Genomic DNA, 56256 nt, shown 5'->3' on the forward strand with positions numbered 1-56256 from the left:
CGTCCCAGATCGAATGAAGCTCGGACAGCCTGCCCCGCGCCGCAGCGCTCAGGGCATATCGGTGCTCGCGGCGGTCCTCGCCCGGCACGACCTCGATCCACCCTGAGCGCGCCATCAGCTGCAGCGTCTGGGTTGCAGCGGGCTGGGTAAAGCCGAGGTCGGCGGCGCATTCGCCGACCGAAGCCGAAGTGCGCTCCATGAGAAGCTGGAAATAGGGAAAGAAACGCGGCCGGAAATCGTGGCCCGCTTCCCGGTATACTCGCTCGACGGCGTCATCAAGCGCGGCGGTCAGCAGGCGAAGGCGGGTTCCAAGTCCAGCGGGGCGAATCATATATAAGGGCTTATATAATTCGGAAGCGGAGCGCAATCTTGTGGAAGAGCAGTGTCTTGGCAGGGGCGAGGCTTTAGTCTTCGACCCCGAGCTGGGTCAGCACGAAGGCATATTCCTCGGCATCTTCGTGCAAGGCGCCCCAGCGGCCCGATTTTCCCGCATGGCCCGCGCCCATGTTGGTTCGCAGAAGCAGCAGCGCGTCGTTGGTGCGGGTCGCGCGGAGCTTCGCGACCCATTTGGCGGGCTCCCAATAGGTAACGCGCGGATCGTTGAGTCCGGCCGATACCAGCATTGGTGGATAGGCCTTGGAGGTCACATTGTCGTAGGGGCTGTAGGAGAGGATATAGTCGAACGCCGCCTGGTCGGTGAGCGGGTTGCCCCATTCGGGCCATTCGCCCGGTGTCAGCGGCAGCGTTTCATCGACCATGGTATTGATCACATCGACGAAGGGCACGCCCGCAAGAACCGCTCCCCAGAGCTCCGGCGCCTCATTATAGACGACACCCATCACCTGTCCGCCCGCCGAACGCCCCTCGATCGAAATTTTGCCGGCGCGCGTGTAGCCTTTCGCAATCAGCCCCCTTGCGACGTCGATGAAGTCGTTGAACGTATTCTTGCGCTGGCTCGTCTTGCCCGCCAGATACCAGGCGCGCCCCAGGTCGTCGCCGCCGCGCACATGCGCGATTCCATAAATCATCCCGCGATCGACAAGGCTCAGTCTTGTTGTCGAGAAACCCGGCGCGACCCGGTACCCGTATGAACCATAGGCATAAAGGTGGAGCGGAGCGTTGCCGTCGCGCTTCGTGTCCTTGCGATAAACGAGCGAGACGGGGATCATCGTTTCGCCGTCGCGGCTCGGGATATTAACCCGTTCGGTTACATAAACGGATGAGTCATAACCTGATGGGATCTCCTGCACCTTGAGGGTCTCAAGTGTCCCCGTCGCTACGTCATAATCATAGACGGTTTCCGGCGTGATCATCGATTCATATTCGATACGGAGCTTGTCTTGGTGATATTCGGGATTGTCGCCGAGCCCCGCCACATAGGTCGCCTCGGGGAAAGCGATCCGCCCGGGGGTCAAGGGCGCGTCATATGTACGGATATCGACCTGATCGAGCCCGTCCTCGCGCGACTCGAGGACGAAATAGTCGCGGAACACCGAAAAGCCGGTAATATAGCTGTGGTCGCTGCCCGGGATCAGCGTCGTCCACCTGCCGGGATCTTTCACGCTCGCAGTGGCGACGCGGAAATTGGGATGTTCATCGTTGGTGAGGATGTAGAGGGTGCCGTCGCGCTCATCAACACTGTATTCGCGGCCCTTTTGCCGCGCCGAGACCAGCTGCATCGGCGCCTCGGGATTGTCGGCGGGCAGGAGGTAGACCTCGCTTGTTTCGTTGTCGCCGGTCGCGATGACGATATAATTGTCGGCCGCGGTTTTGCCGATGCCGACGCCGAAACCGATATCCCTCTCCTTGTAGAGCAAGAGGTCCTCGGTGACCGGCGTCCCGAGCTTGTGCAGGCGGACATTGTCGGTGCGCCAATTCTCGTTCGCAAGGCCATAGAGGATCGCGTCGCTGCTCGCCGACCATATGAGCGACGACAGCGTTCCGGGAATGACGTCGGGTAGAAGTTCACCCGTGCCGAGATCGCGAATGCGGGCTTCGAACCGTTCGGATCCATTGTCGTCGAACGAATAGGCCATCAACGCGCCGTTCGGGCTGATCGACACTTCGGCAAGGCGGAAATAGTCCTTGCCCTCGGCCATCGCGACCTCGTCGAGGATCAGGACGGGCTCACCGCCCGCAACGGGCCGGCGATACCATTTCTTATATTCGGCGCCCTGCTCATATTCGACCCAATAGAGCCAATCGCCGTCTTTTTGCGGCACGCTCGCGTCGACCTCCTTGATGCGGCCCTTCATCTCCTGAAACAGCGTCTCGACGAGCTTCGCATGCGGTTTCATCGCGGCATCGAAATAGGCGTTTTCCTGCCGGACATAGTCGAGGACATCAGGGTCGTTGACCTCGGGATAGCCGGGATCGCGCAGCCAGTGCCACGGGTCCTCGATCGTCCGGCCGTGCAAAATCACCTGGTGTGGGCGCTGGTCGGCGACGGGGGCAGGGGGCAGGACAGGGGCATTTTCGGTCAATTCAGTGTCTTTCTCTTGAGCCAAAAGCGGAGGCGACGTGACAAGCGGGGTGGCAATTGCCGCCAGAAACATCCAAATGAGGCGCATGGAAAACTCCCGCGGCGCCGCCCCCGGTGGGCCGGATCGCCCGCGATGTAGGAACAAGGAACGCCGCATGTCTACCCCCCGGCCCAGTGCCAGCCCCGCCGAACGTCTCGCCCGTCTGCGCGCCGAGCTGAAGGGGCGCGGTCTTGACGGATTCATCGTGCCGATCAGCGATGAGCATCTGAGCGAGTATGTCGGCGACTATGCACAGCGCATGGCGTGGCTGACAGGTTTTGGTGGCTCGGCGGGGACCGCGGCCGTGCTGCCTGAAAAGGCCGCAGTGTTCGTCGACGGCCGCTACACCGTACAGGTCCGCGAGCAGGTCGATGGCAGCCTTTATGACTATGTCGGCGTGCCGCAGTCTAGCATTGCTGAGTGGCTTGGCGCGAACGTCAGCGCGGGTCAGAAGGTCGGCTATGATCCCTGGCTCCACAGCATTGATTGGGCGCACGCGCTGGCAAAGGCGCTCCGGGCGCGCGAGGCCGAGCTGGTCGCGGTGGACAGCAACCCCGTCGACGCGGTGTGGAGTGACCAGCCGCCGCCGAGCGCAGCGCCGATCATGGTCCACGACACCGCGCTTGCTGGGCAGGCGGCGGCCGAGAAGCGTTCTGTCATCGCTGACTGGCTGAAGACGCGGGGACTCGACACGACCGTGATGACCGCGCTCGATTCGATTGCCTGGACCTTTAACATTCGGGGCTCGGACGTCACGCATACGCCGGTAGGGCTCGCCTTCGCGCTGCTCAACGCCGACGCGACCGCCGACCTGTTCATCGCGCCCGAGAAGGTTACCGACGCGGTCCGCGCCCACCTCGGCAACAGCGTCCGGATACACGACCGCGACGCCTTCGAAGCCGCACTCGCAGGCCTTTCGGGCAAGAGGGTAGCGGTTGATCCTGACCGCGCGGTGGCCGCGATCTTTACCGCGCTCGAAGCGGCAGGTGCGACCATCGAACGCCACCGCGACCCTGCGGTGCTTCCCAAGGCGATCAAGAACGAAACCGAGCTCCATGGAACCCGCGCTGCCCATGTTCGCGATGGCGTTGCGGTTGCACGCTTCCTGAAATGGATGGAGGAGACCGCGCCGCAGGGGGGGCTCGACGAACTCGGCGCCGCGGCGAAGCTGCGCGAATTTCGGGACCAGAGCGGCGCGCTCGTCGATCTTTCGTTCGACACCATCTCGGCGGCGGGACCGAACGGCGCCTTGCCGCACTACAAGGTCGACGAAACCACCAATCGCCCAATCGAGACCGGCACCCTTTATCTGGTCGACTCCGGCGGCCAATATACCGACGGCACGACCGACATCACGCGCACCATCGCGATCGGCACACCGACTGCGGAGATGCGCCGCCGCTTCACCCAGGTGCTCAAGGGCCATATTGCGCTTGCAACGGCGCGCTTCCCCAAGGGAACGCGCGGTAGCCAGCTCGATATTCTCGCGCGGCAATATCTGTGGGCGGACGGTGTCGATTACGCGCATGGCACAGGCCACGGCGTCGGAGCCTATCTTGCAGTCCACGAAGGACCGCAGCGTATCGCCAAGCCATCGGGCGGGCAGGCCGGAACCGAGGAGCCGCTTCATGCGGGCATGATCCTGTCGAACGAGCCGGGCTATTACAAGGCTGGCGCCTTCGGCATCCGCATCGAGAATCTCGTCGTCGTAGTGCCCCAGACTATCGCGGGCGCCGAGGAAGAGATACTCGGGTTCGAGACCATCACCTTCGCCCCAATCGCGCGAAACCTGATCGAAACCGAACTGCTCACGCCGGCTGAGACGGACTGGCTCGACGCCTATCATGCCGCGGTATTCGAAAAGCTCGCTCCAGCGATGAGCGAGACGGACCGCGCATGGCTCGAAGCAGCGTGCGCGCCGCTCGAGCGCGCGACCGCCGCGCTCGCCGCCTGACGGGACCGGGAGAAATGAGCGATCGCAGCGAGGTCCCGCTTTGCGACTTTCGAGTGCAGGAGCGCGTGCGCGTGCGTTACAGCGAGATCGACGGCCAGAATATCGTCTTTAACAGCCATTATCTCACTTATGCCGACGTCGGGGTGACCGAATATTTTCGTGCCCTCGGTGAAGGGCAGCCGGGACCTTATTTTCACCAATATGGTACAGACATTCGCGAGACGCATTGCGAGATCGACTATCATGAACCGGCGCGCCTCGATGAGCTGATCACGATCGCAGCGCGAATCAGCCGCTTCGAGCGGACCAGTTTCACGCTGCATTGCGGGATTTTCCGTGATTCAACGCGGCTGACCGACATCGAGATCAGCTATGCGCATATCGATAGCGATAGCGGAGTGCCGACGGTTCTGCCCGGGAGCTTTATTGCGGAAGTACGCCGATTCGAAAAGCGAATCCCAGCGCAGGACTGATTCGCACCAACCGAATCGACCCTCTCAACCAAAAAGGTCGAAAAAAAGGGCCGCCCAGGGGCGGCCCGTGAAAGTTTTGGGAGAGGATGCCTAAAAGGCAAGTGTGATATTGCACTGCACAATGAATTTCGCAACTGCGAAAAACGTATCCGTGATTGCAATTTTTGCAATCTTGACTGCTTCGGATCATCGTCCGATGCGTTTCTCACGGCCCTCGCAAATGGGCGCGATATCGCCTAAATTGCCCGCATGGGAATGTTCAATAACTGGGATGTGAGCGGCGGGGTCTCCGACTTCTGGGGCTATATCCGCGAACCGCGTCCACACCGATGGACAAGCTGGGGGGTCGCGATTGCTTTCGCGATCGTGGTGTTCTGGGGATTCAGCAAATATCTGATCCCCTATGAGAAGCCACAGCCGCAGATCATTTACTTTGAAAATTGGACGGCGAATCGCAGCGAAGCCGAGGTTCACGCCGACTGGGTTGCGCGCGCGAAGGAGACGACGCGTGAGAATGCGAAGCGCCGCGCCGAATTTCAGAAGCTCGCCGACATGATGGGGGTCGAATATGATTCGACCGAGGCTGACAAGGTGACGCGCGAAACGCTGGGCGAGGAGGCCGACGCTCTCGCCAGGAACAGCAAGGCCGCGCCGCCCAAACGCTCAACGCTTGCCGAGCGCGCCGCGCGCAGACCGCAGCCCGCTCCCTCTGCGCAAAAATAGCCTCGATGCAGCGCTCGCCCGCCGACGTCGACTGGATGGCTGCTGCCGTCGCGCTTGCCGGACGGGGACACGGGCGGACCGCGCCCAATCCCAACGTCGGGTGCCTTCTCGTGCGCGATGGCCGCGTCGTTGGGCGCGGCTGGACGCAGCCGGGGGGTCGACCGCACGCCGAAGCGGCGGCGGTAGCCGCGGCGGGCAAGAATGCGCAGGGCACGACGGCTTATGTCACGTTGGAACCCTGCGCGCATGCCAGTCCGCGCGGACCATGTTGCACCAGTCTCCTGATCGAAGCCGGGGTCGCGCGCGTTGTCGCGGCACTGCAGGACCCCGACCCACGCACTGACGGGCGAGGTATCACGCGTCTGCGCGATGCGGGAATCGCTGTCGAAGTCGGTGTTCTGGCAGAGGCAGCCTGCGCGGCGATGGCGCCTTGGTGGACGCGCCGGGCTGCGGGGCGTCCGTTCGTGACGCTGAAGCTTGCCACCTCGCTCGACGGCCAGATCGCACTCGCTGATGGGTCGAGTCGTTGGATCACCAGCCATCGCGCTCGCGCGCATGTGCACCTCGAACGCGCGCGGCACGAAGCCATCCTCGTTGGCCGCGGAACGCTGGAAGCCGATGCCCCCAGTCTCGACGTGCGCCTGCCCGGCCTCGAAGACCGCAGCCCGCAGCGCTTTGTCCTGACGCGGGGACGCGCGCCCGAGGGTTGGACTGCGGCGGCGTCGCCCGAAGCGACCGGCGACGTCGACTCGCTTCTCGTCGAGGGCGGGGCGGGGGCGGCCGCGGCCTTTCTCGCCGCCGATCGCGTCGACCGGTTGCTTCTTTATCGTGCTCCGATCCTGATTGGCGGCGGTCGTGCGGCGCTCGGGGACATCGGCCTTGAAGATCTCGCCGACGCGCACGGCCGATGGCGACTCTCCGACAGCCGCCTGCTTGGCAGCGACCAGCTCGACGTCTACGAGCGGATCCGAAGGGAATAGACATTCATGTTCACCGGCATCATCACCGATATCGGCATCATCAGAACGCGCCAGGATCGCGGTGACGTCCGGCTCGTAATCGATACCAGTTATGACGTCACCGCGATCGACCTTGGCGCATCGATCGCCTGTTCGGGCGCCTGTCTCACGGTTGTCGACAAGGGCGTCGACGACCGCGGCAACGGCACCGCGGGCTGGTTTGCCGTCGATGCGAGCGCCGAGACGCTGGCGCGCACCGCGCCCCACATGTGGGATGCGGGGAGGCGCCTCAACCTTGAGCGCGCCCTGCGCGTTGGCGACGAGCTCGGCGGGCATATCGTCACCGGTCACGTCGATGCGGTCGGGCACATGGTGGCGGTCGAGCCCGTCGGTGACAGCGTGAAGATCACCGTCGCGGCGCCTCCCGCGCTTGCACCGCATATCGCCCCCAAGGGCTCGGTCACGCTCGACGGCGTATCGCTGACGGTCAATGAGGTCGCGGACCAGGCGGACGGAAAAGCCCATTTCACGCTCAACATCATTCCGCACACCCAGGCGATGACGACGCTGAGCGAAGCGGCCGTCGGCCGGCCGGTCAATTTGGAAATCGACGTGCTGGCGCGCTATCTGGCGCGGATGCAACAGGTGCGGGGATAGGGCCGCCAACCTTCTCGTCGCGCATTTTCCATCAATCAGCCTGAAGTCATCGCTCGGTCCAGCCCGCCGCCAGTTCGGGATCGGCCGCGATCATCGAGCGCCGCATCGCGAGGCGACCGATGCGCAGCAGCTCGGCTTTTCGCCGCGCCGGAGCGAGGTGGCAGCTCGCGGCTTCGCGCACCACGGCGGCGCCGTAGCGGTCGGCGACGATAAGGCCTGAGGTTTGAGGGCGATATTCCGGGGTTTCGAGGATTGCAGGGTCGAGCCCGGCGGCGAGCGCCCAATAGAAGCGGTCGCACCAGTCGCAATAATCGGGCCATTTTCCGTCGCCATGCAGATCGGCGCGACTGACCTTGATCTCGACAATGGTGATGTGACCCTTGGCGTCGATCGCGGTGAGGTCGGTGCGCCGTCCGTTGGGCAGCGGCACTTCCGGAAGTGCGACGAGCCCTGCCTGCGCGAACAGCCGGCAAACGCCGCGTGCGACATCGGCGGCAGTTAGAGCGGGTTCCAGGCGGGTTCCAGCCGACTGGGCCATGGCTTCACGCCATGCCGTCCGCCCTGAACTTATCCAAAGGCCGCTCTTTCGCCCTGACGTCGGGGAAAGGCCGCTGCTTGGACAAGCTCAGCGCGAAAAAATCTGACATGAATCTCAGAAAGGCACGTCGTCGTCGAGATCATCGTCGAAGGGCGGCCGTCCGCCACCCGAACTGCCGCCGCCCTGATTCCAGCCGCCACCCGAGCTTCCGCCCTGATCCCAGCCGCCGCTCGAGCCGCCGCCCTGGTTCCAGCTATCCCCGCTCGTGCGCGATCCGCCGCCGCCGGGCGCGCCGTCGAGCATCGTCAGCGAGCCTCCCATGCCGGCGACCACGACCTCGGTCGTGTAGCGGTCGTTGCCGTCGCGGTCCTGCCACTTACGCGTGCGCAGGCTTCCTTCGATATAAACCTTCGACCCCTTTTTGAGGTAACGTTCGACCACGCCGACCAGCCCGTCGCCATTGATGACGACATTATGCCATTCGGTGCGCTCCTTGCGCTCGCCGGTCATGCGATCCTTCCAGCTCTCGGAGGTCGCGATGCGGATATTCGCGATCTTGCCACCGTTCTGGAACGACTTGATTTCAGGATCGGCACCCAGATTGCCGATGAGAATAACCTTGTTGACGCTGCCAGCCATCGCCGCTCCGCTCCGCTCGAGTGTTGGAGGATCAGCCGAGTCCGAAGGCGACGGCCGTCCAGTAAGTAATACCTGCAGCGGCATAGGCGAGCAGGAACAAATAGCCAACCATGAACATCGGCCATTTCCACCCGTTCGTTTCGCGGCGGGTAATCGCGATGGTCGAAATGCACTGCGGCGCAAAGACGAACCAGGCGAGAAAGGCGAGGGCGGTTGCGATGCTCCAGCGTCCCTGGAGGCGCTCGCTCAGCGATTGGGCCATCGCATCCTCGTCGTCGCCGGCGTCGATCGCGTTCGCAGTTGCCAGGGCCGAGACCGCGACCTCGCGCGCCGCCATCGCCGGGATCAGCGCGAGCGCGATGTCGTGGTTGAAGCCGATCGGCTGCACCACGGTTTCCAGCCCGCTCGCGATGCGGCCCGCGATGCTGTAATCGACCTGCCGCAGCTCGCTGTCCGCAGGCGCCTTGGGAAAGCTCAGCAGGATCCAGAGGACGACCGTGGTCATGGCGATGATCGTTCCCGCGCGGCGCAGGAAGATCCACGCGCGCTGCCATAGGCTGATCGCGATGTCGCGCAGCCGCGGCCATTGATAGCGCGGCATCTCCATCATGAAGCCCGCAGCATTGCCCTTTGTGACCGAGCGCCGCAGCACGAAGGCGACAAGGAGAGCGCCGACGATACCCGCAACATAAAGAGCAAAGAGGACGAGTCCCTGCAGGCCGACTGGCGACCCGCCCACAGAGCGCGCGGGAATGAAGGCGCCGATGATCAGCGTGTAGACCGGCAAGCGCGCCGAGCAGGTCATTAGCGGCGCGATGAGAATGGTCGTCAACCGGTCCTTGGCATCGGGGATCGCGCGCGTCGCCATGATCCCGGGCACCGCGCAGGCGAAGCTCGAGAGGAGCGGGATGAAGCCGCGTCCCGACAGCCCGACCTTCGCCATCAGCCCATCCATCAGGAAAGCAGCGCGTGTCATATAGCCCGACGCTTCGAGCAGCAGGATGAAGAGAAAGAGGATCAGGATTTGCGGCAGGAAGACGACCACCGCGCCGACGCCCGCCAACAGACCCTCGACGATCAGACCGCGCAGGAAACCGTCGGGTAGCATGCGCCCAGCGGCCTCCTGCATCACGGCAATTGCGTTCTCGATCCAGCCGATCGGCGCCTCGGACCAGGCATAGACGGCTTGGAACATCACGAACATCAGCGCGAGCAGGATCAGGAAGCCCGCGACCGGATGGAGGACGACCGCGTCGACGCGCTGGGTCCAGCGTCGCCCCGGGGTCTCGGAAAGCGTCGCCGCGCGCGCGATCGCGCGCGCGCGCTGGTGGAGCGCTGCGTCGGTGGGCGGCGGTGCGGGAACCGCGTCGGCTTGGGTCTGGTGCGACAGGATCGCGCCGTCGATCGCGGCGAGCAGGTCGGCGAGACCGCGCTTGCGTACGGCGACGGTTGCGACCACCGGCACGCCCAATTCCTGCGCCAGCCGCGCAGGATCGAGCGTCAGGCCGTCGCGCTCGGCAAGGTCGAGCATGTTGAGCGCGACCACGGTCGGCAGTCCCAGCGCAATCAGTTCGAGCGCGAAGCAGAGATGATTGTCGAGATTGGCGGCATCGACGACGACAACAAGCGCATCGGGGCGTCGCTCCCCTGCCTGTCGCCCGAGCACGACGTCGCGCGTCACTGCCTCGTCGGGGCTGGCCGGGGTTAGGCTGTAACTGCCGGGAAGATCGATCAGCGCCAACGGCCGGCCGTCTGCGAAGCTCGCATGTCCTGCTTTACGCTCGACGGTAACGCCCGGATAGTTGGCAATCTTCTGCCGCGCGCCGGTCAGCGCGTTGAACAGGCTCGACTTGCCGGCGTTCGGGTTGCCGGCAAGTGCAATGGTAGGAACGGCGCCGGTCATGCTGTTGCCGTGGGCTCCACCTCTATTGCCGCCGCCTGGCGACCACGGATGATCACTTGCATGCGCCCAATGCCGAGAGCGAGCGGTTCCCGCGAGAAGAGACTGCCGCGATGGAGCGGTTTTACTTCGACCCCCTCCATCAGTCCGAACTCGCGGAGCCGCCGGCCCTCGTCGTGCGACAGAACATCCCAATCGATACGGGCAATACGCACGGCGGCGCCGAGCGGGGCAGAATCGAGCTTTGCAGTCATTTGCGAGCGATTATCAATAACAGCTGCGCAGCGCCAGTCCTATCTTCCGGGGTAGCGAAGCCGTCCGACGAAGCGCGCGAGGCTCGGGCGCTGGACGCGCCGCGCAGCGCGGCGATGCTTCCAGCCCTCGAAACGCATCACCGCGTCGATCCGCCGCGAGAGAAACGTGCGCGTCGCGGTGAAATTTTCGCTTTCGTCATCAAGAAATACCGCCATTGTCGAGGCGTAGACGGCGCCGAGGATCGCGCGTTTGCTGTAATGATTATAGTCGGTCGCGGTATCACCCGCGAGCCGCCACATCGCGTCGGCGGCGCGCCATCCAAGCTTTGCGGCAAAGGGAACATTGGTGGGCAGCGCCAGCAACGCCAGCGCGCGGCGGAGCGACTCGCGACGGCCCGCGAGGGTGTTGAGCCGTGCCTCGACGAGCGTCACGATCCGCTCCCGGATCTTTAGCGTGGCGAGGCGTTCAGTGGGCCAGCGCGTGGCCATGTCGGTATCAATCCAAGAGAACCAGGCATCGATCATGTCCCGGCCGCCGCCCGGAAAGGCGAGGCGTGCCACGTCGGGGTCAACGCCGATGCGCTCTGCGGCATCGGTGAGGGCGGCGTCGCCGAAGCCGTCAAAGGCGGCGTTTTCAGCGATCAGCGGAGCGAGCGCTGCGCGGATCTCGTCAAGGGTCGGATCGGCGGGTAGAATGGAGGCCATGACCATCAGATAGGCCGTGCGGCGCGGTTGGGCAACCGGATCAACACCAGCGCCGCACCGACCATCGATCCACCGACGAGGTCGATTGCGGTGAGCTGCTCGCCGAAGATCATCCAGCCCGCGAAGGCTGCAATGGCGGGCTGGACGAGCAGGGTAAGCCCCACGACGAGCGGCGAGAAGCGCGGCAGCGCCCAGATCATCAGTCCCTGACCTATGATCTGGCTTGACAATGCGAGCGCGATCAGCGGAGTCCAGTTCTGGGGCACAATCACTTCACCGAGCGCGAAGGCCGCGCTGAGCAGGATCGGTAGCGTCGCGGTCGAGGCGAGACCCAGCGTCGTCCAGGCCGCGAGTTCGCCGCGCACCCGCTGCATGAGGATGACGTAGAAGGTGTAGAAAACCCCAGCGAGCAGACTCAAGAAGTCGCCAACAAAATAGGCGGGCGCAAGCTCGTAGCTTTGTCCCATGAGGAGCGCTGATCCTGCGAAGGCAAGCAGCACCGAGAAAGCCTGCCAGCCGCGCGGCAGCGTGCGGGCCAGGAAAATCCCCCACAGAACCAGCAACAGGCTGGCGCAATTGCCGAACAGGGTGGCATTGGCGATCTTGGTGCCCAGGATGCCGAGGTGCCACGCGGCGAGGTCGAGCGCGAAGAAAACCCCTGCCGTCGTCGCAACGCCCATCGCGGCGCGCGACGGCATCCGCCCGCCCGTCTCGCGCCACGCCAGCCATGCAAGGACAGGCAATGCTATCGCCATGCGCCAGAAGCCCGAAGCAACCGGCCCCGTGTCGGCCAGCCGCACGAGCGGCGCCCCCAGAGCCAGGACCATATTGCCCGCGAGCAGGGCCGCGAAGGCCCAGCGGCCTTGCCGACCCGCCCCTGTCCATCCATCGGAGGCATCGCTCTTCGCTGCCATATAGATTTTCTTTTGCTACCCACTGTTGTCTTGGGCGCCGCGCGTCCATAGCTCGTGTGGCCCATAGCCGCGGCCCACGGGGGCGTCGCGGAGAAAGTGAAAGCCGGAGGATTTATGACCGCAACGCTTTTCGACCCGATCACCCTGGGCGCCATCGAGGCGCGGAATCGCATCATCATGGCGCCGCTGACGCGGGGGCGTGCCGGCCCCGGTTTCGTTCCCAATGAGCTGGCGCGCGAATATTACCGGCAGCGTGCCTCCGCGGGGCTGATCATTTCCGAGGCCACCGGCATTTCGCAAGAAGGGCTGGGTTGGCCCTCGGCACCGGGCCTGTGGACCGATGCGCAGGTTGAGGGGTGGAAGCCGGTGACCGATGCCGTGCACGAAGCCGGCGGGCGCATCGTCGCGCAGCTGTGGCACATGGGGCGGCTGGTCCATTCCGTATTCAACGAAGGAAAGCTCCCCGTATCGGCCTCGGCGACGCGAGGTCCCGGCAAGGCGCACACCCCGGCTGGCCGGCTCGAGTATGAAGTCGCGCGCCCGCTCGAGCTCGCTGAAATTCCGCGCGTTATCGACGATTATGCCAAGGCGGCCGAGAATGCGAAGCGCGCCGGTTTTGACGGGGTGCAGCTCCACGGTGCCAACGGTTATCTGATCGACCAGTTCTTGCGCGACGGGTCGAATCTACGCGACGATGATTATGGCGGCCCGGTCGAAAATCGCATTCGACTGCTTCGCGAAGTCACCGAGATACTGATTGCGGTTTGGGGCAAGGACCGTGTCGGCGTGCGGCTTTCGCCCAATGGCGAAACGCAGGGCGTCGACGACGGTGCGCCTGAGAAGCTTTTCCCCGCCGCCGCTGCAGCGCTCGATGCGCTCGGCATCGCCTTCCTGGAGTTGCGCGAACCGGGTCCCGACGGCACGTTCGGTAGAACCGACGTGCCCAAGCAATCGCCTGCGATCCGAGCCGTGTTCAAGGGACCGCTTATCCTCAACAGCGACTATGACGTGGCGCACGCTGAGGCTGATCTTGCGAGCGGCGTTGCCGACGCGATCAGTTTCGGTCGCCCCTTCATCGGCAACCCGGACCTCGTCGAACGCATCCGCAGCGGTACCGAATGGGCAGCTGGCAACCCGCAGACCTGGTATTCGCCGGGTCCAGAAGGCTACACTGACTATCCGGCGCTGGTCGCGGCCTGATCTTTCCAGCCGCCCTTGCGCATGCAAGGGCGGCCAAAGAAGGCTAGTCGCGCGTCGCGATCGCCTTGTCGACGATCCGCGCGCCTGCTGGTCCCACGATATGCCCGCCGAAGCGAGCGAGCAGAAAGGCTGCGACCAAGAGCAGTGGCAGCGCGAAGAATGCAGCGATAATCGCCGCAACCCCCAATCCAAAGAAAAGCGCTAGGAAGCTGCCGGTAAGCTCGGCCTGACCTTTGGGGCCGAGCGTTATCGTGCGCGGCCCCTTCGCGTCCCACCATTTGCTGGTTGTAACCGTCTTGCGGCCTGTCTGCGCCCGTGGCGGCCGAACGTCCCGCAGGGGCGCGGCGGAGCGTGCGGCGTGGTTCCCGTCGGCCCACGGCTGCCTGCGCTCGTTCGCCGCGAGGGCCCCCTCTACCCGGCTGGCGGCGGGCGAAACGGACGGCGGCGTCACACGTTCAATCCCGTCAGGGGCAAGATCCGAGGCGGCAGCTTCAGGCGGGCGGCTTGGAGGGCGCATTGGCTCGTGCCCCATGCGGCGATCGTGCGCTGCCATGCGTTCGGCGGCACTGGGCGGCGTGGTGCCTGTCTCCCTGTCGATCACCACAAGCCGCCCGCCGCGCTCGACGACAGAATAGCGGCTTGGTGGTGGACGGTCAGGCAACGCCAAACTTTTCCTTGAGCGCCAGCATCGCGAGCGCGGCCTTCGCTGCCTCGCCGCCCTTGTCCTTGCGCGTCTTGTCCGCGCGCGCGAGCGCTTGGTCTTCGTTCTCTACCGTCAATATGCCGTTTCCGATCGCCAGTCCGTCGAGCGTCAGCGCCATGATCCCGCGCGCGCTTTCGTTCGAGACCACCTCGAAGTGATAGGTCTCGCCGCGGATCACGACGCCGAGCGCGACATAGGCATCATAGCGCCCGGTATCGGACGCGAGCGCGATGGCGGCCGGAACCTCGAGCGCGCCCGGCACGGTTACGGTTTCGTGGCTGTGTCCCTCGGCCTCAAGCGCGCTGCGCACCCCGTCGAGCAACATGTCGTTCAAATGGCTGTAGAAACGGGCCTCGACGATGAGAACATGCGCCATTATTCGGCCTCCCCCGGGATCGATCGTTCGCCGACGATCGATAGACCATAGCCCTCAAGACCCACAATGTTGGTGTGCGACGGCGTCAGAAGCTCCATGGCATGGACCCCAAGATCCGCGAGGATCTGAGCGCCGATACCATAGGTCCGAAGGTCCATGCCCCCCGACGGTGGCGGGCTCGCTTCTGCCGCAGCCGAGCCGGGCAGGGGACGCATCAGCATTACGATGACACCGGCCCCGGCCTCGCCGATCGCTTCCATCGAGCGTTGCAGGCGGCGCTTCCTGGGTCCCGGCCGACCCATGATATCATCAAAGATCGAGACGGGATGCATGCGCACCAAGGTCACGCCTTCGGGATCGACGAGCCCCTTTTGCAACACCAGATTGACGCTACCATCGATCTTGTTGCGATAGGATTTGAGCCGCCACTCACCGCCATAATCCGATTCGAACGGTTCGTCGGAAACGCATTCGACCAGCCGGTCGGTGCGGTTGCGATAGGCGATAAGGTCTGCGATCGTCCCGATCTTCAGGCCGTGGCGGCGCGCGAAGGGAATGAGATCGTCAAGACGCGCCATCGTCCCGTCATCGTTCATGATTTCGCATATCACGCCGGACGGATTGAGCCCGGCGAGACGCGCAATGTCCACCGAGGCTTCGGTGTGACCGGCACGGACGAGCACGCCGCCGTCGCGCGCGATCAGCGGGAACACGTGCCCCGGCGTAACGATGTCGTCGCGGCCTTTCGACGCGTCGATCGCGACCGACACAGTGCGCGCGCGGTCAGCGGCGGATATTCCGGTGGTAACGCCCTCACGTGCCTCGATCGAGGTGGTGAAGGCGGTCTCGTGCCGCGTGCCATTGTTGCGGCTCATCAGTTCAAGTCCCAACGCCTCGACCCGGCTGCGCGTCAAGGTAAGGCAGATTAGCCCTCGGCCGTGCGTCGCCATGAAATTGATCGCATCGGGCGTCGCCATCTGCGCCGGAATGACAAGATCACCTTCATTTTCGCGGTCCTCGTCGTCGACGAGGATGAACATGCGACCGTTGCGCGCCTCGGCGATGATTTCCTCAGGCGTTGCCATCGGCGACAGGTCGCTCCCGTGCGCGAGCCAGTTTTCAAGCTTGCGCAGCGTGTCGGCGGTGGGGTTCCAGCTATCCGAATCGAGGTCGCGAAGGCTGTTCGCATGAAGGCCCGCCGCGCGCGCAAGACCTGAGCGGGACATGCTCCCTTCCACGACGATGGTGCGGATGCGGTCGATGAGTTGCGTAGACATGCGGCCGCCATTTCACATCATAATGTGATTGTCAATTCGCAACTCACATTGGCTGGCTCAGTTGGGGCCGAATGCAGCGCCCGAATCGCGCGGGGTCCCGTCGGCCTTGACATCGAGCAGCTCGAGCATCTGTCCGGTGCGGTCGTCGCGCTTTGCATAGTCGCGAGCAGACATGCCCGCGATATGATCGGCTTTGTCGGGATTGGCGCCGCGCCGCACGAGCAGTCGCACCATGGACGCGTTGCGCGACTGCACCGCCAGGATCAGCGCCGTTTCGCCTCGCCGGTTGGTCTGGTCGATCGGCGCCTTGCGGTCGAGCAGTTCGCTCGCGGCTTCGGGAAAGCCGATCAGCGCCGCGTGCATCAGCGGGGTCGTGCCTTGGCGGTCGGCGATCGAAGGGTCGGCGCCCTTGCCGAGCAGAAATTTGAGCCAGGTAAGATCGCGGCGCTTGACGACGATGGCGAGCGCGGTCTCCCCATTGTCGGGGCTGCGCGTATTGATGATCCGCGCGTCATTGTCCGTCAGGAGCTTGGTCGCCTTGTCGCCATCGCGGCTCTGGACGGCCTGCAGGAAGCTGTAGGTGTCGCTGAACTGCGCCGCCGCGGGCGATACCGCGAGTCCGGCAAGCAGGAAGAGCGAAGCGAAACGCAGCTTTGCGTGACGAGACATGAGCGACCTCGGTCAATAGGCGCCGCTGTGCGACGCAAAGGTTGATTTTCAGCGCCTACCCCCGCAAGGCTGGCCCGATGATGAATATCGTGAATATGGGCCAAAAGCTGTTTCGTGCAAGCCTGCTCCTCGCTTTCGGCGCGGCCCTGGCGGGCTGTGACGGTCCCGCGTCGGCACCCGCTGCGAGTCCGCCGCTTGAAGGCGCGCGGATCGGCGGACCCTTCACGCTGACCGACCAGAACGGCCGGAGCGTCCGAGACAGCGATTTCGCCGGCCAGTATCGCCTCATCTATTTCGGCTACAGCTTTTGCCCCGATATTTGCCCCGTTGACCTGCAAAAGCTGATGCGTGGTCTTGCCCGGTTCGAGAAGGACGCGCCCGAGCGCGGCGCAAGAGTGCAGCCGCTGTTCATCACCATCGATCCGGCACGCGACACGCCCGAGGCGCTGGGAGCCTTTGTCAGCCGTTACCATCCGCGCCTGCTCGGGCTCACTGGAACACCAGAGCAGATCGCGCAGGTCGCCAAAGCCTACGTCGTCGTCTACAACAAGGTCGAGGGATCGGCGCCCGATCGCTATCTGATGGCGCACACCCAGATTGCCTTTCTGATGGACCCCGAGGGCAAGCCGCTCGCGATGTTGCCGGTCGACGATCCCACGACCGATGGCGATGAGGGTGCCCCAGACAAGGTCGCCGCCGAGCTAGCGAAATGGGTGAAATAAGACCGCTCGCACGCCCCTTCTGGGAAGCGCCACTGGCGAGCCTCGACGCCGGCGAGTGGGAGGCGCTGTGTGACGGATGCGGCAAATGCTGCCTGCACAAGCTGGAGGATGAGGAGACGGGCCGTGTCTATCCGACCAATGTCGCATGTCGCCTGCTCGACCTCAAAACCGCGCGCTGCGGCGATTACAAGCACCGGCGCCGCCATGTCCCCGACTGCCTCACGCTGACCAAGGGCAAGGTCGCCGACATAGAATGGCTTCCGCAAAGCTGCGCCTACCGCCTGCGCGCCGAGGGTCGGCCGCTGCCCGAGTGGCATTATCTGGTCTGCGGCGACCGCGATGCCGTGCACCGCGCGGGCGAATCGATCGTCGGCTGGACGGTGAGCGAAGACGTTGCAGGCCCGCTCGAAAACCATCTGGTGCACCGTGTCGTCTGATGCGCGCTGCGCGGCCGATGGCCCGCATATCCGAATCGGCGATGCAGCCTGGCCGGTGCGCCTTGTCCCTCATGCACGAGCGCGTCGCTATCGGCTTGTTTTCGATGCCGCGCGCGCCGAGCTGCGGTTGACGCTCCCTCATCGCGCGAGCCGCGCCAAGGCGCTGCAATGGGCAGACGAGCAGCATGAGTGGATCGCCGCCCAGGTTGGCAAGGCCGCGGCGCCGGTCGTCGTCGGTCCCGGCACCTGCATTCCCTTCATCGGAATCGAACGCCGCATCGAGTGGGACCCAACGCGCCCCCGGGCGCTATGCCTCACCGAAGATGCCCTCATTCTTGGCGGGCCGGCCGAGACAGTGGGGCGCCGCGTCGAGCGCTGGATGAAGGCAGAGGCGCTGGTGTTGATGGAGCGCGAGAGCCGCGAGATCGCCGCGACCGCCGGGCTGCGGGTCGGGCGCGTCGGCATCGGGGACCCCCGAAGCCGCTGGGGCAGCTGCACTTATGCGGGCGATCTGCGTTACAGCTGGCGGCTGATTATGGCGCCGGGGCACGTCCGGCGCGCCACCGTCGCGCACGAGGTCGCGCATCTGCGCCACATGGACCATAGCGCGGCGTTTCACGCCTTGGTCGATACGCTTCACGACGGTGACGTTGCAGCGGCGCGCGGCTGGCTGCGGCGCGAAGGCCGCAGTCTGCATCGTTTCCGCTTTACGGCCTGACCTCGCCTCCCGCGTCGCCCTGCGGCGCGCGTGCTGGCGGAATGCGGACAGCCGGCGGGGCTGATCGGGGAGGGGGCGGTTGGACGGTCTTCGGTCCGCCGGTGCCCTCGGGAGGACGCCGACGCCCCGTTTGCTCCTCGATCCATTGCTGGTTGAGTACGGGGCCATCGTCGACAGGCGGCGGCGCGACGCCGTCTTCGGGGGGCAGGCCCATGCCGGGCAGCTCGATCGGCATGCCGTTCTCGTCAACGAGCCCGTCTTCTTCGGGCGCGCCGAACATCGCGCCGTCATCCTCTTCAAGCTGCCATTCGGGCAGCTTCACCTCGGTATCGAAAGCCTCGACAGGGCGCCGCGCCACAGCGATGCGCATATAGTCGGCAAAGGCCTTGGCGGGCGCCCGGCCCCCCTGCAACCCGCCGACCGGCTTCGCATCGTCGCGGCCCATCCACACGCCGGTCGTCAGTCCGCTCGAAAAGCCGAGAAACCAGCCGTCCTTGTTGCTCGATGTCGTTCCGGTCTTGCCCGCGACAGGCCGGCCGATCTGCGCTGCGCGTCCGGTACCGGTGTTCACCGCGGTCTGCAGTAGGTCCGTAATGCCCGCCGCGACCCAGCTGTCGACCAACTGCTGCCCGCCCTCGGGCTTGCGCTGATAGAGGAGGCGCCCGTCGGCGGTTGTCACCTTGGTGATGCCGTAGGGCTGAACCGACACGCCTCTGCGCGCGACCGCGGCAAAGGCGGCGGTCATGTCGATCACGCGAACCTCCGCGCTGCCCAGCACCATCGAGGGATGGGTGTTGATCGGCGTTGTGATGCCGAAGCGACGCGCCATATTGGCGACCGCTGAAAAACCGATCTCGCTTCCCAGTTTCGCTGCAACCGTGTTGACCGAATAGGCAAATGCGGTGCGCAGGCTCATCGGTCCGGCGAAGCGGCCTGACGAATTGCGGGGCGACCAGCCGCCAATCGTCACCGGCTCGTCGACCACTTCGTCGTCAACCTTATAGCCCGCCTCCAGCGCTGCCATATAAACGAACAGCTTCCACGCCGACCCCGGCTGCCGAACCGCCTGCGTCGCCCGATTATAGTTCGATGCGACATAGTCCGTGCCGCCCACCATCGCCCGCACCGCACCGTCGCGATCGAGCGAGACGAGCGCGCCTTGTACCCCGCTCGGGGCGTTGGCCTGGATTGCCGCGGTCGCCGCGCGCTGCATATCGAGGTCGATCGTCGTATAGACGTCGATCGGCTCATTGCCCTCGTCGATCAGCATGTCGAGCTGTGGCAGCGCCCAGTCGGTGAAATAGCGCGCGCTGTTCTGGCCCGTTTCCTGCGCCAGTTCCACGTCGGCAGGCTTGGCAGCATCGGCCTGCGACTGGGTGATCACTCCTGCATCGACCATGACCTTCAAGACAACCCCGGCGCGGCCCAGCGCCGCCTGTGCGTCGGCGGTCGGCGAATAGCGCGACGGCGCCTTTACCAGCCCCGCGATTACCGCAGCTTCCGACAGGCTCATGTCGGTCGCGCTATGGCCAAAAAAACGCCGGGACGCGGCGTCGATGCCATAGCTGCCGCCGCCGAAATAAACCTTGTTGAGATAAAGCTCGAGGATCTCGTCCTTCGAGAATTTCCATTCGAGCGCCATTGCCAACACCATCTCGCGCAGCTTGCGCGACCAGGTGTAGCTATTTGACAGAAAGACGTTGCGTGCGAGCTGCTGCGTGATCGTCGAGGCGCCCTGCATGCGCCGCCCACTGCCATAATTCTCGACCGCGAACACTCCGGCGCGCGCGAGGCCGACCGGGTCGACGCCGGGATGGTAGCGGAAGCGCCGGTCTTCGACCGCAACCATTGCGTCCTGCATGACACGCGGCGTCTCGCGCAGGGTCAACCAGCGTCCATAATTGGGGCCGAGCGAGAAAAAGATCGTGCCGTCGGCAGCGTGGATGCGCACGGTCTGGCCGGCGGGCGACTTCTTGAGTTCCTCAAAGCTGGGGATGCGCTGCGCTGCAATTCCAACCGCGACCGCGATGGCCACCAGAGCGACGATTGCAAGGCCGATGCCCCAGCGGGCAATGCGGCGCACCCAGACCCGCAGGCGGGAGGTTTCGCTACGGCCTGCTGGGCGGCCCTTTTTGCTTCGCGATGGTGATTTACCCGACGATGCCTGCTGTCTTTCGCGGCGCAAAGCCTCTGTTCCTTCCCTCGCCGCGCCCCTGCCGGTGCGGCCCGTTGACGTCGGCCCCCCGGCGGCTTTCCGCTATTGCCGGCTTTCTGCCTCTTCCTGCCCGCGCTCGGCGAAGTCAAGCGCTGCGCTGTTGATGCAATAGCGCAGTCCTGCCGGCCCGGGTCCGTCGGGAAAGACATGCCCGAGATGTCCCTTACACCGCGCGCAGCGTACTTCGGTGCGCACCATCCCGTGGCTGGTGTCGGTCAACTCGGTCACCGCGGCCTCGTTGGCCGGCGCCGTGTAGCTCGGCCAGCCCGAGCCGCTGTCATATTTGGTGCGACTGTCGAATAATGGTGCCCCGCAGCCCGCGCAGCGATAAATGCCATCGCCCTTGTGATCGACATATTTGCCGGTGAAGGCGCGTTCGGTGCCGCCTTCACGCAGCACATGGTGCGCCATTGGATCGAGGTCGCGGTCGGCTCTGGGATCGGTCATGGCATGAACTCCTCTGGGCGCGCCCGATGCCGGGACGCCGTTCTGCCCCTCATATCGTTCCGCGGCAGTCCCGTCGCAAGGGCCGTCTGTCCCTGCTTTCGACGCGGTGGGGCCGCCATGCGGTGATCAGCAAGGGCCGACGCCGTGCTCATAAGCATGATGGCTAGCCCCGCAGCACGGCGCCCAGTTTCGCGGCCGCGGCGACCACCTTGTCGGCAATCGCCTTGAGCTCGGGGTCGGTGAAACTCTTGTCTTGTGGCTGCAGCTCGACCTCTACCGCGAGGCTCAACTGACCCGAGGGGACGCCTTGGCCGGCAAAGCGGTCGAACAGGCGTGCATTGACGATGTTCGTCTTGTCGGCACCGCGGATCGCGCGGACGAGGTCCGCCGCGGCAAGCGTGTCGGGGGCGAGGAACGCAAAGTCGCGGCGCACCGATTGCAGCGCTGGCGGCGTGAAGGCCGATCGAGCCGGACCGCTCGCGCGCTTCGCGGGGGTCGCATCGAGAAAGATCTGTGCCGCCATCACCGGGCCCGCGACGTCGAAATGCCGGGTCAGCGCCGGGTGGAGCGCGCCGAACTCGGCGAGCACTGCCTTGGGGCCGAGACGCAGCGTTGCTGATTGGCCGGGATGCCAGATCGCGCCTTCGGCGATGGCCTCCATGACCTGCAACCGATCGGCGGGCGCCCCCGCCGCCTCGAGCAGCGTGAGCGCCGCGGCCTTTGCGTCAAAGGCGTCAAAGGGCGCGGCCTTTCCCGTCTGCCAATTGCGCGCGCGCTTCTCGCCGGTCATCAGCACCGCGAGCGTCGGACGCTCGGCGTCGGCGAGGTAGCGGCGGCCGATCTCGAACAGACGGATGCTTGCGGCGCCGCGGTTCTGGTTGCGCGCTGCTGCCGAAAGCAGGCCCGGGAGCAGCGAGGGACGCATGACCTTCATGTCCTCGCTGATCGGATTGGCGAGCGTCCATGCCCCGCCACCGAAGGGGGCTGCCTCGCGCTCCGAAACGAAGCTCCAGGTCACCGCTTCGTGAAAACCTGCAGCTGCAGCAGCGCGGCGAAGGCGGCGTTCGATCAATTGTTCGGTGGTAGCGGTCGGCTTTGCGACGCCCTCGATGCGCGGCAGCGGGGTCGATGGAATCGCCTCGAACCCGTGAATGCGCGCGACCTCCTCGACGATGTCAGCGGGGCCATCCATGTCGCGGCGCCAGCTCGGCACGGTGACCTGCCACAACGTCCCCAGCTCCATGATGGTGAAGCCCAACGCTTCGAGGATCGCGCGCTGACGGTCCTCCGGAATAGCGACACCGCCCAGCGTTTGCGCAAGCGCCGGGTCATAGTCGATGTGCCGTGAGGCGACAGGCGGCGTTCCCGCGCGCGTCACGGTCGAGGGGGTACCGCCACACAGGTTGAGAATATAGCCCGAGACAATCGCGGTTGCATCGTCAAGGAAAGCTGGGTCGACGCCGCGCTCGAATCGGCTGCGCGCATCGCTCGTCAGGCCAAGTGCCTGACCGGTCAGCGCGATACGCTCAGGGGTGAACCAGGCGATTTCGACGAGCACGTCGGTCGTCGTTTCGCTGCACCCCGAATGTTCGCCGCCCATGATGCCGGCGATGTCGTGGACGCCATTGTCGTCGGCGATCACTGTCATCGCATCGGTCAGACGATAGTCCTTGCCGTTGAGCGCCGTGACCGTCTCGCCCGCGCGCGCGCGCCGGGCGACGAGTGCGCCCGACAGCTTGGCGCGGTCATAGATGTGGCTCGGACGGCCGAGGTCGAACATCACGTAATTGCTGATGTCGACGAGCGCGGAGATCGAACGCTGCCCGATTGCCTCCAGCCGGCGCCGCATCCATTCGGGGGCGGTGCCGTTCGTGACGCCGCGGATCGTGCGGCCGTAAAAGGCCGGGCAGCCGTCGGGGTCGTCGGTCCGGATTTCGGTCGCGGGCGCCTCTTCGCCCTCGATCGTCGGGACGTCGAGCGGCTTCAGCGTGCCGAGCCCGGCGGCGGCAAGGTCGCGCGCAATTCCGCGCACGCCCATGCAATCCTGCCTGTTCGGCGTGATCGAAATGTCGATTACCGGGTCGTCGACGCCCGAATAGTCTGCGAAGGGCGTACCGACTGGCGCGTCGGCAGGCAGCTCGATGATCCCATCATGGTCGTCGCCCAGCTCAAGCTCGCGCGTCGAGCACATCATCCCGTTCGATTCAACGCCGCGCACGGCGGCGACCTTCAGCACCAACTTGGTGGCGGGGACGATTGCTCCCGGCAGGCCGAGTACGCCGACAAGACCCGCGCGCGCATTGGGGGCACCGCAGACGACCGTGATCGGTGCGCCACCGTCGCCGGTATCGACGCTGAGCACCTGCAGCTTGTCTGCCTGCGGATGCTTTTCGGCGGTCAGCACTTTGGCGACGCGAAATCCTGCGAACTTCTCGGCAGGATACTCGACGCCCTCGACTTCGTGGCCGATGCGATTCAGGGTCGAAACGACGTCGCCCACGGCGAAATCGCCATCGAGATGCTGGCGTAGCCAATCAAGGGTAATCTTCATGCCGAAATCCCCCCGGAAAGCGTCGGGACCGACAGAGCGCCAAATCCATAATGCGACAGCCAGCGGAGGTCGCCGTCGAAGAAAGCGCGCAGATCGTCCATGCCATATTTGAGCATTGCGAGCCGGTCGATGCCGGCGCCGAAAGCGAAGCCCTGCCATTCGTCGGGATCAAGCCCGCAATTGGCGATGACGCGGCGGTTGACCATGCCGCTGCCGAGCAGCTCCATCCACGCATGCCCTTCGTCGTCGCCCGACCCGCCGACGATGCGCCGACCCTTTTCGACAGCATAGCCGACATCGACTTCCGCCGACGGCTCAGTGAAAGGGAAATAGGACGGACGTAGTCGCAGCACGATGTCGTCACGCTCGAAATAGGCTTTGAGGAAGGTTTCGAGCGTCCACTTGAGGTGGCCCATGTGGATGCCGCGGTCGATGACGAGGCCTTCCACCTGGTGGAACATCGGCGTGTGCGTCGCGTCGCTGTCGCTCCGATAGACGCGGCCCGGCGCTATGATTCTGATGGGAGGCGCTTTATCCATCATCGTCCGGATCTGCACCGGCGATGTGTGCGTCCGCAGCAACATCGCGCGACCCTCGGCATCGTTCATTTGCGAGGGAAAATAGAAGGTGTCGTGCATCGCGCGGGCGGGGTGCGTCTCGGGAATATTGAGCGCAGTGAAATTGCGCCAGTCATCCTCGATCTCGGGGCCTGTTGCGACCGCGAAGCCCATGTCGGCGAAGATTTCCGCGAGCTCGTCCATTACCTGGCTTACCGGATGGACGCTCCCCCGCGGTTCATCGGCGGCGGGGAGGGTCATGTCGAGCCGCTCGTCCGCAAGCTTCGCCTCGAGCGCGGCGCCTTCGAGCGCGGCTTTGCGATCGGCAATCGCGGCGGTGACCGCTTCGCGCAGTGCGTGGATCTGCGGCCCCTTTTCCTGCCGCTCCTCGGGGCTCATCCCGCCCAGCGTCTTCAGCAGCGCCGAGACGCTGCCCGTCTTCCCGAGCGCGGCGACGCGCAGCGATTCGAGCGCGTCGAGGTCGGGGGCACCACCGATGTCGGCCACGAGACGGGCCTGCATGGCCGAATAATCACTCATCGTCGTTCGTCCTGCGGCGGCGGAGCGCAGGCGGCGCCGCCACGTATCTTGCCTGGTTTGTTGAGCTGCTGGCGGCGGAAGACCCGCTGTCGGCCCGCCGCCGCTTGCACCGAAGCAGCCGGGCGGGTCAACCCCAAGCATGGCGCGGCGCCCTAGCCCTGCGGACGGTGCAATCCCTGCACTGCCTCCCCTGCGGCAGCGGCGCGGGCGAGCGCGGCGGCGCCGAGGATGGGCTTCGAGCGCGCAGCATAGGTACGGGGGCTCATCCCCATGAAGCGCTGGAAGTCGCGGGTGAATTGCGCCTGATCGTGATAATGATGATCGAGCGTGGCGGTCCACGCCATCGATGGATCGAGCATGAAGCGCGCGAGGCTGCGCAGAAAACGCTGGCGGCGCAACAGCAGTTTCGGGGGAAAGCCGAATGCGCGGCGGCTCAGTCGTTCAACCGAGCGTTCGGAAAGATTGAGCGCGGCGGCAAGATCGGCGACGCTGCGCAGATCGTCATCGACCAGCGCGCAGTGCGCAGCGAGGATCGCGGGCTCGTCGGGAGGCGCCTCGGCAAGCAGCCCGACGAGATGCGCATCGATCATGCGCGCGTCCCTTTCGGGACTATTGGCTGCGGCGAGCAGGGGCCCGAGCGGCGCAAAGGCGGCAAAGGAGGGATGCGCGGCACCGTCGCAGAAACGATCGGCGAGCGCCTCGGCGGATAATGGAACAAATTTGGCCCATCCCATCGGCAGCAACCCAACGCCCCAGGCGCGCATTGTCCCCGCGGCGAAATAGGTCGCCATGCTCGTGGGTCCCGCCGCGATGAAGGCGGGGGCGACTGCGGGAGTTGCACCCGCGATCGCTGCCAGCGGCGGCTCACCCGCGATGAAGCGCAGATTGGCCCATTCGGGGTGGAGATAATCCTCCACCCGCTCTCCGGGAGGCGCGTCTATCTCGGTCAGATAGATGGTGCTGGCATAGGGGCGGAGTGCTGCGGACACAGGAAAGAAGCGCGTGGCGACGCGCGTCTCCGCTCCACCCGGTCCGGCCGCGGCGATAGCCTTCCCCACCGTCATCGGGGGATGGTGTCAGGTTCCTCGGAAAAAACAACAAGCTAGGCAGATGTTTGTCGGATTCTTACAATTTTTTCCGGCCATGGGGCGCTACAGATCGGCGCCTGTGGGCACGCCTTGTGCCAAATTGTGGGGAACTTCCGCCGGCCGTCAGCTTTCTGCGACCCACGGCTTATCGGTTCGGAGGGAGGGGGGCGATGAATCCTCGCGGATCATCGCCGAGACGGCGCGGGAGGTTCGCCTCCGGCGCCGTCTCATTTTGAGCCTATGCGCACATGAAAAGGGCGGCCCCGCCGGGACCGCCCTTTCGATTTGGCAATGCGGGCTGAAGCTCAGGCTGCCTCGGGCAGCGCTGCCTTCGCCTGCGCGACAATCGCGGTGAATACCCCGCCTTCATTCATCGCCAGGTCGGCCATGACCTTGCGGTCGAGTTCGATGCCGGCCAGCTTCACGCCGTGCATGAACTGCGAATAGGTCAGACCCTCGGCGCGGACCGCCGCGTTGATGCGCTGGATCCACAGTGCGCGGAAGCTCCGCTTCTTCACCTTGCGGTCGCGATAAGCGTACTGGCCCGCCTTTTCGACGGCCTGCTTTGCAACGCGGATCGTGTTCTTGCGACGACCGTAATAGCCCTTCGCCTGCTTCAGGATCCGGTTGTGCTTGGCGCGCGTCGTCGTGCCGCGTTTGATGCGTGACATGGTCTAGCGCTCCTTACTTCAGGCCGTAGGGCGCCCAGAGGCGCACATGGGCCGCGTCCGAATCGCTGAGCACGCTGGTGCCGCGGTTGGTGCGGATATATTTCGAATTGTGGCTGATCAGGCGGTGGCGCTTGCCGGCGACGCCGTGCTTCACCTTGCCCGAGGCGGTGAACTTGAAGCGCTTCTTCACACCGCTCTTGGTCTTCAATTTGGGCATTTTGGTCTCCTTTGGAAGTCCGTTTGGTACCGGCCTGGCAGCCCTTGTAGCCAGCCGATACAATCGGAAGGCGCGCGCTTAGGGGGATTCGCGCGGAAAAGCAAGCATTGCGATCTTTGCAGGCCCATCGGCGCGCGTCGTTCAGAAGCTCGCCCCGTCGACCTTCTGAATATGCAGCGCCTCAAGGTCGGCGCCGGGAACGCAGCGCAGGTTTACTGCTGCCATCTTCGACCCATCGGGGCCGGTGCCGACGGAAAAACCCTGGCAGCCGCACTCCGTGCAGAACTGGTGGTCGATATTATGCTTGTGAAACCGGTACGTCTTGAGCTTGTCGGACCCGCTTGTCAGGCGGAATTGGTCGATCGGCACGAAGCTCAGCAAAAAGCCCTTGCGCCTGCAGTGCGAACAGTTGCAGCTCATTGCTGTCCCGGGAATTTCGCCCTCGACAGTATAGGTTACCGCGCCGCAGTGGCAGCTTCCGTCATAGGCCATGGTCGATCCTCCCGGTCAGTGGTTGCAGGCGAGCCCCTCGATAACGTCCTCGAGCCGCGCGGGATCCCCCAGCGCGATGACATGGCCGTCGCTTTCAGCGTGGAGCGGCTCGCCATTCCAATCGCACATCGTCCCGCCTGCGCCCTCGACCACCGGCACCAGCGCCGCGAAATCATGAAGCTTTAGCCCCGCTTCGACAACCAGGTCGACATGGCCGCTTGCGAGCAGGCCATAATTGTAGCAGTCGCCGCCGAACACCATGCGCTTGTGTGCGGTCCGCGCGGCGAGCGCCATGAAATGCTCGCCGTCATGATCGGCAAAATATTGCGGCCCTGTCGTTGCGAGGGTCGCATCGGCGAGACTGCGGCAGGTGCGCGTCGCTGCGACCTTGCCGTTGAACAGTGTCGGCCGACCTGCCGCGCCCACCCAGCGCTCACCTGCTATCGGCTGGTCAATGATGCCGAGTAGCGGCCAGCCGTCCTGCAAAAGCGCGATCAGCGTACCAAAGATTGGCCGTCCCGCCATGAAGCTGACCGTGCCGTCGATCGGGTCGAGCACCCACTGGCGCGCGGCGCCGGCGCGCTCGGTGCCAAATTCTTCTCCGATGATACCGTCGCGCGGCGCCTCGGCCTCCAGCAAGCGGCGCATCGCTGTCTCGGCGCCGCGGTCGGCGTCGGTCACGGGCGAAGCGTCGGCCTTTGCCTCGTGCGCACAGTCGGCACGAAAGAAGGGGCGGATGGCCGCGCCCGCTGCATCGGCGAGGCGGTTGGCAAGCGCGAGATCGGATTCGAGCGACATGTGCGCAGCGCTAGCCGAGCCGCGCCGAGCCCGCCAGCCTCAACCGCGTCCAGGCCCAGCAGAAGAGGATTTTGACCTGTTTTACAATTCTCATATAATCTGTAAATTCGTGACCGAATGGCCGAATTCTTTCCCCTCGAACCTGTCATCGCGACCTTTGCGCGCTACGGGCTGCGCCGCGCATCAATGACCGATCTCGCGCAGGCGCTCGGCGTGTCGCGCCAGTCGCTCTACAACCACTTCGGGTCGAAGGACGCCCTCGCGCGCTGGGCGGGGCAGGCGCTCATAGACCGCTCGCTTGACGAGGCGCTGCGGGCGCTCGAGCAGCCGGCGCGGACGCTCCCCGATCGACTCGCCGATGCACTCGACGCCTGGGTCGGGCAGCACCGCGATGCGCTCCACGCCTCGCCCCACGGGGTAGAAATAGTCGCTGTCATGCAGCCTCACCCGCCAGAAGCCGTACGGATCGCCGAACGGCGGCTCGTCGCGGCGATGACCGAGGCGATTCGGCTCAGCGGTCCGGGGTCCGCCGTGCCGCGTGCGGGCAGCATGGCGCAGGCACTGTGCTCGACGGCCCGCGGGCTGGTTCATGCTGTCCCCGACCACAAGAGCTTCCGCCGCCAACTCGACCATATAGCCGGCGCGCTCGTGGCGCGTTGATCAGGCTTCGAAGCGATAGTCCCACTGGCCAGCGTTGCCGGCCACCCCTCGCCAGAGGTGATCAGATTGCCTTCGGGGCCGCGGACCCGGAATTCCCGCTGGCCATAATGCTGCTCGCGAGGCGAGCCCCAACGCTCGGCAGGAAGTTCGCGAAGCCGGGGTTCCGGTTCGGCACAGAGCGCATGGCCCCCCACATCGACATAGGCATGGCCGCCTACGCTCTCATGAACGGTGAAACCCTGCGTATCGCGAAAAAACGGCCAGCAGAGGCTTCATCGCGGCGACACCAAGAAAAGGTGTCACCTGAATGAAGGCCGGGTCGCAGGACATCAGTCGAACAGCGAGGAGACGCTTGTTTCGTCGGCGATGCGTTTGATGGCTTCGCCAAGCAGCGGCGCGACGGTCAGTGCGCGAACCTTTTTGCTGTCGTTCACTGCGTCGGTGGGCTGGATCGAGTCGGTGATGACCAGCTCGGTCAGCTCGCTTGCATCGACGCGCGCGACCGCGCCGCCCGACAGGACGCCGTGCGTGCAATAGGCGACGACGCCCTCTGCGCCCGCGGCTCTGAGTGCGGCCGCGGCGTTGCAGAGTGTTCCCGCCGAATCGACGATGTCGTCGATCAATATGCAGAAGCGCCCCGCGACGTCGCCGATGATGTTCATCACTTCCGACTCGCCCGCGCGCTCGCGCCGCTTGTCGACGATTGCGAGCGGGGCGTTGTCGAGGCGCTTGGCGAGCGCGCGCGCGCGCACCACGCCGCCCACGTCCGGCGACACGACCATCAGATTCTTGCCACCGAAGCGCGCCTGAATGTCGGCGCTCATCACCGGCGCGGCATAGAGATTGTCGGTCGGAATGTCGAAAAAGCCCTGGATCTGCCCGGCGTGGAGGTCGATGGCGAGGACGCGGTCGGCGCCCGAGGTGGTGATGAGGTTCGCGACCAGCTTCGCCGAAATCGGGGTGCGCGGGCCGGGTTTCCGGTCCTGGCGGGCATAGCCAAAATAGGGAATGACTGCCGTGATTCGCTTGGCCGAGGCGCGTCGCAGCGCGTCGGTCAGGATCAGCAGCTCCATCAAATTGTCGTTCGCCGGGAAGTTGGTGGGCTGGACGATGAACACATCCTGGCCGCGGACATTCTCGTGTATCTCGACGAAGACTTCCTCGTCAGCAAAGCGGCGCACGCTGGTATCGGTCAGCGGTAGCTCGAGATAATCGGCGATCGCACGGGCCAGCGGCAGGTTGCTGTTGCCGGAGATGAGTTTCATGGGGTGCGAAGCCCTTTCGCGCGGGGTGGGATTGCGGGTCCCCTTAACCAGCAGGCGGGCGAAGGGGAAGGGGTTAAAGTGTCGCGGCGCCCGGCGCCGCCGCCGAGGGACGATCAGGGCCGAGGCCGGGGACGCTTCTCTTCGGTTGAACGGGTGGGGCGGTTGCGCCTACACCCTCGGCATGACAACCGAGCTCTCCATCGTTCTGTCCCAGATGACCCAGATCGTCGGCGACCTTGCCGCCAATGCCGCCGCGATGCGCGCAGTGCGCGCGCGGCATAAGGAGGCCGACCTTATTGTCTTTCCCGAACTGCAGCTTGTTGGCTATCCGCCCGAGGACCTGGTGCTGAAGCCCGCGCTCGCGGAGCGGGCCGGGGCGATGCTCACCGACCTCGCGGCCGATACCACCGGCGGCGGCCCGGCGATGCTCGTAGGCTCAGTCGAGCGCGACGACGAGGGGCGGCTCTACAATATTGTTGCCCTGCTCGATGAGGGCCGCGTCGTCGCGACGCGGCGCAAGCATGAGCTTCCGAACTACGGGACCTTTGACGAAAAGCGCGTCTTTGCTCCCGGTCCGCTCCCCGAGATTGTTGAATGGCGCGGGGTGAAGCTTGGCCTGCCGATCTGCGAGGACGGCTGGTTTCCGGCCGTTTGCGGCCACCTCGCGGCGCAGGGCGCGGAGCTTCTGATATCGGTCAACGGCAGCCCCTATGAGATCGACAAGGACGACCGGCGGCTCAGCCAGGTCTTCGGTGCGCGAGTCGCCGAAACCCGGCTGCCCCTCATTTTTCTCAACCGCATCGGCGGACAGGATGAGCTGGTGTTCGACGGTTGCTCCTTCATCCTCAATGCCGACGGACGCCCCGCGCACCGGCTTGTGGACTGGGAGGAGGAGGAGCGCGTCACCCGCTGGACAAAGAGCAGGACCGGCTGGACCTGCGAGGCCGGTACGATTGCCGAGTGGGAGGCGCACCCCGCCGACATCTACAGCGCAATGGTCCTCAGTTTGCGCGACTATGTCGAGCGCAACCGTTTCCCGGGCGTCGTGCTGGGACTTTCGGGCGGAATCGACTCAGCGCTCTGCGCCGCCATTGCCGCCGATGCGCTCGGTCCCGACAAGGTCTGGAGCGTAATGCTGCCCAGCCGCTTTACCAGTCAGGCGAGCCTTGAGGATGCGGTCGCCTGCGCGGCGATGATCGGCTGCCGCCTCGATACGATCCCGATCGTCGATGCGATCGATGCGTTCGACGCGATGCTGAGCGGCACCTTTGCCGGCCGCACCGCCGACACTACCGAGGAAAATATCCAGTCACGCATCCGCGGCGTCACCTTGATGGCCCTCAGCAACAAATTCGGCCCGATGCTGCTCACCACCGGCAACAAGAGCGAGATGAGCGTCGGCTATGCGACCATCTATGGCGACATGGCGGGCGGCTACAATCCGCTGAAGGACGCCTACAAGACAACCGTCTTTGCGGTCGCGAAATGGCGTAACGCGAATCTCCCGCGTCTATCGCGCAACCCCGTGACGCCGGTGATGCCCGATTCCATCATCAGCAAGCCGCCCAGTGCCGAGCTTCGCCCCGACCAGAAGGACGAGGACAGCCTGCCACCCTATGCCGATCTGGACCGGATGCTCCACATGCTCGTCGAAGAGGAAGCGAGCGTCGACGATGTGGTCGAACGCTATGGTTTCGAGCGCGACGCGGTGGCGCGGATCGAGCGGCTGCTGATGATCGCTGAATATAAGCGCCGCCAGGCGCCGCCGGGTGTCAAGCTGTCGACCCGCAACTTCGGGCGCGATCGCCGCTATCCGATCAGTCACGGATTCCGGACGGGCTGACTCGCCTTCACGGCGAATCGGGCTATAGGCGCGCCATGACCGTCACCACCCGCTTCGCCCCCTCGCCGACCGGCCACCTCCACGTCGGCAATGTTCGCACCGCGCTTCACAACTGGATGTGGGCGCGCAAGCATGGAGGGCGCTTTCTGCTCCGCATCGACGACACCGATCTTGAGCGGTCGAAGGAGGAATATGTCGAAGGCATTCGCGCCGACCTCGCGTGGCTGGGTCTCGATGTCGACGGCGAGGAGCGCCAGTCGGAACGCTTCCCTCTTTATGAGGCCGAATTTGAGAAGCTGAGGTCGGCAGGACGCGTCTATGCCTGCTACGAGACCCCCGAGGAGCTGGAAATCCGCCGCAAAATCCTCCTCTCCCGGGGCTTGCCGCCGGTCTATGAGCGCAAGCCCGAGGACCCGCCGGTGCCCGAGGGCGTCGCACCGCACTGGCGCTTCCGGCTCGACCATGACGCGCCGATCGAATGGACCGATCTGGTTCGCGGGCCGCAGCATTTCGACCCGAAGACGCTCTCCGATCCCGTGGTGCGGCGCGCCGACGGCAGCTGGCTCTATCTCCTCCCCAGCGTCATTGATGATATCGCGATGGGGGTCAGCCACGTCGTGCGCGGTGAGGACCATGTTTCAAACACCGCGGCGCAAATCCAGATGTTCGCCGCGCTGGGCGCCGAGCCCCCTCATTTTGCGCACGAGGCGCTGCTCGTCGGCACCGAGGGCAAACTGTCGAAGCGGCTTGGCGCGCTTGGCATGGGACAACTGCGCGACGCGGGGATTGAGCCGATCGCACTCGAAGCACTGCTGGCGCGGCTCGGGACAAGCGATCCGGTCGAGCCGGTGACAAGCCTCGCTCCGCTGATCGCGGGCATCGATTTCGCGCGTTTCGGGCGCGCGCCCGCGCGTTTCGACGAGACCGAGCTTGCGCTGCTCAACCAGAAGATCCTCCATCACACTGAGTATCACGCGGTTGCGCAGCGGCTGCCTGCGGCGATCGGCGAAGCCCGCTGGAACGCGATCCGCCCGAACCTGATGACCGTCGCTGAGGCGGCGGACTGGGCCGCCATTTTCGACGGGCCCCTCGCGCCGCCTGAACCCGATTCCGCGGATCGGCCCGTGCTCGCCGCCGCGGCCGCGGTGGTGGATTCGCTGGACTGGTCCGCCGATCCCTGGGGCGCGCTGACCGACGCCGTGAAAGCGGCGACGGGGGCAAATGGCCGGGCCTTGTTCCTCCCGCTCCGCCGTGCGCTCACCGGGCGCGACCACGGCCCGGACATGCGCGAACTGCTTCCGCTCATCGCGAAAGGGGAAGCCGCCGCGCGCCTCTCCGCCGTTTGACCTCGACCGGCTCCCTCCCGATGCGGACTCGGGGGCTCTTCAAGAATGACGTTTCGTGGTGCCTGTCTCCGATTGACAGGCTGAGTGATGTTATACTATCACAAGAACGGGATCCTTCTGACATTGCGCGGTACGTTCGCTGACTTGCGCACACCAGCATTGATCGGGGGGCCACAGGCTGAGGAGAGAGGCCATGACGCTGATACCCCTGATTTCCGCCCTCACCGTCAAACCCGAGCGGGCGTTCGCCGGCGCTACTGGCTATGACCCCGGCGCGGTGCACCGACCGATCGCGGCGGCATTTGCGATCGGCCTTCCGGCCGCGCTCGTGGTCGCCGTGGCGCTATCGCCAATGATCGTCGAACCCGCACCGGTGATCGCCCCGATTGAGGGGACGCTGATCGAACTCCCTCCGCCGCCCGCGCCGCCGCCCGATCCGAAACCCGAGATCAAGGCGCAGCCGAAAAGCGCGCAGGCGACGGAAACCGTTGATACCCTCGTCAAGCTGCCCACGGCTTCGGACAATAGCGTGATCAAAGGGCCTCCGGCGCTAGACCCGGCGCCGTTGCCTCTACCCGGTCCCGTCGATCTTGATCCCGCCCCGCCCAAACTCGTCCTGGCAGAGGTAGACCCTCGCTTTGCCGGGCAGTTCCAGCCCGAGTATCCGCTTCGCGAACAGCGCGCAGGGGTGGAAGGCAGCGTTACCTTGCGCGTGCTGATCGGGACGGACGGGCGCGTGAAGGCAGTTGAGCTGGTGCGCGCCGATCAACCTGCCTTTTTCGAGGCTGCAAAGAAGCGCGCGCTGTCCAAATGGCGCTTCCGGCCCGCGACGCGTGGTGGCACGCCCGAGGAAAGCTGGAAGGAAATGACCGTTCGCTTCCAGATCCGGAACGGATGAAATTGCGGCCGGACGAAGGGGCCTTGGCGCCTTTCGTCCGCTGCTTTTGCTTGACAGAGCCCGCGAATCCCGCCAATGGCGCGCGGATAAATGGGGGCGGCGCCCAGAGCGCGGCCCTCTTGTTTTTCACACCGACCGCCGGGGCCACCAGTCCCGCCGCATCGGCCGGACGCCCGGCAGATGTGCCAATATTTCGAGGAACAGGGCCATGGCCAAGCCGACGACCGTCAAGATCAAGCTGGTGAGCACCGCCGATACGGGCTTCTTCTATGTGACCAAGAAGAATCCCCGCACGATGACCGAGAAGATGTCGGTGCGCAAATATGACCCGCGTGCCCGCAAGCACGTCGAGTTCAAGGAAGCCAAGATCAAGTGATGCTGGCCTCCGCGCGGCTCTGCCCGCGCGGATAGATGCACTATCCCGCTTCGAACCGGGTTCAGAAGGGCGGCCGCGTGCCGCCCTTTTCATGTGCGCGATATGAATGTGGGCTATGACGTCCGGCGGCGGGCGTTAGTGTGTCGCCGCTCGTGGGGGAGTGGGTCGAGCCCGCCTTTGACCCGCGCCTACGCCCGCGTACCGAAAAGCGCGGTTCCCACGCGGATGTGCGTCGCACCCAGCATCACCGCGGTTTCGTAATCGCCGCTCATGCCCATCGAGCGGAGGGGAAGGCTGTGGCGTTCCGCCAGTTCGTCGAGCAGGGCGAAATAGGGCGCAGGTTCGACGCGGGCAGGGGGGATCGCCATCAGTCCGTCGATCGTCAGTCCCGACGCCTTAGCTTCGGCGAGCAGGCCGGGCAGGTCCTCAACCGCGCAGCCGCCCTTTTGTGCCTCGGCGCCGACATTGACCTGCACGAACAACTGCGGCTGTCGACCTGCCTTGGCGCATGCCTTGCCGAGGGCCTGGACAAGCGAGGAGCGATCGACCGAATGGATGGCGTCGAACAGCGCCACCGCGTCCTCGGCCTTGTTCGACTGAAGCTGACCGATCAGATGGAGCGTGATGTCAGGCGTCTCGGCGCGCAGCGCGGGCCATTTGGCGGCCGCCTCTTGCACGCGATTCTCCCCGAAGTGCCGCTGCCCCGCGGCGATCAGCGGGCGGATCGCCCCGGCATCGTGCGTTTTCGACACCGCGATCAGGCATATGTCGTCCGCGTGCCGCTGCGCCCGTTTCGCCGCTCCGGCTATCGCCGTCTGCACCAGGGCCAGCCTGTCCGCCGCGTTGCTCATCCCGCCTCCTGTTCCGCGCGCCCGTTGCGCGCCGTGGCCCCGCGCCTATAGAAAGCGCGATGACCCGACACCAGCCCCCGCTGCCCATGCTCTGGTTGCTGAGCGACGAACGCATGGGGGTGCCCCTCGCGCGGCTGGCCGTCGAGCTGCCGCCAGGCAGCGGCATCGTCCTGCGTCACGACACACTGCCCGACGCCGAGCGCTGGCGCCTGCTGCGGCGGCTGAAACGTATCGCGGCGGGGCGCAGACTCGTCGTCATCCTCGCGGGAACGCCTGCGCGCGCCCAGCGCTGGGGCGCCGACGGTGTTCATCTGCGCCAGCATCAGGTGGCGCAGGCGCGTGCGGCCCGCCGAGCAAACCTGCTGTTGACCATGCCGGTCCATGACGCTGCCGAAGCAGGGGCTGCGCGCCGCGCCGCCGCACGGGCCGTCTTCATTTCTCCGCTTCATCCGACGCGGTCGCATCCCGGCGCCCCGGCGCTGGGGACCGCTGCCTGGCTCGGGCTTGCACGGCGAGCGAGTAGTCAGGCGATTGCGCTCGGCGGGATGACACCGGCCCGCGCGCGTGCGCTGCGCCTGCAAAGCGCAAGCAGCCAAATCCAGCCTGGCTGGGCGGCGATTGACGCGTGGGTGGAAAAGGCGGCGCAGCGCCGGAAACGTCAGAAGCGGAACTGCGTTCCAACATAGACCGCCTGACTGTCGCGCCGGGCGTCGGTCAGCGGTTCGAGGCGGTCGTCGGCCTTGTAGCGGACGCCGGCAGTGACATCGAGGTTGCGCGTGATCCGGTAGCTGCTGACGACGTCGACGGACTGCGTTTCACCCGGCGCGGTCACTCGGTCGGTGGCACCCGCGGGGTCGCTCGTCCGATTGATCATGCGCGTGGCAAAACGCGACTTGCGTTCGGCCTGCTCGGGCGCACGCGCCACCGGAAGGTTGCGAAGGTCGGTACCGCGCGGCAGCTGCGGCGTTACGAATTTCTCGAACCCGACCGAGGCACCGAGGTCATAGGCAACCGGTGCGATCGCGACTGGTGCCGTACGTCCCTTGGCGAGCGCGGCGGTGCGCGCGGCGCTCGACGCGTCATCGCGGGCGCGAATCACCACGGTGATCGCGCGGTTCTTGCGGCTTTCATCGGTGACGGCGGGCGTGAAGTTGAAATTGCGGCGGGCCGCTTCGGAAACCTTGGCGTAGCGTGCAATCAACCGCGGGTCGCCGGCTGCAGGCGTGAATTCGCCCAGCAAAGTCTCGGAAATCGACAATTTTCGGATGCTGTCGGCGCGCGTCATCGCGGCAAGTGCAGGAGGCAGCGCAAGCGAAAGCCCCGCCGCAACGACGAGACCCCCTTGCCAAAAATGTCGCGGCGCTCGCGCCATCTCTCTGCGACTCCAACCCCAATTCCATCGATAGATAGGCGGCCTTGCTCAACAATTCCAGTGATTCGCGACTCTTTGTTGTCGCCGTTCCGATTTTTGCCCTGGTTGTTGCGCGATGACCACAGTCGGCGCATTTTTCGAACCTGACCCTGACTGCAGCCTGAACCGCGACGAACGGGAAATTGCCGCGCTTGCCGGACGGCGGCAAGGGCGATAGAGACGCTCCCAAATCCGCAGCAACGCGGCCGGGTTCGCCCGCATCCCGCGTCCAAGATAAGGTGTTTCGGCATGTCTCAGCTTTCCGCCCTCGCCGCGCTCGGTCGCCGTCCCGCCACCATCGCGCTGCTCGGGCTCGCGGCGCTCGGCCTCACGGGCTGCGGCGGCAAGGAACGGCCGCGCGCCGATCTCGCCGCGTCGCAGGTCACGACCATCGGCGTGAACAGCTATTTGTGGCGCGCCTCGCTCGATGCGCTCTCGTTCATGCCGCTGCTCCAGGCCGATTCGTCGGGCGGGGTCATCATCACCGACTGGTATGCAAACCCGCAGAACCCGAACGAGCGGATGAAGGTGACGGTATCGATTCTCGACCGCGACCTGCGCGCAGATGCGCTGCGCGTCGCAGCCTCGCGGCAGGTCACGCAGGGCGGCACATGGGTCGATGCACCGGTCGAAGCGGCGACGGTGCAGAAGCTCGAGGAAGTCATCCTCACCCGCGCCCGCGATCTGCGTCGTTCGGCCATCGAGGGCTAATCTTGCGGCGCGCCTGCGCCGCCCTATGACGATAACGGGGTAAGACAGAAATGACCCGCGAAACGCGCTTTGGCGCCCTGGCCGCCGACGCCCGATGGCAGGCGGCGTGGGAGCGTGCGAACAGCTTTGCCACCACCGACTCCGGCGACAAGCCCAAGGCCTATATTCTGGAGATGTTCCCCTATCCGTCGGGGCGCATCCACATGGGGCATGTGCGCAACTACACGATGGGCGATGTGCTTGCCCGCTTCAAGCGGATGACGGGGCATGACGTCCTTCACCCCATGGGCTGGGACGCATTCGGCATGCCCGCCGAAAATGCGGCGATGGAAAAGGGTGTCCACCCGAACGGCTGGACCCGAGCGAACATCGAGGCAATGCGCGGCCAGCTGAAGCGGCTTGGTCTTGCGATCGACTGGAACCGCGAACTCGCGACGTGCGACGCCGACTATTACGGACAGGAACAGGCGCTGTTCCTCGATCTTTTCGCGGCCGGGCTCGTCACGCGCAAGGAAAGCTACGTCAACTGGGACCCCGTCGACATGACCGTGCTCGCCAATGAGCAGGTGATCGATGGCCGTGGCTGGCGCTCGGGCGCGCTGGTCGAGAAGAAGAAGCTGTCGCAGTGGTTCCTCAAGATCACCGACTTCGCCGACGCGCTGCTCGAGGGGCTGAAGAGCCTCGACCAGTGGCCCGACAAGGTGCGGCTGATGCAGGAAAACTGGATCGGCAAGTCGCAGGGTCTCGAATTCTCCTTCAGGCTCGCCGGCGGCGCGCCGGGGTTCGAGGTGTTCACGACCCGTCCCGACACGCTCTACGGCGCAAGCTTCGCAGCGATTTCGCCAGACCATCCGCTTGCCGAACGCCTCGCGAAGGATTCGCCCGAACTCGCGGCCTTCATCGCCGAGTGCCGCCGTCAGGGAACCTCGGCCGAGCAGCTTGAAACCGCTGAGAAGCTGGGTTTTGACACCGGCTTGGCAGTCGAGCACCCGCTCGATCGCGACTGGCACCTGCCCGTGTGGGTCGTCAATTATGTGCTGATGGATTATGGTACCGGCGCGATTTTCGGCTGTCCGGCGCACGACCAGCGCGACCTCGACTTCGCGCGCAAATATGACCTTCCCGTCCACCGCGTCATCGCTGACGGTGAAGAGGATGGGCAAGTCTTTCACAGCGACGAGGCCTATGTCGGCCCCGGGCGTCTCGTGAATAGCCATTTCCTCAACGGCATGAGCATCGATGAGGCCAAGGCGGCTGTGATCGCGCGCGCGGAACATGAGGGTTGGGGCAAGGGCACGACCGTGTGGCGCCTGCGCGACTGGGGCGTGTCGCGCCAGCGCTATTGGGGGACCCCGATCCCCTTCATTCATTGCAGCAGCTGCGGGCTGGTGCCCGTGCCGAAGAGCGAGCTTCCCGTCACGCTGCCCGAGGACGCCGATTTCTCGGTCCCCGGCAATCCGCTCGACCGTCATCCAACCTGGAAGCATGTCGCCTGCCCGTCGTGTGGCGGCGAGGCGGTGCGCGAGACCGACACGCTCGACACCTTCGTTGATTCTTCCTGGTATTTCTTGCGTTTCGCATCGGCCCCGTCGGACCGGCCCTTCGATCCGCAGGTGATCCAGCGCTGGTTGCCTGTCGATCAATATATCGGCGGCATCGAGCATGCGATCCTCCACCTGCTCTACGCGCGCTTCTGGACGCGTGCGCTGAACAAGCTCGGGATGATCGATATTAAGGAGCCCTTCGCCAGCCTCTTTACGCAGGGCATGGTGACCCACGAAACCTATTCCCGCGCACAGGGCGAGGGGCTGCCGCCGCTTTATTTCACTCCCGACGAGGTGGCGCGTTCCCCTGAGGGCGCGACGCTTCTCGCAGATGGTGAGCCCGTCGAGGTCGGCCGCGTCGTCAAGATGTCGAAGTCGAAGAAGAATGTCGTCGATCCTGACGCCATCCTCGATCAGTACGGCGCCGACGCCGCGCGCTGGTTCATGCTCTCCGACAGCCCTCCCGACCGCGACCTGCCGTGGAGCGAGGCCGGGATCGAGGGAGCCTGGCGCTTCGTTCAGCGCCTGTGGCGCCTGTTTGGCGAGACGGAGAATGCCGGCGACGGCGGCGAGGATATCGCGCTCGCTCGCAAGCTCCACCGCGCAATCGCCGGGGTCGCCGCCGATATCGAGGCGTTGGGTTTCAACAAGGCCGTGGCAAAGATCCACGCGCTTGCCAACGACATCGAAAAGGCGGTGCCCTCGGCCACGCGGGCCGAGGCGTGCCGGACCTTGATCCTCCTCGTCGCGCCGATGATGCCGCACCTTGCCGAAGAGGCGTGGGCTGCGCTCCCCGATGCGCAGCGGACTAGCCCGTTGGTCGCGCACGCCGCCTGGCCTACCGCAAATCCGGCACTGCTCGCCGACGACGAGGTCACGATCGTGATCCAGGTCGCAGGCAAGCGCCGTGACGAAATCACGCTCGCAAAGGGGCTGGACAGGAATGCGGTCGAGGCTGCGGCTCTCGCGCGCCCGCGCATCGCGGAACTGCTCGGCGGCGTAGCGCCGAAGAAGGTGATTGTGGTCCCCGACCGTCTGGTCAATATTGTCCCCTAAGATGCGCGCCTTCCTTGTCTCCTGCCTCGTTGCCCTTTCGCTGCCGCTCGGCGGCTGCGGGCTCCGTCCGCTCTACGCAAGCGGCGCGAAGGGCGGGGTGGCAACGATGCTCGCCGACATCGATGTCGGTCCGATCGAGGGACATTCGGGCTGGCTCGTCCGTAACGCGCTGCGCGACCGTTTTGTCGCGGCGCAGGGCGGGCGGGGCGAAGGCAATCGCTACCGGCTCGATGTGAGGCTTGAAGACAGCATCACCGGCTTCGGCGTCCGCTCCGACGACGCCGTGACGCGTGAGCGGCGGACGCTGCGCGCGCGCTACCAGCTTGTTGATTCGCAAACCAACCAGGTGCTGCTCGACGCGACCGCCGCGCAGGACGCCGGCATCGACGTCGTCGGTAGCGAATATGCGACGATCGCTGCCGAAAACTCGTCGCTTGAGCGACTGGCGTCGGGGATTGCCGACCAGATCGTCGCGCGGCTCGCGGTCTACGCGAACCGCGGCGGACCCGCGGCTGCACCTGCCAACCCCTCTCCGTGAAGACGGTCAAGCCCGCTGAGCTCGAACGCCAGACCCGGCTCGACCCCGCGGTTCGCCTGACCCTGCTGACCGGTCCGGATGACGCGACAATGAACGCTGTGGCGGCGCGGCTCGTTGCGCTTGCGGGCAAGGAGGCCGAGCGGCTCGACCTTTCCTCCTCGCAGCTTGGGCAGGACCCGTCGCTGCTTGCTGCCGAAGCGGCGTCGATGTCGCTCTTCGCCGCCCAGCGCGTGATCCGGCTCGAGATCACGGGAAGCGGCGACGATTGCGTCGAGGCGGTCGCAGCGCTGATGGCTGCCGAAACCGCCGTCAATCCGGTGATAGCGACTGGGGCCACGATAACCGCCAAGTCCAAACTGGTGAAGCTGATCGAAGGGTCGAACCATGCGGTCGCTGCCATCTGCTACCAGCCCGACCGCCGCGCGCTCGTGGGCATTGCGATTGCGGCCGCCGAAGAACAGGGGCTGAAGCTTGCCAATGCGGAGGCGCAGCTGCTCGTCGATCTTGTCTCGGGCGATCAGGCACTGATGCGGCGCGAGCTGGAAAAGATCGCGCTCTATCTCGACGCTGCGCGCGATCGGCAGCGGCAGGTCACCGCCGCCGATATCGCCGCACTGGGCGCTGCGACCCACGAGGAAGATGTCAGCATGTGCATCAACGTCGCGCTCGGCGGCAAGGTGCGCGAACTTCCGGACATGCTGGCACAGGCGGCAGCTGTCGGAGTTGCCGAGATTCGCATCATCCGTGCGCTCGCCATACGCACGATGCAGCTCGCGCGGCTGCGCGCAGAGGTTGATGCGGGCGCGCACCCTGCAACGGTGGTGTCGGCGCGCAGCAGCGGTGTCTTCTGGAAAGAGCGCGATGCCGTCACCGCACAGCTCCACATCTGGGATTCGCTCCGCATCGCTCGGCTGATGAGCCGGTTGCTCGACTGCGAGCGAGCGCTCAAGGCGTCGGGTACCGCGGGCGCCGTGCTGTTTCGCAAGTTGATGACCGATATCGCCTGGCAGGCCGCGAGGGCACGCTAAGCGCCGCCCTCTTTTGCCAGAGGGAAAGAGGCGAGTTACGCCCCGGCCTCGCGCGCTTCGAGTCGTGCCTTGGGGTCGTCGGGCGGTACGAAGCTCCAGAGCGTATCGCCTGCATCGACGCTTGGCCGGTGCTGGACCGAGAATACTGCAAGGTCACCCGAGGCGCGCACCACCGCCAGCGTGTCGCCGCCCGACGCCTTCATGCGTGCGACGTAATCGGCATAGGTGAATTTCTCCGTGATCTTCGTCCGGCCAAAGGTCCAGCCGGCCAGCAGCCGGTCGAGCTGTTCCTCGATCGGCGTGCCTGCGAGCGTGAGCACGCGCCCGCGCCGCTGGTTGCCGGGTCGCGCCACGCCGATCATTCGACTGACCCGGTCGTGCCCGACCTCGGGGGCCAGTTCGCTGCACACCAGCGCGTTGTAGGCGTCGTTGTCGGTAGCCGCGATCAGCTGCTGGTAGCGGCCCATGTCGAGATGGTCGTCGTGCGTCTCGTCCAATATGTCGCCGTGATAGACCGGCAGGCCGGCGCGCCGCGCGCGGCGCAGTGCAAACAGGCTCGTGTCGGCAATCAGTACGTCGCGCTCCTGCGCCTTGATGAACTGGGCAAAGGCGATCGTCCAGCTGTTGGCGCCGACGAGCAGCACGCCGTCGCCCTTGCCGCGGTCGAGCCCCAGCCAGCGCGCGAAGGGAGCGGCGGTGAAGCCGTGGGCAAAGATCGTCGCAATCACCACCGCAAAGGAAAGCGGCACCAGCGCCTCGGCGCCCGGTATGCCATAATCGGAAAGGCGCAGCGCGAACAGGCCGGTCACCGCCGCGGCGACGATACCGCGCGGCGCGATCCACGCGACAAAAAGCCGCTCCTTGAATGGAATGCGCGTGAAGAGCAGGGCGAGCATGATCGTCAGCGGACGCACGACGAACAGCAGCAGGACCAGGAAGAGGACGAAGCGCGCCTGGAAATTGGTGACCACGGTCCAATCGAGCGTTGCCGAAAGAATGATGAATACGCCCGACACGAGGAGGACGGTCAGATCCTCCTTGAAGCGCAGCAGCATGTGGCTTGAATCGGTTTCGCGGTTCGCCATCACCACGCCCATCACGGTGACGGTGATCAAGCCGGTTTCGTGCATGATGACATCGGCAAAGACGAAGGCGGCGATCACCGTGGTCAGCAGTACCGGCGCCTTCAGATATTCAGGCACCCACCCCCGTACGAAGGCGGAGGTCAGCGTGAAAGCCGCACCGCCGCCGATCAGCATTGCCAGCACGCTCGCCGCTACGACGTCGGTGGCGATGGCGATGCCGTTCGCCTGCGCCCCGCCGTGAGTGATATAGGCGTAGATACCAACCGCGAGCAGCGCCCCGATCGGGTCGTTCACGATGGCTTCCCATTTCAGCATATGCTTGACGCGCGGGGTGATATTGAGCGAGCGGAGCATCGGCACGACCACCGTCGGACCCGTGACGACCATGATGCCGCCGAACAGCGCTGCGATCTCGAGCGGCAGGCCTGCCCCGTAATAGGCGGCCGCGGTGCCGAGCGCCCAGCCCACTGGCACGCCGACGAAGACGAGCATGAACACCGCGACGCCGGCGTGGCGAAGCTCGCGAAACTTCAACGTGAGCCCGCCCTCGAATAGGATAACCGCGACCGCGAGCTTGATCATCGGTTCTCGCAGCGCGCCGAAATCCTGTTCAGGGTGGAGAAGCCCCAGAACCGGGCCGGCGACGATGCCCGCGATCAGCATCAACGCGATCGCGGGTCGACCGGTGCGCCACGCGATCCACTGGGCGCCGATGCCGATGACCCCGATGAGGGCGATTTTGACGAGCAGGGAGTCGATTGCAAACATGGCGCGGAGCCTAAGACATGGCGCGAAAAAGACGCCACAAAAAAGCGACCGCCCGCTTGCCGTAAGGAAAGCGGGCGGCCCCTTCTTTCAGCGAAGCTTTGCGATCAGAATTTGCCGCGCAGCGTCACGCCATAGGTCCTCGGCTCCGCCAGGAACTGCGAGAAGATCTGGCGTCCGCCAGGAAATTGAGGGTCGGCGAAGGCGGCGCCAGTCGACGTCGCGCCTTCCTGGAAGGGCGAGTTGAAGGCAACCTGCGCATATTGCTTGTTGAACAAATTCTGCGCCCACAGCTCCACCGCCCAGCGCTCGCCTGGACCGCGCACGCCGACGCGCGCGTTGACGATCGCATAGCCGTCCTGCTCCTTCTGCGGGAACAGGTCGGAGCCGGTGTTATAGTCGCTCGACAGGCGGCCATCGAGATAGACGAGGCCGGTCAGTCCGCTGCTGCCGATCTCGGGCGTCCACGCGACGCTGCCGGTCGCGACCAGCTCAGGCGCGTTCGACATATTGTCGCCCGGCAGCTTGCGGAGCGCCTGATCGAGCGGCTCCCCGCTGCTGTTGCCCACCAGATTGTCGCGATATTTGGTTCGGGCATAGGTCAGGCCCGCGGTCACGCGAAGGCTGCGCGCGGGAACCAGCGAGGCCTCGAGCTCGAACCCCTGCGAGCGCACGCCCCAGCTCACGTCATCAGCGGGGCAGGCGCCGGTCGTTGCCGCTGCTGCATTATAATTGGGCGCCCCGGTGAACTTGCTCTGATCGCGGTCGGCACCGCCCAGATCGCTCGAGCAACCGTTGATCGTCTGGACGATATAGGTTGAGCCGTTGAAGGTGTTGAGCTGGAAATTCTTGAAGTCCGACCGGAAGAAGGCCAGTCCCAGGCTGAACGGCCCCGTCGCATATTTGGCGCCCAGCTCATAGCTGTTCACCAGTTCGGGGTCGAACTGCAGGCTTCCGACCAGGGCCTGCGTGCCTGCCTGTCCGCCGAAGGGAATGATGGGGGACTTCAGCGCAGAGCGGTCAAGGTTGAAGCCGCCCGCCTTGTAGCCGCGCGCATAGCTCGCATAGACAAGGAGGTCCGGGGTCGGCTTCCACGACAGGATCGCAGTTCCGGTGAACTCGTCCTCGCTGCGCTGGTCATTGATCGACACGCCATCGAGTTCGGCCGTCGAATTGCCCTGGCAAGCAAGGCCGATCAGTCCACCGGCAAGCGCCTTGGCCGTTGCGTTTGACGTCGCGCTCACCAGGTCGTCGAGAACCAGCCCCTGGATCTGCGGGCAGACCACATTGTCGTTGGTGAAGCTTGCCGAGAACTTCTTCTTGTCGTGAGTGTACCGCAGGCCGAAGGTGAAATCGATCGTGTCGGTGACGTGGAAGATATTGTGGGTGAACAGCGCCCAGTTGGTGTCATTCTGATAATAGCGATCATTGATGCTGCCGAGGTCACTGAGTCCGTCCAGGAGATTGAAGGCGGCGATGATGTCGGGGCCCGACGCGCCGCTCGCGGCGGCAATTGTTGCGGGACCGACGCCGGGGACGGCGCACAGCGGGCTGTTGGGCGAATAGAGGCCCGCAAGACCGCCGCCCGAAACGATACGGCAGGTAGCAAAACGGCCATATTGCGTGCCGAAGCGAATATTATCACGCACCGTCAGCTTCTCGTTGGCGTAGAAGCCGCCGATGAGCCAGTCGAGCTTGCCGTTGAAGGCCTCGCCGTTCAGCCGCACTTCCTGAGTGAAAGTGTGGAACTGGCGATAGGCGTCCGGATCGTCGGCACGATAGAGAATATCGACCGAGCCGTAATCGAGGTCGCCGGCCTGGCTTGACCGGTATTCGCGATAGGCGGTGATCGAGGTCAGCGTCGCGCCGCCAAAATCATAATCGATCTGGCCCGAAAAGCCGTAATCCTTTGTCTTGCCAGCGTAGCTGCGGCCCGGTGTAACCGACAGGGTCCGCTGGTAACCTTGATTGAAAGCGCCCGGGTCCTGGCCGAGGTCGATCAGGACTTGGGTGATGCTGTTCGTCGTCGGCGTCGCGGGAATTCCGGGATTGTTGAGGTCGCCGATATAGGGGTTGACGCTGTTGTCGATATAGATTGCGCCGCAGCATTTCTCGTCGCGGAACGTATAGTCGGCGATGAGCCGGATCGAGAGCGCGTCGGTCGGTTCGAACAACAGCTGGCCGCGCAGGAAATAGCGGTCGCGGTCATTGATATCGGTGTTGTTCGCCGGATCCTTGTAGAAGCCGTCACGCTTGACCCAAACCCCGTCGAGGCGAGCAGCGAGCGTATCGCTGATGGGCCCGGTCACACTCGCGGCGGCGCGCCAATAGTCATAATTGCCATAGGTGATCTCGCCGGTTCCCCCGAAGGTGAATTCGGGCTTCTTCGAATAGATGCTGATGAGGCCCGCTGACGAGTTGCGTCCGCCCAGCGTGCCCTGCGGGCCACGCTGGACCTCGACGCGGTCGAGCTCGCCGAGCTCGTTGAGGCCAATGCCCGAACGCGAGCGATAAACACCGTCGATGAAGACCGGGACCGAGCTTTCGAGACCGGGGTTGTCGCCGACGGTGCCGATACCGCGGATACGGGCCGACCCGTTGGCCTCGCTGCCGGTCGACGACACGAGCAGCGACGGCGCGACCTGGTTGAGCTGGCGGATGTCGTTGGCCCCGCTGTTCTGCATCGCCTCCGCACCCACCGCCGAGATGGCGACAGGGACGTCAGAGAGCAGCTGCGCGCGGCCCTGCGCGGTGACGACGATGACATCGCCTGAGGAATCATCGGCCGCCGTGTCCTGGGCGGTGCTGTCCTGCGCAAAGGCGGGCGCCGCGGCCGCAGCAACCGCAAGTGAAACCCCGAGCGCGCTGGTACGCAAAAGACGGGCAGCAAGAAGGGAAGATGATTTCATGGTGGCACTCCTCTCAACAATTTTTTTTCGTTGCGCGAAGAAACATACCCAAACTGCGCGCCTGTTCCAGCGACGGCGAGCGGTTTCGGCGATTGTTTTTCGGAGTGATGCAATAAGGCCACAGGCCTGAAAGACGCGGATTTTCCTGGCCGGAAGCTAGGCCTGGGCGCGAACCCGGCGTGCCGTAGCGTCATCTCGCTCCCGGCGGATACACGGAAGGCGGAGCAGCCGTCCGCCCGCCGCGAGCATCGCCTGATAGGGTCCGGCAAAATTTTCCGCGATCGCGTCATGGCCGACGTCGAGGCCACCGGTAAAGCTGCCGAAGGCGGGGAGAATCAGCCGCTGGTCATTGCCCGCGAAGCAGGGTCGCGACACACCGCGCCCGCGCACCGTCAGGCGGAGCTTGGGGTGGAAATGCCCTGATATTTCGGCGCGGGTCTCATCGGCGCGGCACTGGTGGCGGAACACGATGCCGTCGATAACCATCTCTTCGGTGACCTCGCCGCCCCATGCACCGCCCGCAAAGCCGTCGTGATTGCCCGCGATCCAGACGATTCGGGTCGCGGTCGCCTGCGCGGCAAGCCGCGCCGCAACCGCTGGAGCTATGCGCTCGGCCGCCGCCACGTCGTGGAAACTGTCGCCAAGACACCAGATCGCGCGCGCGCCCGTTTCGGTTGCGAGGCGCGCCAGTCGGTCGAGCGTGTCGTGGCTGTCATAGGGAGGCAGCGGCTGGCCGTGTCCAGCGTACCAGCTTGCCTTTTCCAGATGCAGGTCGGCGACGATCAGCGCTGCATGACGGGGCCAGAACAGCGCCCGGTCGGCGAGCAAGACGAAGGTCTGGCCGGCAAAAGAAAGGGTAGCGGCGGGCGGCATGCTGCCGCTATGACGCGGCCGGCGTCCCGCGGCAAGCGGCTATCCTCCGCGCTGCCAGTCCGCCGCGGCATAGCGTTGCCCGGTCTCGCGCCGCGCGCCACTCGGCATGTCGAGCACGACGCGCTTGTTGGGAAAGTCTATCTCGACGCGGTCGAATAGCGACAAGCTGTCCATCCCGAGCAGAAGCGCCGGCCGCCTGTCGAGACCGAGTGCATCGAAAGCCTTTGAATCGGCGAAGGAGACAGGCAGGTCGTTGATCGAGATGCCCTCGATCTCGATCCGCTTGATTGCCGTGCGCATCGCCGGCACGTCCTCACCGGTCACCGCCCCCAATACGGCAGGGTAGAAGGGCATCGTGTTCTGTCGCCGCGCCGCAATCAGCCTTCGCAGCGCGAGATTACCGACGCTCGACTGGGCTCCGGTATCGACGACCACGTCGATGTGGCGACCGTCGATGCGGGCGTTGGAGAGGATCAGGCGTCCCGCGCTGTTTCGCGCTGTAACGACGATCGCGTCGCTGCCGCGGATCAGCGGTCGAGCGTGCCGGCGGCTTGCCAATATCTCCATCGTCTCCCTGCGGAAATCGATGAGCAGGCGGCGCTTCTCGAGCATGTCGACCCCGATCAGCCCCGCCGCACCGATATGGCGCCCGGCAAAGGCCGGCGCATCGAACGGATTGAGCCGAAGATCGGTCATCTCGAGCGAGGCAACGCGAAAGCTCGGTGCGACCGCAACCGTGGTGCCGATCGTTGCCAGCCGCAACCGCTCGCTTCGACCGAGCCCCAGGCGGGCGGCGAGTTCGCGCGCGATGATGGTGCGCTCCGCCCCGGTGTCGACGAGGAAGGAAAAAGGCCCCTGCCCATCGACCATCACGGGGACCGACATGCGCCGTGTCGCATCGAGATCGAAGGGCTGGACGAAGGGGACGACGTTTTCGAGATTCTCACCCAGAAGCGCAGGATCGGCAGGTGGTGAAGAAGCCGGTGCGCTCGCTTCGCGCCCAGGCGGGGGGGCGGCTGTCACCGGTCCCGGCGCCGCCCCGACGAGCAAGGGTGCGGCGAGCAGCAAGGGCCAGAATGGTGACCGGACGGCAATCGGCGTCATATCGGCATCCCCTCGTCATTTTCCTGCAGTTTACGCCTGATCGGACAGTCCGGCAAGCAAGGGCTCGAGGGAAGAAGGTCCCCGCCCTACTAAAGCGCGCCCATCGCCCTGTCGGCGAGCGCGTCGGCCAGCTCGCCGAGAAGTGCATCGTCGAGATCGGGCCCCGCAACGCTCTCACGCCCGATCAGCATAAGCACCGGAACCGCGAGCGGGCTGATCCGGTCGAGCCGCCTGTGCACCATCGTGCCCGCCGCGCGGTCGAGCAGATCGCCCAGCCGCGCCACGTCGGTCAGCCGTTCGCGGGCATCGGCCCAGGCAGCCTCGAGCAGGAGGTGATCGGGCTCATATTTCCTGAGCACGTCGAAGATCAGATCGGTGGAGAAGGTCACCTGCTTGCCCGTCTTGCGCTTGCCCGGATGCTGCCGCTCGATCAGTCCGCCGATTACCGCGACCTCACGAAAGGCACGCTTTAGAAGATGCGATTGCTCGACCCATTCGACGAACTCGTCGGACAGGATTTCCGCGTCGAACAGCGCCTCGGGATGCGCCACCTCGCGTAGCGACCAGACCGCAATCGCATAGTCCGTCGCGACAAAACCCACTGGCTGCAGGCCCATCCGCGCCATCCGCTTGGTAATCAGCATGCCGAGCGACTGATGCGCGTTCCACCCTTCGAAGGGGTAGCAGACCATATACTGGTGGCCCTCGTGCGGAAAGGTTTCGACCAATAGCTCGCCAGGGCGCGGCAGCACCGATCGGCGCGCCTGCATTTCAAGCCAGAAGCGGACATCCTCGGGAAAGCGTTGCCAGCTTGCCGGGTCGGCCAGGAAATTACGAACCCTGTCGGCCAGCCGCGTCGAGATGGCCAGCCGCGCGCCCATATAGGATGGGATGCGCGCAGGGCGGGACGTCGCGCGTACGATCAAGTCGGTGTCGCGGATTGCCTCGACCTCAAGGCTGAGTCCGGCAAAGGCAAATGTGTCGCCCGCAGTCAGCGTGCTTGCGAAATATTCTTCGACCTGGCCGAGGCGTCGACCGTTCCGAAAGCGAACCGACGCCATCGGCGCCTCAACGATGATTCCAGCGTTGAGCCGGTGCTGCGCTGCAAGGCGTGGGTGCGAAATGCGCCACCGCCCGCGTCCGTCCGGGGCAAGGCGCCGGAACCTGTCATAGCTTTTGAGTGCATAACCGCCATCGCGCACAAAGCCGAGCAAGCGGCCGAAGATCTCGGCGTCGATCCACTGATAGGATGCGGCGGTGCGGATTTCGGCGAGCAGCTCGCTTTCATCGAACGGCGCCGCGCAGGCGAGTGCCATCACATGCTGCGCCAGAACGTCGAGTGCGCCGGGGCGAAACCGGTCGGCATCGCGCTCGCCCGCCTCGACGGCATCGAGCGCCGCGCGCGCCTCCAGATATTCAAAGCGATTGCCGGGGACGATCAACGCGCGGCTGGGCTCTTCGAGGCGGTGGTTCGCGCGCCCGATGCGCTGGAGCAGCCGCGAGGATCCTTTGGGTGCACCCATCTGGATCACGCAATCGACATTTCCCCAGTCGAGCCCGAGGTCGAGACTTGCCGTGGCGACCAACGCGCGCAGCCTCCCTTCGGCCATCGCCGCCTCGGCGCGCTGCCGCGCCTCGCGGTCAAGGCTCCCGTGGTGGATCCCGATCGGCAGACCGAGGTCGTTGACCTTCCAAAGCTCCTGAAAGATCAGTTCGGCGAGGCCGCGGGTATTGCAGAAGATGATCGTGGTGCGGTTCCTCGCGACCTCCGCCATCACCTGATGCACCGCATAGCGCCCCGAATGCCCGGCCCAGGGTACCGCACCTTCGGGCAGCAGAATCGCGATGCGAGGCTCGGCGCCGGGCTCACCCTCGACGATCGTCACCGCTCGCGCATCGGCATTTGGTGCAAGCCACGCCGCATATTGCGCGGGATCGGCGATTGTCGCGGACAGGCCCACGCGGCGCAGGGCGGGGGCCAGCCGCTGAAGCCGCGACAACGCAAGCGACAGAAGATCGCCGCGCTTGCCGGGCGCGAAGGCGTGGATTTCGTCGATGACTACCGTCTTCAAACCGGCGAACATCGCGAAACTGTCGGGATAGGACAGAAGGAGCGAGAGCGATTCGGGGGTGGTGAGCAGGATGTTCGGCGGCTTCGCACGCTGCCGCGCTTTCTTGTCCGACGAGGTGTCGCCGCTGCGGCTCTCGACGCTGATATCGAGTCCCATCTCCGCAATCGGCCCGAGCAGATTGCGCTCGACGTCGGCCGCGAGTGCCTTCAGCGGCGAGACATAGAGGGTGTGGAGCTGGTCCGAGGGGTGCCGTGCGAGATCGACGAGCGTCGGCAGGAAGCCTGAGAGTGTCTTGCCTGCCCCTGTGGCAGCGACCAGCAAAGCGTGCTCCCCGCGCCCTGCCGCCGCCAGCATATCGATCTGGTGCCGCCGCACCCGCCACCCGCGCGCGGCGAACCAGTCGGAAAAGGGAGAGGGAAGCTCCATGGACCCGATGTGGCGTTCCGGGAGCGGGCGGGCAAGGTCTGCGCGCATCGCGCGATACACCGCGATTGACATGCAACGAAAAAGGAAAGCCTTCCCTCCCCGCGCCTAGCGGCCCGTGGACCGCCCGACGCCATAATCGATCCTGATCCGCACCCAACTCCCAACCAGCAGCTGTCCGTTGCGCCGCGGGGGCCGCACCCGGAACTGCCATGCGGCGGCGAGCACCGCGCGATTGATCTGCGATCCGAACGGATATTCGTCGAGCCCGACGCAATCCTCGACCCGATAATCGGGCGCGGTGCGGCACGCAATCAGACCCCAGCCCGGCCCGCTCGCCGTCGAGAGATATCCGCGCAGCTCGGAATCGCTCGGCTCGCGATACCAGCTCGCGGCATAGAGCGGCTCGCCATTGGGCGCGGTGCCGACCTGTTGCGTATCGCGCGATGCTGATCCGCCGACATTGGGCGGCCCGTAGACCCGGCCGTCGGAGGGGCGCAGGATCGCCTGGGAGGCCGGCGGCGCCGGGGGGTTCTCGCTTGGCTGGGGCAGAAGCGGTGGGGCCTCGGGCGCCGGGAGCGGCGTGGGCGGAGGCGCGGCAACCTCGGGCTGCGCCCGTACCGGCGTCGTCTTCGCCGGCGGGGTCTCGGGCGCGGCGGGGTCGGGCGAGGCATCCGAGCTCCCGGCTGTTTCCAGCGTCACGAGCGTGACGCCCTCTTCCCGGCTCACGCTTTGCTTTGAGAGACCAAAGCTTAAGAGCAGGACGAGCAGTCCGCCGGTAATGAGCAAGGCGAGGCCGGCGGCCAGCGTGCGCCGCGCAGCGCCGATCCCGAGCCTATGGCGGTCATGATCAGCGAGAGTGCCCGGCGGAAGCCATCCGGGGGAGCGGCGAGCGCTGATCGAGAGGCCCGGCGGCAACATCCGCGCGGGGATAGGGGCCGCCTGCGCCGGTGACAAGGTGCTCGGTCGTCGTGCGCAGGGGAATCGCATTTGAAAAATATAGTAGCGCGATGAGTTGATATGGATTCTTTGGGTGTCCTTCATAGTAAGGAGGATATCCATGTCCTGGTTTGCCGCGGCGTTTGATGATCTTCGCGATCCGCGAACGGGCAACGCGCGCCGTCACGATCTGCTGGAAGTGCTGACGATGGCGCTGACGGCGTCGATTTGCGGGGCGGAGAGTTGTTCGGATTTTGCGGATTTCGCGGTGGATCGCGAGGATCTGTTCCGGGAGTTTCTGCGCCTTGAGAATGGGGTTCCCAGCCATGACACCTTCTCCCGGATTTTCCGGCTGCTGGATCCGGCAGCCTTTGCACGCTGCTTCGAGCAGTTTCTGACCGCTCTTGGCGAAGCGGGTGCCGGTGTTGTCGCCATCGACGGCAAGACACTGCGGCGCTCGTTCGACACGGCAGCCGGCCGATCGCCGCTGGCGGTGGTGACGGCCTTTGCCTCGTCGACACGCACCGTCATCGGCCAGGAAAGCTTCCGTCCGGGGGAAGGCGACAGCGAAATCCTTGCCGCAAGAGCGCTCCTCGAATGCCTGGACCTCACAGGCCAGCTTGTCACCGCCGATGCCCTGCACTGCCAGACCGAGACTGCGCAGCTGATCCTCGATCGTGGCGGCGATTATCTCTTACGTCTCAAGGCGAACAGACCGGCCCTGCATGAGGCGGTGGCCAGCTACTTCGCTGCACCGGATATCCTTGCCGGTCTCGCCACGACTGAGACAAGCGATGCCGATCATGGACGTCTCGAAGAGCGGCGGGCTTTTGTCAGCCATGACCTTGGCTGGCTGCACGGTCCCAAGCGCGCCTGCACCGAACCGGTGGACATGCCCGCTCTTGCCTGTCTCGGCATGATCGAGGCCACGGTCACCCGCAATGGAAAGACCACAACGACCCGCCATTATCATCTCTCATCCCGGACGCTGAGCCCGGAAGAATATCTTGCCGCCGCCAGATCCCACTGGTCGATCGAAAATGGTCTCCACTGGGTGCTCGACATGACATTCGATGAAGATCGCGCCCGCAGCCGAAAGGACCATGCCCCCGAAAATCTCGCAACCTTGCGCAAGCTCGCCCTCAATGTCCTGCGAACCGCCAGACCCGATATCTCCATCAGGAGAAAACGGAAACGCTCCGGATGGTCCAACGCCTTCGCCAAAACCATCCTCGGTCAAATGCGATAGCCCTGCGTCGTGCGCGTGTGAAGTTGCTAGGGGAAGCCGAATGAAGGATCATCTCGCCCGCTGCGTTGCCGAAGCCTATGCCCAGGCTCTCCCTCACCGCGGGTCGGGGCGCGTTGCCGACTATATCCCGGCGCTGGCAAAGGCCAATCCGAACCGCTTCGGTTTCGCCCTCGCCCTCCCCGACGGCACCGTCCATACGGCGGGCGATGCCGACGAGCCCTTCTCGATCCAGTCGGTATCAAAGGTCTTCACGCTCGCGCTCGCGCTGCGCCGCGTTGGCAGCGCGCTATGGGCGAGCGTCGGCCGAGAGCCGTCGGGAAGCGCTTTCAACTCGATCGTCCAGCTCGAAAGCGAAGGCGGCATTCCGCGCAATCCGCTGATCAACGCCGGCGCAATCGCGACCAGCGACCGGCTGATCGACGCGCGCAGCGCCGACGCGGTGGTCGACGAAATTCTCGGTTTTGTCCGCGCCCGCGCGGGCGATGCCAGTATTGCGATTGACCCTGAGGTCGCGGCGTCCGAATCCGAAACCGGCGCGCGTAATCGCGCACTGGCCCATTTCATGGCGTCGTTCGGCACTCTTCGCCACCCGGTCGAAACCGTGCTTTCTGTCTATTTCCGCCAATGCGCGATCGCGATGAACTGCCGTCAGCTCGCCCGCGCAGGGCTGTTTCTTGCGATGGGCGGTCGCGACCCCTTGACCGGCGAACAGCTGATCGAGCCGCACCGCGCGCGGCGCATCAATGCAATCATGATGCTTTGCGGTCACTACGACAATTCGGGCGAATTCGCATTCCGCGTCGGCCTCCCGGGAAAAAGCGGCGTCGGGGGCGGCATCCTGTGCATCGCACCGGGGCAGGGATCGATCGCGGTCTGGTCGCCGGGGCTTACCGAGGCGGGCACGTCGCTCGTCGGCGCGATTGCGCTCGAACATTTTGCCTACGCAGCGGGCTGGTCCGTTTTCGATTGAGATCAGTCGGCGATGCCGACAGTGCCAGCAGCTCGGCTGTTTTCGGCAAGTTTCGTGTCGGCGCCGAGCAAGGTCATGCTGACTTTCGCAGTGCCGCTGCGATGCATGCCGATCTCGCGCGCCGCGGCGCTGCTGACGTCGATCACACGGCCGCGGCTAAATGGGCCCCGATCGTTGATGCGTACGACGACGCTCTTGCCGTTTGCGGTGTTGGTAACCCGCACCCGACTGCCGAAGGCGAGGGTGCGATGCGCGGCAGTGAGCTCGTCGGGGTCGAAGCGCTCGCCGCTCGCGGTGCGGTTGCCGGCGAGCTCATTGCCGTAATAGCTCGCCACTCCGCTGCCCATTTCGGTGCCGTCGTCCCCCGCAATCTGCTCCTGCGCAGCGACCGGGATCGCAAGCAGAAGCGGCAGGGCCATGACCGTGAACCGGCGCATATCAGCCTCCCCTTGTCAGGTGGGCGGCATGAAGCAGCGTCCGGCCAGGGTCGCAAGCCGCCAGCGCCGCGCTGGGCGGAAACTGCGGCTAGCCGTTTTGGCGATCAGACGTCGAGATTGGCGACCGACAGCGCATTCGTCTGGATGAAATCGCGCCGCGGCTCGACCTCGTCGCCCATCAATCGCTCGAAGATTTCATGGGCGATATCGGCCTGCTCGGCCTCGACCCGCAATAGCGAGCGGTTGGCGGGATCGAGCGTGGTTTCCCACAGTTGCTCGGCGTTCATCTCGCCCAGCCCTTTGTAGCGGCTGATGCTAAGGCCCTTGCGACTATGCGCGAAGATCGCCTCGAGCAGTTCGGACGGGCGGGTGACCGGGTTCGCCTTCGCAGCCGGCGACGCGGTGGTTTCGCCTTCACTCTCTTCGTCGGCGGGATCGGCCTCGAGTGCAGCCGCCCCGCCGGCCTTTACGAGCCGCGCGGGGGTCGCATAGGTTTCAGTCTGTTCGCCCGCGAGCTTGTGAAGACGACGCGCCTCCTGGCTCGCAAGGAAAGCGGCATCGACGGCGTGATGGTCGCTGACCCCGCGCCAGCGGCGTTCGAGCGTATACCCCCCGCCTTCGACGGCTTCGACGGTCCACGTCGCCTCATTGCCTCCCGTCTGCGCGCGCTCGGCGGCGCGTAGCCACCGCGCCGCGGTCTCCGCGGCGCTATGGCGCCCCGCAGCGTCGAGATCAGGATCGAGCGCGCCGGTCAACGCCAGCGCCTCGACAAGACCGTGGTCGAGCGTGCGCGGAACATAGCGCATCAAGGCCCGCAATCGCCGCGCGTGGTCGATCAATCCGCGAAGATCCTGGCCGGATCGCGCCCCGCCCGCGCTTTCGAGCAGCAGGGCGTCGATACCGGCATCGACCAGATAATTCTCCAGCGCATTGTCATCCTTGAGATAGACCTCGCTGCGTCCTTTCGAGACTTTGTAGAGTGGGGGCTGGGCGATGTAGAGATGACCGTTCTCGATGATCTCCGGCATCTGGCGATAGAAGAAGGTCAGCAGCAGCGTGCGGATATGGGCGCCGTCGACGTCCGCGTCGGTCATGATCACAATCTTGTGGTAACGCAGCTTGTCGATCGTGAACTCGTCGCGAATCCCGGTGCCTAGCGCCTGGATCAGCGTGCCGACTTCCTTGGACGAGATGATGCGATCGAAGCGTGCGCGCTCGACGTTCAGGATCTTGCCCTTGAGCGGCAGGATCGCCTGCACATGTCGGTCGCGGCCCTGTTTGGCCGACCCGCCTGCCGAGTCACCCTCAACCAGGAACAGCTCGCATTTTGCAGGATCGCGTTCCTGGCAATCAGCGAGCTTGCCAGGCAGGCTTGCGATATCCATCGCCCCTTTTCGCCGGGTGAGCTCACGCGCCTTGCGCGCCGCTTCGCGCGCCGCGGCAGCATCAACGATCTTCTGGATCACCGTCTTGGCATGCGAGGGGTTTTCCTCCAGCCATTCGGTCATCCGGTCGGCCATCAGGCTTTCCAGCGGCTGGCGGACTTCCGAAGAAACGAGCTTGTCCTTCGTTTGCGAGCTGAATTTGGGGTCGGGCAGCTTGACCGAGACAATCGCGGTCAGACCTTCGCGCATATCCTCACCGGTCAGGCTGACCTTTTCTTTCTTCAAGAGCCCCGACTTTTCGCCATAGCCGTTGAGGGTGCGCGTCAGCGCCGCGCGAAAGGCGGCGAGGTGGGTGCCGCCGTCGCGTTGCGGGATGTTGTTGGTGAAACAGAGGACATTCTCATAATAGCTGTCGTTCCACTCGAGAGCGACGTCGATGCCGATTCCGTCGCGCTCGCTGCTGATTGCGATCGGATCGGGCAGCAGCGGCGTCTTGTTGCGGTCGAGCCATTTGACGAAGGCCGCGATGCCCCCTTCATAAAACAGGTCATGGACGACATGTTCGGTGCTGCGGGCATCGACCAGCTTGATGCGGACGCCCG

At 65.2% G+C, this 56256-nt stretch carries 53 protein-coding genes (2 of these 53 running past the window's edge); 21 read left to right on the forward strand and 32 right to left on the reverse strand.

From position 1 onward, the window contains the following. A protein-coding gene (locus tag LH20_RS20975; RefSeq protein WP_053555897.1) for a MarR family winged helix-turn-helix transcriptional regulator crosses the window boundary here: on the reverse strand, nucleotides 1-331 show its 5' portion. It extends 131 nt beyond the left edge of the window; the window shows 331 of its 462 coding nt (coding positions 1-331); it begins with the start codon at nucleotides 329-331; its stop codon lies beyond the left edge, outside the window. 73 nt (nucleotides 332-404) lie between these two features. Next, nucleotides 405-2570 carry a S9 family peptidase gene (locus tag LH20_RS20980; protein ID WP_235527052.1) on the reverse strand — a complete coding sequence of 722 codons (2166 nt, stop codon included), beginning with the start codon at nucleotides 2568-2570 and terminating at the stop codon, nucleotides 405-407. 67 nt (nucleotides 2571-2637) lie between these two features. On the opposite strand from LH20_RS20980, the gene LH20_RS20985 reads away from it, so the two are divergent. The 5 genes from LH20_RS20985 to LH20_RS21005 all read left to right on the forward strand — a co-directional run bounded on the left by LH20_RS20985 (nucleotide 2638) and on the right by LH20_RS21005 (nucleotide 7288). After that, nucleotides 2638-4476, forward strand: a complete 1839-nt coding sequence (locus tag LH20_RS20985; RefSeq protein ID WP_053555898.1) for an aminopeptidase P family protein — start codon at nucleotides 2638-2640, stop codon at nucleotides 4474-4476. A 14-nt stretch (nucleotides 4477-4490) separates the two neighbouring features. Next, on the forward strand, nucleotides 4491-4949 hold the full coding sequence (locus LH20_RS20990; protein ID WP_053556429.1) for an acyl-CoA thioesterase: 459 nt from the start codon (nucleotides 4491-4493) through the stop codon (nucleotides 4947-4949). A gap of 249 nt (nucleotides 4950-5198) precedes the next feature. Beyond that, nucleotides 5199-5672 carry a hypothetical protein gene (locus tag LH20_RS20995; RefSeq protein WP_053555899.1) on the forward strand — a complete coding sequence of 158 codons (474 nt, stop codon included), beginning with the start codon at nucleotides 5199-5201 and terminating at the stop codon, nucleotides 5670-5672. Nucleotides 5673-5707: 35 nt separating this feature from the next. After that, nucleotides 5708-6652 (forward strand): bifunctional diaminohydroxyphosphoribosylaminopyrimidine deaminase/5-amino-6-(5-phosphoribosylamino)uracil reductase RibD, encoded by a 945-nt coding sequence (gene ribD / locus LH20_RS21000; protein ID WP_053556430.1) that lies wholly within the window; start codon nucleotides 5708-5710, stop codon nucleotides 6650-6652. A gap of 6 nt (nucleotides 6653-6658) precedes the next feature. Continuing rightward, nucleotides 6659-7288 (forward strand): riboflavin synthase, encoded by a 630-nt coding sequence (locus tag LH20_RS21005; RefSeq protein WP_053555900.1) that lies wholly within the window; start codon nucleotides 6659-6661, stop codon nucleotides 7286-7288. Between the two features lie 46 nt (nucleotides 7289-7334). Here the strand turns inward: LH20_RS21005 and LH20_RS21010 are convergent, their stop codons facing one another. From LH20_RS21010 to LH20_RS21035, 6 genes are all read right to left on the reverse strand, one after another. Then, the gene (locus tag LH20_RS21010) at nucleotides 7335-7826 is read right to left on the reverse strand and encodes an MmcB family DNA repair protein (RefSeq protein WP_053555901.1); all 492 of its coding nucleotides are present in this window, start codon (nucleotides 7824-7826) and stop codon (nucleotides 7335-7337) included. Nucleotides 7827-7940: 114 nt separating this feature from the next. Beyond that, entirely contained in the window at nucleotides 7941-8465 is a 525-nt protein-coding gene (gene ssb / locus LH20_RS21015) for a single-stranded DNA-binding protein (protein ID WP_053555902.1), read from the reverse strand. 31 nt (nucleotides 8466-8496) lie between these two features. Further along, nucleotides 8497-10368, reverse strand: a complete 1872-nt coding sequence (gene feoB, locus LH20_RS21020) for a ferrous iron transporter B (protein WP_053555903.1) — start codon at nucleotides 10366-10368, stop codon at nucleotides 8497-8499. Continuing rightward, nucleotides 10365-10619 carry a FeoA family protein gene (locus LH20_RS21025; protein WP_053555904.1) on the reverse strand — a complete coding sequence of 85 codons (255 nt, stop codon included), beginning with the start codon at nucleotides 10617-10619 and terminating at the stop codon, nucleotides 10365-10367. The genes feoB and LH20_RS21025 overlap by 4 nt, the downstream gene beginning before the upstream one ends. Nucleotides 10620-10658: 39 nt before the next feature. Beyond that, a complete protein-coding gene (locus LH20_RS21030) occupies nucleotides 10659-11324 on the reverse strand; it encodes a COQ9 family protein (protein ID WP_442800442.1) in 666 nt (221 codons plus the stop codon). Between the two features lie 5 nt (nucleotides 11325-11329). Continuing rightward, nucleotides 11330-12238, reverse strand: a complete 909-nt coding sequence (locus LH20_RS21035; protein WP_053555906.1) for a DMT family transporter — start codon at nucleotides 12236-12238, stop codon at nucleotides 11330-11332. A gap of 114 nt (nucleotides 12239-12352) precedes the next feature. Here LH20_RS21035 and LH20_RS21040 point away from each other — a divergent pair, with 114 nt between their 5' ends. Continuing rightward, nucleotides 12353-13438 (forward strand): alkene reductase, encoded by a 1086-nt coding sequence (locus tag LH20_RS21040; protein ID WP_053555907.1) that lies wholly within the window; start codon nucleotides 12353-12355, stop codon nucleotides 13436-13438. Nucleotides 13439-13481: 43 nt separating this feature from the next. Here LH20_RS21040 and LH20_RS21045 read toward each other — a convergent pair whose 3' ends face one another. From LH20_RS21045 to LH20_RS21060, 4 genes are read right to left on the reverse strand one after another with little or no spacing between them, the layout of a single operon-like run. Continuing rightward, nucleotides 13482-14099 (reverse strand): hypothetical protein, encoded by a 618-nt coding sequence (locus tag LH20_RS21045; protein ID WP_053555908.1) that lies wholly within the window; start codon nucleotides 14097-14099, stop codon nucleotides 13482-13484. Then, a complete protein-coding gene (gene ribH / locus LH20_RS21050) occupies nucleotides 14092-14517 on the reverse strand; it encodes a 6,7-dimethyl-8-ribityllumazine synthase (RefSeq protein WP_053555909.1) in 426 nt (141 codons plus the stop codon). The genes LH20_RS21045 and ribH overlap by 8 nt, the downstream gene beginning before the upstream one ends. After that, nucleotides 14517-15794, reverse strand: coding sequence for a 3,4-dihydroxy-2-butanone-4-phosphate synthase (gene ribB / locus LH20_RS21055; protein ID WP_053555910.1), 1278 nt, complete (start codon nucleotides 15792-15794; stop codon nucleotides 14517-14519). The genes ribH and ribB overlap by 1 nt, the downstream gene beginning before the upstream one ends. Before the next feature lie 57 nt (nucleotides 15795-15851). Then, complete coding sequence (locus LH20_RS21060) at nucleotides 15852-16463, reverse strand: ankyrin repeat domain-containing protein (protein WP_053555911.1); 612 nt, start codon at nucleotides 16461-16463, stop codon at nucleotides 15852-15854. Nucleotides 16464-16540: 77 nt separating this feature from the next. On the opposite strand from LH20_RS21060, the gene LH20_RS21065 reads away from it, so the two are divergent. The 3 genes from LH20_RS21065 to LH20_RS21075 are packed head-to-tail and all read left to right on the forward strand — an operon-like array spanning nucleotide 16541 to nucleotide 18340. Beyond that, a complete protein-coding gene (locus tag LH20_RS21065; RefSeq protein WP_144423627.1) occupies nucleotides 16541-17185 on the forward strand; it encodes an SCO family protein in 645 nt (214 codons plus the stop codon). After that, nucleotides 17173-17622: a YcgN family cysteine cluster protein gene (locus LH20_RS21070; RefSeq protein WP_053555912.1), complete on the forward strand. Its 450-nt coding sequence runs from the start codon at nucleotides 17173-17175 to the stop codon at nucleotides 17620-17622. Before LH20_RS21065 ends, LH20_RS21070 begins: the two co-directional genes overlap by 13 nt. Continuing rightward, on the forward strand, nucleotides 17612-18340 hold the full coding sequence (locus LH20_RS21075; RefSeq protein ID WP_235527053.1) for a M48 family metallopeptidase: 729 nt from the start codon (nucleotides 17612-17614) through the stop codon (nucleotides 18338-18340). Before LH20_RS21070 ends, LH20_RS21075 begins: the two co-directional genes overlap by 11 nt. Here LH20_RS21075 and LH20_RS21080 read toward each other — a convergent pair. From LH20_RS21080 to hisN, 9 genes are all read right to left on the reverse strand, one after another. Then, entirely contained in the window at nucleotides 18330-20525 is a 2196-nt protein-coding gene (locus tag LH20_RS21080; RefSeq protein WP_053555913.1) for a transglycosylase domain-containing protein, read from the reverse strand. The two genes, LH20_RS21075 and LH20_RS21080, sit on opposite strands and share 11 nt — an antisense overlap. A 72-nt stretch (nucleotides 20526-20597) precedes the next feature. Further along, entirely contained in the window at nucleotides 20598-21002 is a 405-nt protein-coding gene (gene msrB / locus LH20_RS21085) for a peptide-methionine (R)-S-oxide reductase MsrB (protein WP_053555914.1), read from the reverse strand. A gap of 163 nt (nucleotides 21003-21165) precedes the next feature. After that, entirely contained in the window at nucleotides 21166-23553 is a 2388-nt protein-coding gene (pheT, locus tag LH20_RS21090) for a phenylalanine--tRNA ligase subunit beta (protein ID WP_053555915.1), read from the reverse strand. Next, nucleotides 23550-24650, reverse strand: coding sequence for a phenylalanine--tRNA ligase subunit alpha (pheS, locus tag LH20_RS21095; RefSeq protein WP_053555916.1), 1101 nt, complete (start codon nucleotides 24648-24650; stop codon nucleotides 23550-23552). The genes pheT and pheS overlap by 4 nt, the downstream gene beginning before the upstream one ends. A 152-nt stretch (nucleotides 24651-24802) precedes the next feature. Beyond that, nucleotides 24803-25714 (reverse strand): helix-turn-helix domain-containing protein, encoded by a 912-nt coding sequence (locus tag LH20_RS21100; RefSeq protein ID WP_083455529.1) that lies wholly within the window; start codon nucleotides 25712-25714, stop codon nucleotides 24803-24805. 329 nt (nucleotides 25715-26043) lie between these two features. Then, nucleotides 26044-26409, reverse strand: a complete 366-nt coding sequence (rplT, locus tag LH20_RS21105; RefSeq protein ID WP_053555917.1) for a 50S ribosomal protein L20 — start codon at nucleotides 26407-26409, stop codon at nucleotides 26044-26046. 13 nt (nucleotides 26410-26422) lie between these two features. Beyond that, nucleotides 26423-26626: a 50S ribosomal protein L35 gene (rpmI, locus tag LH20_RS21110; protein ID WP_053555918.1), complete on the reverse strand. Its 204-nt coding sequence runs from the start codon at nucleotides 26624-26626 to the stop codon at nucleotides 26423-26425. Between the two features lie 141 nt (nucleotides 26627-26767). Continuing rightward, nucleotides 26768-27118 carry a GFA family protein gene (locus LH20_RS21115; protein ID WP_053555919.1) on the reverse strand — a complete coding sequence of 117 codons (351 nt, stop codon included), beginning with the start codon at nucleotides 27116-27118 and terminating at the stop codon, nucleotides 26768-26770. 15 nt (nucleotides 27119-27133) lie between these two features. Continuing rightward, nucleotides 27134-27916 (reverse strand): histidinol-phosphatase, encoded by a 783-nt coding sequence (hisN, locus tag LH20_RS21120; protein WP_053555920.1) that lies wholly within the window; start codon nucleotides 27914-27916, stop codon nucleotides 27134-27136. 117 nt (nucleotides 27917-28033) lie between these two features. Here hisN and LH20_RS21125 point away from each other — a divergent pair, with 117 nt between their 5' ends. Then, nucleotides 28034-28576: a TetR/AcrR family transcriptional regulator gene (locus tag LH20_RS21125; protein ID WP_053555921.1), complete on the forward strand. Its 543-nt coding sequence runs from the start codon at nucleotides 28034-28036 to the stop codon at nucleotides 28574-28576. Nucleotides 28577-28905: 329 nt separating this feature from the next. Here the strand turns inward: LH20_RS21125 and LH20_RS21130 are convergent, their stop codons facing one another. Continuing rightward, nucleotides 28906-29841 carry a ribose-phosphate pyrophosphokinase gene (locus LH20_RS21130; protein ID WP_053555922.1) on the reverse strand — a complete coding sequence of 312 codons (936 nt, stop codon included), beginning with the start codon at nucleotides 29839-29841 and terminating at the stop codon, nucleotides 28906-28908. Between the two features lie 181 nt (nucleotides 29842-30022). On the opposite strand from LH20_RS21130, the gene LH20_RS21135 reads away from it, so the two are divergent. The 4 genes from LH20_RS21135 to rpmG all read left to right on the forward strand — a co-directional run bounded on the left by LH20_RS21135 (nucleotide 30023) and on the right by rpmG (nucleotide 34304). Next, nucleotides 30023-31684, forward strand: a complete 1662-nt coding sequence (locus LH20_RS21135) for an NAD+ synthase (protein ID WP_053555923.1) — start codon at nucleotides 30023-30025, stop codon at nucleotides 31682-31684. Between the two features lie 35 nt (nucleotides 31685-31719). After that, nucleotides 31720-33030 carry a glutamate--tRNA ligase gene (locus tag LH20_RS21140; RefSeq protein ID WP_053555924.1) on the forward strand — a complete coding sequence of 437 codons (1311 nt, stop codon included), beginning with the start codon at nucleotides 31720-31722 and terminating at the stop codon, nucleotides 33028-33030. A 193-nt stretch (nucleotides 33031-33223) separates the two neighbouring features. Beyond that, the gene (locus LH20_RS21145) at nucleotides 33224-33928 is read left to right on the forward strand and encodes an energy transducer TonB (protein ID WP_053555925.1); all 705 of its coding nucleotides are present in this window, start codon (nucleotides 33224-33226) and stop codon (nucleotides 33926-33928) included. A 208-nt stretch (nucleotides 33929-34136) separates the two neighbouring features. Next, the gene (gene rpmG, locus LH20_RS21150; RefSeq protein WP_003042331.1) at nucleotides 34137-34304 is read left to right on the forward strand and encodes a 50S ribosomal protein L33; all 168 of its coding nucleotides are present in this window, start codon (nucleotides 34137-34139) and stop codon (nucleotides 34302-34304) included. A 188-nt stretch (nucleotides 34305-34492) separates the two neighbouring features. Here rpmG and LH20_RS21155 read toward each other — a convergent pair whose 3' ends face one another. Then, on the reverse strand, nucleotides 34493-35155 hold the full coding sequence (locus tag LH20_RS21155; RefSeq protein ID WP_053555926.1) for a YggS family pyridoxal phosphate-dependent enzyme: 663 nt from the start codon (nucleotides 35153-35155) through the stop codon (nucleotides 34493-34495). Nucleotides 35156-35214: 59 nt separating this feature from the next. Here LH20_RS21155 and LH20_RS21160 point away from each other — a divergent pair, with 59 nt between their 5' ends. Beyond that, complete coding sequence (locus LH20_RS21160; protein ID WP_053555927.1) at nucleotides 35215-35841, forward strand: thiamine phosphate synthase; 627 nt, start codon at nucleotides 35215-35217, stop codon at nucleotides 35839-35841. Here LH20_RS21160 and LH20_RS21165 read toward each other — a convergent pair. Further along, nucleotides 35814-36527, reverse strand: a complete 714-nt coding sequence (locus tag LH20_RS21165) for a hypothetical protein (RefSeq protein ID WP_053555928.1) — start codon at nucleotides 36525-36527, stop codon at nucleotides 35814-35816. The genes LH20_RS21160 and LH20_RS21165 overlap by 28 nt on opposite strands. Nucleotides 36528-36815: 288 nt before the next feature. On the opposite strand from LH20_RS21165, the gene LH20_RS21170 reads away from it, so the two are divergent. From LH20_RS21170 to holA, 4 genes are read left to right on the forward strand one after another with little or no spacing between them, the layout of a single operon-like run. Beyond that, nucleotides 36816-37277: a DUF3576 domain-containing protein gene (locus tag LH20_RS21170; RefSeq protein ID WP_053555929.1), complete on the forward strand. Its 462-nt coding sequence runs from the start codon at nucleotides 36816-36818 to the stop codon at nucleotides 37275-37277. Between the two features lie 50 nt (nucleotides 37278-37327). Next, nucleotides 37328-39877: a leucine--tRNA ligase gene (leuS, locus tag LH20_RS21175; protein WP_053555930.1), complete on the forward strand. Its 2550-nt coding sequence runs from the start codon at nucleotides 37328-37330 to the stop codon at nucleotides 39875-39877. A 1-nt stretch (nucleotide 39878) separates the two neighbouring features. Continuing rightward, nucleotides 39879-40415 carry an LPS assembly lipoprotein LptE gene (gene lptE / locus LH20_RS21180; protein WP_053555931.1) on the forward strand — a complete coding sequence of 179 codons (537 nt, stop codon included), beginning with the start codon at nucleotides 39879-39881 and terminating at the stop codon, nucleotides 40413-40415. Further along, a complete protein-coding gene (holA, locus tag LH20_RS21185; RefSeq protein ID WP_053555932.1) occupies nucleotides 40412-41443 on the forward strand; it encodes a DNA polymerase III subunit delta in 1032 nt (343 codons plus the stop codon). The genes lptE and holA overlap by 4 nt, the downstream gene beginning before the upstream one ends. Before the next feature lie 35 nt (nucleotides 41444-41478). Here holA and LH20_RS21190 read toward each other — a convergent pair whose 3' ends face one another. From LH20_RS21190 to LH20_RS21215, 6 genes are all read right to left on the reverse strand, one after another. Beyond that, nucleotides 41479-43296 (reverse strand): cation:proton antiporter, encoded by a 1818-nt coding sequence (locus tag LH20_RS21190; protein WP_053555933.1) that lies wholly within the window; start codon nucleotides 43294-43296, stop codon nucleotides 41479-41481. A gap of 104 nt (nucleotides 43297-43400) precedes the next feature. Further along, nucleotides 43401-46202, reverse strand: coding sequence for a TonB-dependent receptor (locus LH20_RS21195; RefSeq protein WP_053555934.1), 2802 nt, complete (start codon nucleotides 46200-46202; stop codon nucleotides 43401-43403). A gap of 156 nt (nucleotides 46203-46358) precedes the next feature. Next, on the reverse strand, nucleotides 46359-47075 hold the full coding sequence (gene pdeM, locus LH20_RS21200; protein ID WP_053555935.1) for a ligase-associated DNA damage response endonuclease PdeM: 717 nt from the start codon (nucleotides 47073-47075) through the stop codon (nucleotides 46359-46361). Between the two features lie 39 nt (nucleotides 47076-47114). Continuing rightward, entirely contained in the window at nucleotides 47115-48179 is a 1065-nt protein-coding gene (locus LH20_RS21205) for a retroviral-like aspartic protease family protein (protein WP_053555936.1), read from the reverse strand. Nucleotides 48180-48268: 89 nt separating this feature from the next. After that, nucleotides 48269-50677, reverse strand: coding sequence for a ligase-associated DNA damage response DEXH box helicase (locus LH20_RS21210; protein ID WP_053556434.1), 2409 nt, complete (start codon nucleotides 50675-50677; stop codon nucleotides 48269-48271). 105 nt (nucleotides 50678-50782) lie between these two features. Continuing rightward, nucleotides 50783-51595 carry a hypothetical protein gene (locus LH20_RS21215; RefSeq protein WP_053555937.1) on the reverse strand — a complete coding sequence of 271 codons (813 nt, stop codon included), beginning with the start codon at nucleotides 51593-51595 and terminating at the stop codon, nucleotides 50783-50785. A gap of 139 nt (nucleotides 51596-51734) precedes the next feature. Between LH20_RS21215 and LH20_RS21220 the strand changes: the two genes are divergently transcribed. Together LH20_RS21220 and LH20_RS21225 are read left to right on the forward strand one after the other, a co-directional pair. Beyond that, complete coding sequence (locus LH20_RS21220) at nucleotides 51735-52862, forward strand: ISAs1 family transposase (RefSeq protein WP_053553474.1); 1128 nt, start codon at nucleotides 51735-51737, stop codon at nucleotides 52860-52862. 40 nt (nucleotides 52863-52902) lie between these two features. Continuing rightward, entirely contained in the window at nucleotides 52903-53832 is a 930-nt protein-coding gene (locus LH20_RS21225) for a glutaminase (protein ID WP_053555938.1), read from the forward strand. Nucleotides 53833-53834: 2 nt separating this feature from the next. Here LH20_RS21225 and LH20_RS21230 read toward each other — a convergent pair whose 3' ends face one another. Beyond that, the gene (locus LH20_RS21230) at nucleotides 53835-54269 is read right to left on the reverse strand and encodes a septal ring lytic transglycosylase RlpA family protein (protein ID WP_053555939.1); all 435 of its coding nucleotides are present in this window, start codon (nucleotides 54267-54269) and stop codon (nucleotides 53835-53837) included. Between the two features lie 104 nt (nucleotides 54270-54373). Beyond that, nucleotides 54374-56256: the 3' portion of a DNA topoisomerase (ATP-hydrolyzing) subunit B gene (gene gyrB, locus LH20_RS21235; RefSeq protein ID WP_053556435.1), read on the reverse strand. It continues 664 nt past the right edge of the window; 1883 of the gene's 2547 nt are visible here — the last part of the coding sequence; its start codon lies beyond the right edge, outside the window — the gene reads right to left on this strand; it ends in the stop codon at nucleotides 54374-54376.

This window comes from Sphingopyxis sp. 113P3 (genome assembly GCF_001278035.1).
Taxonomy (GTDB): Bacteria; Pseudomonadota; Alphaproteobacteria; order Sphingomonadales; family Sphingomonadaceae; genus Sphingopyxis.

Coding starts and splice junctions, on each gene's coding strand:
- LH20_RS21165 (WP_053555928.1), bottom strand. CDS start 36,527: ATGGCGCGAGCGCCGCGACATTTTTGGCAAGGGGGTCTCGTCGTTGCG.
- ribB (WP_053555910.1), bottom strand. CDS start 15,794: ATGTCTACGCAACTCATCGACCGCATCCGCACCATCGTCGTGGAAGGG.
- pheS (WP_053555916.1), bottom strand. CDS start 24,650: ATGAGTGATTATTCGGCCATGCAGGCCCGTCTCGTGGCCGACATCGGT.
- LH20_RS21115 (WP_053555919.1), bottom strand. CDS start 27,118: ATGGCCTATGACGGAAGCTGCCACTGCGGCGCGGTAACCTATACTGTC.
- lptE (WP_053555931.1), top strand. CDS start 39,879: ATGCGCGCCTTCCTTGTCTCCTGCCTCGTTGCCCTTTCGCTGCCGCTC.
- rplT (WP_053555917.1), bottom strand. CDS start 26,409: ATGTCACGCATCAAACGCGGCACGACGACGCGCGCCAAGCACAACCGG.
- rpmI (WP_053555918.1), bottom strand. CDS start 26,626: ATGCCCAAATTGAAGACCAAGAGCGGTGTGAAGAAGCGCTTCAAGTTC.
- ssb (WP_053555902.1), bottom strand. CDS start 8,465: ATGGCTGGCAGCGTCAACAAGGTTATTCTCATCGGCAATCTGGGTGCC.
- LH20_RS21145 (WP_053555925.1), top strand. CDS start 33,224: ATGACGCTGATACCCCTGATTTCCGCCCTCACCGTCAAACCCGAGCGG.
- LH20_RS21170 (WP_053555929.1), top strand. CDS start 36,816: ATGTCTCAGCTTTCCGCCCTCGCCGCGCTCGGTCGCCGTCCCGCCACC.
- LH20_RS21220 (WP_053553474.1), top strand. CDS start 51,735: ATGTCCTGGTTTGCCGCGGCGTTTGATGATCTTCGCGATCCGCGAACG.
- LH20_RS21230 (WP_053555939.1), bottom strand. CDS start 54,269: ATGCGCCGGTTCACGGTCATGGCCCTGCCGCTTCTGCTTGCGATCCCG.
- pdeM (WP_053555935.1), bottom strand. CDS start 47,075: ATGCCGCCCGCCGCTACCCTTTCTTTTGCCGGCCAGACCTTCGTCTTG.
- LH20_RS21035 (WP_053555906.1), bottom strand. CDS start 12,238: ATGGCAGCGAAGAGCGATGCCTCCGATGGATGGACAGGGGCGGGTCGG.
- LH20_RS21195 (WP_053555934.1), bottom strand. CDS start 46,202: ATGAAATCATCTTCCCTTCTTGCTGCCCGTCTTTTGCGTACCAGCGCG.
- LH20_RS21225 (WP_053555938.1), top strand. CDS start 52,903: ATGAAGGATCATCTCGCCCGCTGCGTTGCCGAAGCCTATGCCCAGGCT.
- LH20_RS20980 (WP_235527052.1), bottom strand. CDS start 2,570: ATGCGCCTCATTTGGATGTTTCTGGCGGCAATTGCCACCCCGCTTGTC.
- ribH (WP_053555909.1), bottom strand. CDS start 14,517: ATGGCGCATGTTCTCATCGTCGAGGCCCGTTTCTACAGCCATTTGAAC.
- pheT (WP_053555915.1), bottom strand. CDS start 23,553: ATGAAGATTACCCTTGATTGGCTACGCCAGCATCTCGATGGCGATTTC.
- LH20_RS21135 (WP_053555923.1), top strand. CDS start 30,023: ATGACAACCGAGCTCTCCATCGTTCTGTCCCAGATGACCCAGATCGTC.
- LH20_RS21205 (WP_053555936.1), bottom strand. CDS start 48,179: ATGACGCCGATTGCCGTCCGGTCACCATTCTGGCCCTTGCTGCTCGCC.
- LH20_RS21125 (WP_053555921.1), top strand. CDS start 28,034: ATGGCCGAATTCTTTCCCCTCGAACCTGTCATCGCGACCTTTGCGCGC.
- LH20_RS21210 (WP_053556434.1), bottom strand. CDS start 50,677: ATGGAGCTTCCCTCTCCCTTTTCCGACTGGTTCGCCGCGCGCGGGTGG.
- LH20_RS21130 (WP_053555922.1), bottom strand. CDS start 29,841: ATGAAACTCATCTCCGGCAACAGCAACCTGCCGCTGGCCCGTGCGATC.
- LH20_RS20990 (WP_053556429.1), top strand. CDS start 4,491: ATGAGCGATCGCAGCGAGGTCCCGCTTTGCGACTTTCGAGTGCAGGAG.
- LH20_RS21140 (WP_053555924.1), top strand. CDS start 31,720: ATGACCGTCACCACCCGCTTCGCCCCCTCGCCGACCGGCCACCTCCAC.
- LH20_RS21005 (WP_053555900.1), top strand. CDS start 6,659: ATGTTCACCGGCATCATCACCGATATCGGCATCATCAGAACGCGCCAG.
- LH20_RS21010 (WP_053555901.1), bottom strand. CDS start 7,826: ATGGCCCAGTCGGCTGGAACCCGCCTGGAACCCGCTCTAACTGCCGCC.
- LH20_RS21160 (WP_053555927.1), top strand. CDS start 35,215: ATGACCCGACACCAGCCCCCGCTGCCCATGCTCTGGTTGCTGAGCGAC.
- LH20_RS21040 (WP_053555907.1), top strand. CDS start 12,353: ATGACCGCAACGCTTTTCGACCCGATCACCCTGGGCGCCATCGAGGCG.
- LH20_RS21100 (WP_083455529.1), bottom strand. CDS start 25,714: ATGACGGTGGGGAAGGCTATCGCCGCGGCCGGACCGGGTGGAGCGGAG.
- LH20_RS21025 (WP_053555904.1), bottom strand. CDS start 10,619: ATGACTGCAAAGCTCGATTCTGCCCCGCTCGGCGCCGCCGTGCGTATT.
- hisN (WP_053555920.1), bottom strand. CDS start 27,916: ATGTCGCTCGAATCCGATCTCGCGCTTGCCAACCGCCTCGCCGATGCA.
- LH20_RS21030 (WP_442800442.1), bottom strand. CDS start 11,324: ATGGCCTCCATTCTACCCGCCGATCCGACCCTTGACGAGATCCGCGCA.
- LH20_RS20985 (WP_053555898.1), top strand. CDS start 2,638: ATGTCTACCCCCCGGCCCAGTGCCAGCCCCGCCGAACGTCTCGCCCGT.
- feoB (WP_053555903.1), bottom strand. CDS start 10,368: ATGACCGGCGCCGTTCCTACCATTGCACTTGCCGGCAACCCGAACGCC.
- leuS (WP_053555930.1), top strand. CDS start 37,328: ATGACCCGCGAAACGCGCTTTGGCGCCCTGGCCGCCGACGCCCGATGG.
- LH20_RS21060 (WP_053555911.1), bottom strand. CDS start 16,463: ATGTCTCGTCACGCAAAGCTGCGTTTCGCTTCGCTCTTCCTGCTTGCC.
- LH20_RS21070 (WP_053555912.1), top strand. CDS start 17,173: ATGGGTGAAATAAGACCGCTCGCACGCCCCTTCTGGGAAGCGCCACTG.
- LH20_RS20995 (WP_053555899.1), top strand. CDS start 5,199: ATGGGAATGTTCAATAACTGGGATGTGAGCGGCGGGGTCTCCGACTTC.
- LH20_RS21190 (WP_053555933.1), bottom strand. CDS start 43,296: ATGTTTGCAATCGACTCCCTGCTCGTCAAAATCGCCCTCATCGGGGTC.
- LH20_RS21065 (WP_144423627.1), top strand. CDS start 16,541: ATGATGAATATCGTGAATATGGGCCAAAAGCTGTTTCGTGCAAGCCTG.
- LH20_RS21155 (WP_053555926.1), bottom strand. CDS start 35,155: ATGAGCAACGCGGCGGACAGGCTGGCCCTGGTGCAGACGGCGATAGCC.
- LH20_RS21215 (WP_053555937.1), bottom strand. CDS start 51,595: ATGTTGCCGCCGGGCCTCTCGATCAGCGCTCGCCGCTCCCCCGGATGG.
- msrB (WP_053555914.1), bottom strand. CDS start 21,002: ATGACCGATCCCAGAGCCGACCGCGACCTCGATCCAATGGCGCACCAT.
- ribD (WP_053556430.1), top strand. CDS start 5,708: ATGGCTGCTGCCGTCGCGCTTGCCGGACGGGGACACGGGCGGACCGCG.
- rpmG (WP_003042331.1), top strand. CDS start 34,137: ATGGCCAAGCCGACGACCGTCAAGATCAAGCTGGTGAGCACCGCCGAT.